The organism is Brevundimonas vesicularis, assembly GCF_014204545.1.
Lineage (GTDB): Bacteria > Pseudomonadota > Alphaproteobacteria > Caulobacterales > Caulobacteraceae > Brevundimonas > Brevundimonas vesicularis_B.
Map to the genome: position 1 here is coordinate 222,208 of NZ_JACHLJ010000003.1, position 55,835 is coordinate 278,042.

A 55,835-nucleotide genomic window follows, 5' to 3' on the forward strand; every position below is an offset into this window, starting at 1 on the left:
GCTGGTGGTGGGAGCGCCCCTCGTCCGCAACGGACGGCTCTACAATTGCGCCGTCGCCCTCGCCCGGGGCCGCGTCCTGGGGGTCGTGCCCAAGAGCTTCCTTCCGAACTATCGGGAGTATTACGAGAACCGCTGGTTCGCCCCCGGCGCCGGCGTGCGCGGCCTGGACATCGCCGTCGCCGGGCAGAGGGCGCCGTTCGGGACCGACCTGATCATCGAGGCCAGCGACGTCCCGGACTTCGTCTTCCACATGGAGCTCTGCGAGGACTTCTGGGCCGCCACCCCGCCCTCGACCCTGGCGGCGCTGGCGGGAGCCACCCTGCTCTGCAACCTGTCGGCGTCCAACATCGTGGTCGGCAAGGCCGACGAGCGCGCGCTGCTCTGCGCCTCGCAGTCGATGCGATGCCAGGCCGCCTACCTCTACGCCGCGGCCGGGCCCGGCGAGAGCACCACCGACCTGGCCTGGGACGGGCAGGCGACCATCCACGAGCTCGGCCGTCTGCTGGCCGCGACCCGCCGCTTCCCGGACGTCGCCCAGATGGCCGTGGCGGACGTGGACGTCGAACGCATGCGCCTCGAGCGGCTGCGGACGCCCACCTTCAACAACGCCGCCGCCGCCGCCGGCCACCCCGAGCACGCTTTCCGGCGGATCGCCTTCGAGCATGCGGCGGAGCACGTCGATATCGGGCTGCTGCGGCCGCACGACCGGTTTCCGTTCGTGCCGGACGATCCGGCCCGGCTGGACCAGGATTGCTATGAAGCCTTCAACATCCAGGTGCAGGGCCTCGCCAAGCGCCTCGACGCGGCGGGCGTCAGGCGCGTCGTGGTCGGCGTCTCCGGCGGCCTCGACTCCACCCACGCCCTGATGGTCGCGGCGAAGGCCTTCGACGCCCTGGGCCGTCCGCGCACGGACATCCTGGGCTTCACCATGCCCGGCTTCGCCACCAGCGAGGGCACCAAGCGCAACGCCTGGGCCCTGATGCGAAGCCTCGGGGTGACGGGCGAAGAGATCGACATCCGGCCCGCGGCGCGGACGATGCTGGAGGCGATCGGCCACCCGTTCGCCCGCGGCGAACCGGTCTACGACGTCACCTTCGAAAACGTCCAGGCCGGGCTGAGGAGCGACTTCCTGTTCCGGCTCGCCAACCAGCGCGAGGGCCTGGTGCTCGGCACAGGCAACCTGTCCGAGTCGGCGCTGGGCTGGCAGACCTACGGCGTCGGCGATCACATGAGCCACTACAACGTCAACGGCTCGGTCCCCAAGACCCTCATCCAGCACCTGATCCGCTGGGTCGCGGCCACCGGGCAGTTGGACGAGGCGGCCTCGGCGACCTTGCTTGGCGTGCTGGGCACGGAGATCTCGCCCGAGCTGGTGCCGCAGGCCGCCGCGGACGCGCTTCAGAGCACGCAGTCCAGGATCGGGCCCTACGAACTGCAGGATTTCAACCTGTTCTACCTGACGCGCTACGGCCTGCGTCCCTCCAAGGTCGCCTTCCTGGCCTGGCACGCTTGGCGGGATCTCGAGGCGGGGGCGTGGCCGGCCCACTTCCCGGCCGCCTCGCGCGCCGCCTATGATCTGCCGACGATCAAGCAATGGCTGGAGGTGTTTGTCACCCGGTTTTTCGCCCTCAGCCAGTTCAAGCGCTCCGCCATGCCGAACGGCCCCAAGGTGATTTCGGGCGGCAACCTTTCGCCGCGCGGCGACTGGCGGGCGCCCTCGGACGCGAGCGCCCGGGTCTGGCTGGACGACCTGAAGCGCAATGTCCCATAGTTCGCCCCGCACGACGCCCCGCCGGTTTTCGGGCCAGGGCGGTCTGCTCGCGTCCTGGGGGCGCCAGGCCTGACGGCGGCCCGCGACATCGTCAGCGTCGTCAACGCCCGGCGATCCGGCTAGGATCGTCGCCTCGCTCGCCAGGATGCCGTCATGCCCGCCTCTTCGCCCTCCCCCTCCCGACGCGCCCTTCTGACGGCGCTGCCGGCCCTCGCCTTCGCCGGCCCGGCCCTCGCCGCGCCGCCGAAGCGGATGACCGCCTACAAGACGCCCTGGTGCGGCTGCTGCGGCGGCTGGATCGCGCACATGCGCCAGGCCGGCTGGACCGTCGAGGTCGTCGAGCGCGAGGATCTGGCTCCGATCCGGGCGCAGCACGGCGTTCCGGACCGGCTGGCCTCGTGTCACACGGCGGTGGTCGGCGCCTACGCCATCGAAGGCCACGTCCCCGCCGGCGATGTCGATCGGCTGCTCAGCGAACGCCCCGCCGCCAGGGCCTTGAGCGCGCCCGGCATGCCGGCGGGCTCGCCGGGCATGGAGGCCGCCGGCCGCGAACCCTATACGACGGTGCTGATCCTCAACGACGGCTCGACCCGCGTGTTCGGCCGACACAACGGCACCTGACCGCCGACCCGCGGCCGGAGGGCGTCAGGCGACCGGTTCACGGCCTGTCGGGTTGGCCCGCCCCAGCCGCTTCCGCCGGGTCGTCGCCGCCATCGGCGCCTCGCGAAAAGTCAGCCTGATGCGGGTGACCGCCGTGCTGGGCGCGATACTCGGCCGGGCTGAGACCCCTGCCCGTCATATGGAGCTTCGGCGGCGTCGCGGGAGCGTCCGGATCAGTCTCGCCGCGGGTCCTCGCGGTGTCGGGGCGCTCGCCATCGACATCCGGTTGATCGCCAGTCTGTTCGCCCATGACACCCTGCGCTCCGCTCCGGCGTCGCTTGCCGTGTCGGGATGCAATCCGCGAGCGGAGGCAGGGTTGCGCGGCGCCGGATAATCCCTGACCTTCGCTGGCCAGGGGCTGACCCGGATCCCTCCCGGCGCGGCCCTTCGAGCCCGGCTCTCTCCCGTCAGGCCTGTCGACGCGGCGTCCAGCGCAGCAGGCGCATGGCGTTGGCCGTGACCAGGACCGTGGCTCCGGTGTCGGCGAGGATGGCGGGCCACAGGCCCGTCACTCCGATCACGGTGGTGACCAGGAAGACGGCCTTCAATCCCAAGGCGATGGTTATGTTTTGCCGGATATTGCCCATCACCCCGCGGGACAGGGCGATCATGTCGGGAATGTCCCTGACCCGGCCGCGCAGGACGGCGGCGTCCGCGGTCTCCAGGGCCACGTCGGTGCCGCCGCCCATGGCGATGCCGACATCCGCCTGGGCCAGGGCCGGGGCGTCGTTGATGCCGTCCCCGACCTTGGCGACCACCAGACCTTCGGCCTGGAGCGCCTTGACGATCACCAGCTTGTCCTGCGGCAGCAGTTCGGCCCGGGGCTCGATGCCCAGCCCGGCGGCGACCGCCTCCGCCGTGCGGCGATTGTCGCCCGTCAGCATGACGGTGCGGATGCCCCGCGCCTTCAGGTCGGCCAGACCCTGGACCGCATCGGGCCGCGCCTCGTCACGCATGGCGAGGAACCCGGCCACCCCGCCTGCGGCGACAAGGACGGACACCGTCTTGCCCTCGGCGTTGAGGGCGGCGATGGCTGCGTCCTGGGCTGGCGAGATCGGCGCGCGCCGGGCCGCGGCCTGCGGCGAGCCGAGGAATATGCGTTCGCCGCCGACCTCGCCTTCGACGCCCTCCCCCGCAATGGCCTGGGTGGCCGACGCCGGCGGCGCCGTGATCTCATCCGCCTCGGCTCGGGCCAGGATGGCGAGGGCCAGCGGATGGCTTGATCCCGTCTCCAGCGCGGCCGCCAGGGTCAGCAGGGCGGAGGCGTCCCGCGTCCCGGCGACGACGTCGGTGACGACGGGCTTGCCGGCGGTCAAGGTCCCCGTCTTGTCGAAGGCGATCGCGGTGATCTTGCCGAGCGTTTCCAGCACGGCCCCGCCCTTCATTAGCAGGCCGCGCCGGGCGCCCGCCGACAGGCCGGCGGCGATGGCGGCCGGCGTGGATATGACCAGGGCGCAGGGGCAGCCGATCAGCAGCACGGCGAGGCCCTTGTAGATCCATTCGCTCCACGTTCCGCCGAACAGCAGCGGCGGCGTGACCGCGACGAGGGCGGCGAACACGAGCACGCCCGGCGTGTAGATTTTCGAGAAGCGGTCGATGAACCGTTCGGTCGGAGATTTCGATTCCTGCGCCTCCTCGACGAGACGCACCACCCGGGCGATGGTGTTGTCCGAGGCCGAGGCCGTCACGCGCACCCGCAGGACGCTGCCGCCGTTGATCGTGCCGGCGAACACAGGATCGCCCACGACCTTGCGTTTGGGCACGCTCTCGCCCGTCACCGGGGCCTCGTCGAGGTCTCCCGCGCCCTCGATGATCTCGCCATCCGCGGGAACGCGGTCTCCGGGCCGGACCAGGATGACCGCGCCCACCGCCACGGTCTCGGCGGCGACTTCCGTGGTCACGCCGTCCACCTCGACGAAGGCGGTCTTGGGCACGAGGGCGGCGAGCCCCTGGATGCTCTTGCGCGCGCGTCCGGCCGCCACCCCTTCCAGCATTTCGCCGACGAGGAACAGCAGGACGACGGCGGCGGCCTCTTCCGCGGCCCCGATGAAGACGGCGCCGACGGCGGCGATGGTCATCAGCATTTCGATGGAGAAGGGCGTGCCGTGGCGCGCCGCCGAAAAGGCGCGCGACGCGATCGGAATCAACCCCACGGCCAGGGCGGCGAGGAAGGCGTATCGTTCGAGGGAGGGGAACAGCGTGCCCAGTCCATAGGCGGACAGCAGCGCCAGGCCGCAGAGCGCGGTGAGGCGCGCCTTCCCGGTCCACCACCACGGGGCGCCCCCGGCCCCGGCGGCCGCCGGAGGCGGGCCGGCCGGCGCCGCAACGGATCCGGACGTCGGCGAGGCCGCTTCCCCGCTGTAGCCCAGGTTGCGCAGTTGCTGCAGGACCGCTTCGTCAGCGAGGTCTCCGTCATGCCTGATCTTCAGCACGCCGGTCTGCACCGCCACCGACACGTCCTCGACGCCCGGCAGCCTGCGGATCGCCGTGTCGATCTTGCGGCCGCAGCTGGCGCAATCCATCCCGGTCACCCGGTATCGGCTTTCGAGGGTTTGCGCCGTCATGTCTGTTCCTTGTGATCTCTACAGGGCAAGGCTACCTCCTCCAGCGACTGTAGATGCAAGCTAAAAATGAGCGCGCCGTTCGGTTGGAGTGAAGGGCGCCGTCCGCTGAACCTGGAGGCCGGGCCCAGCCCGTTGATGACCTCGCCTTGTCCGCACGACCGGGAGACCGCGCCGCCGACGGCGGCACAGGTGGAACGCGCTTTGGGCGCAGCCGCCGCCCGCGTGGCCGCCGCTGGGGACAGGCTGACGCGCCCCCGGCGCAGGGTGCTGGAGCTCCTGCTTATCGCGGGCTCTCCGGCCAAGGCCTATGATCTCGTGGCGACGTATCACCGGGAGGCCCGCGTCGCGAAGCCTGCGACGGTCTATCGGGCGCTGCAGTTCCTCGAGACCCGAGGACTGGTTCATCGTCTTTCCACCCTCAAATCCTACGTGGCCTGCGATCCCGAGCGGCCCGGCGCGCCGGCCCTTTACCTGCTGTGCGACTGCTGCGGCTCCTGTCGCGAGGTTCCCGCGCCCGACCTGGCTGCGCTGAACGCGGCCGCGACAGCGGCGGGCTACGAGATCGAACGGATCACGCTCGAAGGCCAGGGTCTGTGTTCGGCTTGCCGCCCGCCGCGCCCCGGCGCCGCCCGGGATCCGGTCCTCCAGACGGAGCCGGAGGCGGCCGCGGGGTCCGGGCCCGCAAGCATTGAGCCGCGCCCCTGATCAAGCCCGCGGCGGGTCGATGACGGCCTGGCCCGGGCGCCCGGCCGCGGCGACGCCGGGGCCCGCGGCCAGTTCCATGGCCCGTTCGGTGGCGGCGGCCGACATTCGGGTCGCCCCCCCCCGTCGGGACGGACTAAGCCAGGTCTGGACCGGTCGGTCGAAGCCGTAGCGAAACACGGCGGCGGCCACGAACGCCCCGACCAAGCCGATCGCCCACAGGACCCAGCGAACGCCGGACGACCACGCCTCCTGTCCAAGGGCGTCGAGCAGGCCGAACCAGACGATGCGGCTCACCTCATTCGTGAGGAACATCGAGAACGACATTAGGGCCAGATGCTCGATCAGCCGTGAAGGACTGCGCACCGGCACGGCGCCGGCGGCCCAGATGATCACGGTCATCAGGCCGAGCGACACCAGGCTGAAGGCGCCGAAGGCCTGCAGCCCCACGAGCGCGAAGGCGGCGGCGAGGCCGATCGCCCTGGCCCGGTGCGGCGCGACACAGACCCGCGAACCGTAGAAGGCCGCCGCGACTCCGAGCAGGAAGAGCGGCAGGGCGCGCAGGATGCCGTAGCGCATCGGCAGGCGGTAGATCGGATCGCCGAGCCACAGCGAGGCGGCGATATCGGCGGCGACGACGAGGAGCGTCGCGCCGATCACCATTGCGACCGGCGGCCAGCGCCACAGGGCGCGGCAGATCCAGGGCAGCAGGAGATAGCAGCCGATCAGGGCCGAGAGGGTCCAGGTCGGGGCGTTCCACCCCTGCCCGCCCGGCACGCCATAGGCCTGGACCAGTAGCACCTGCGCGGGCAGTTGCGACCAGTCGAACCAGCGCGGATTGCTGGGCGCGATCCCGGCCAGGGCGGCGCCGCCGACGAGCAGCACCAGGACGAGGCTGACCGCCAGGTGGGCCGGAATGACCCGCAGCAGGCGCTGGCGCGCATAGGCGCGCAGCGAGGCCTGTCCGGACGCGAGGCGATCACCGTAGATGCGGGCCAGGACATAGCCGGAGTCGATGATGAAGAAGTCGGTGAGCAGATAGCCGCGCTCGAAGACTGGATGCAATTGTCCGAGAGGCACAGGCGCGGCCTCGCGGAAATGGTAGAGGATGATCAGCGCCCCTACGATAAAACGCAGCGCGTCCAGCCAGCCGCCGCGCGCGATCCGGACGGGGCGAGGCGATGGCTCGGTCAGCGCGGCTTCGGGCATTCAGTCAGCCTTCCGTGGCGCAGACTTGGCGGCGGCGCTGCGGTGCTCATGTGGACGCAGGACGATCTGGTCTCGCGAAGCGTAGAGGACGGCCGTTCCCAAAACCCAAACGACGACCAAGCCTCCGACGACCATCAGTCCGGGCCTATCGCGGGGTCCAAACACAAACGAGCAGCCGATCACGCCGCCCAGAATGGCCCCGTAACCAAAATGCAGCGGCACCTTGTGTGCGCCCAGCAGCAGAAGGGCCATGCAGAAGACCAGGCCTCCTGCGAACAGGCTGACCCCGATGGCGACGAGCGTATCGAGCACGGGCCGTGGCTTCAGCGGGCGCGCCTGGAGCCGCCGCCTACCTCGTTGGCGATAGCGGCCTTCCCGCCAACGAATGCTCCGGCCGCGCACGGTGAAGCGTTTGCCGGCCATGCGTCAGGGCCTTGCGTTGGGCGCGGGCGTGTCCTCATGGCGCGCAAGAAGGATTCTCATCCGGACAATTTCGGATTCCTGGGCCGCAATGATCTCATCGGCCAGATTACGCACGTCGCGGGCTTCGCCATGCTCGACGGCGACCTTGGCCATTGCGAGCGCACCCTCGTGGTGGGCGATCATTCCGCGCAGGAAGTCGATGTCGGCGTCGCCCGTGTAGTTGATGCTCATGGCCTGGTGCATCTTCGCGCTGGCCTCGCGATAGGCGCGAGTCGATGGGCTGTCCGTGGTCTCGCCAGCGTGGCTTGCCTCGGTGTCGCTCGGGCGAGAGTCAGCCGCCGACGGCGCCGCAGGGACCTCGCGGGTTTGCCGCGAGATCATCCCGAAGGCGAAGACCGACAGGGCGAGAAAGACGGCGATGACGGAAATCCATCCGAAACGCTTCATGACGATGTCCTCGAGAGAGCCGGCGGGGCCACGGGGGCGGCCGGGATTGCACTGGGAAGGATGGGCGCCGTTCGGTCGCGGTAGCCGAGCAGGCGCAGAGCGTTGAACACCACCAGCAGGGTCGACCCCTCGTGGAGCGCCACGGCAGGGCCGATGCCAAGGCCGAGGATCGTCGCCGGCACAAGGAAGGCGACGATTCCGAGACTGACGTAGAGATTCTGGAGAATGATGCGCCGCGTCTGTCGGCTGAGACCGACGGTGAAGGGCAGCTGCGACAGGTCGTCGGACATCAAGGCGACGTCGGCGGTCTCAAGCGCAACATCGGAGCCAGCCGCGCCCATCGCGATACCGACGGTCGCCGTGGCCATGGCCGGGGCGTCGTTCACCCCGTCGCCGACCATGGCAATCTTGCCGTCAGCGCGAAGGCGTTTGATGGCGTCGACCTTGTCCTCGGGCATGAGGTCGCCCCAAGCCTCTGTCAGGCCGACCTGTCCGGCGATCGCCTGTGCGGCCTTCTGGTGATCGCCCGAGATCATGATCATTCGCCCGATGCCGAGGGCGCGAAGAGCGGTCAGCGTCGGCCGCGCTGCTGGGCGAGGCGTATCAAGAAGCCCAATGACACCGAGATCGCGCGTGCCGCGTCGCACCACCATCAGGGTTCGCCCCTGCAGTCGCAACTGAGCGACGACAGAGGTTGTTTCGTCGCCGAGCGGCGCTACGCCGTCGACGCCGAACATCTCCGGCTTCCCTATCCAGATCGTCTCGCCGTGCAGCTGGGCGGTCACGCCCTTGCCCGTCAGGCTCTTGAGGTCGATCGCGGCCGGGATGATCGTATCGCGCAAGCGTGCGCCACCGTCGCGCGCGATGGCCTCCGCCAACGGGTGGTCGCTGAGCCGTTCGACCGCCACAGCGACCGCCAGAAGATCGCCCTCCTTCGTCCCGCGCACCGTCATGACGTCGGTGATCCGCGGCCGTCCCTCGGTCAGGGTGCCGGTCTTGTCGAAGGCGATGGCGTTGAGCGAGCCGAGGTTCTCCAACGGCGCGCCGCCCTTGATCAGGACACCGGCGCGCGCCGCACGGGCGACGCCCGAGAGGACGGCGCTCGGGGTGGCGATGGCGAGCGCGCAAGGACTCGCGGCGACCAGCACGGCCATGGCGCGATAGAAGCTGTCGCGGAACGGCTCATCGACGACGACCCAGGCGAACAGCAGGACAAAGGCGAGCGCCAGCACCACAGGCACGAAGATGCGTTCGAACCTGTCCGTGAAGCGCTGGGTCGGCGACTTCTGCGTCTCGGCCTCACTCACCATCCGAACCACCTTGGCCAGGGTGGTGTCGCTCGATGTGCGGGTCGTCTCAATCTCGATGGCGCCTGAGCCATTGATGGTGCCCGCGAAGACGAGAGACGGCGATCCGACCTGGGCCGGTCTCGCCCGCGCCGCCTCGGGATCCGCGACGGGCTGCTTGTCGACAGGCATGCTTTCGCCGGTCACGGGGGCTTGGTTGATGCTTGTGGTGCCGACCACGACAAAGCCATCAGCGGGCAGTCGTTCGTTTGGACGCACCACCACGGTGTCGCCGACGACCAAATCTTCGACAGGCAATTCGACGACCTGCCCGTCGCGTCGCACATGGGCTGTCCGGGGGGCAAGCTCGGCCAGGGCCTCGATCGCGCGTTTGGCGCGGCCCATGGCGTAGTGTTCGAGCGCGTGGCCGATGCTGAACAGAAACAGCAGGAGAGCGCCTTCGGCCCAGGCCCCGAGCGCCGCCGCACCTGCGGCTGCGACGAGCATCAAGGTATCGATCTCGAAGCGCTTCTGGCGGAGGTTCTCGAACGCTTCTCGCACCGTAAAAAAGCCGCCGAAGATGTAGGCGATCAGGAAGAGGGCGAGGGGAATCCAAGCGGGAAGGCCCGTTGCGAGTTTCTCGAGGGCGAATCCAAGGCCCAGAGCAAGGCCACTTGTCAGGGCGAAGATCAGCTCCGTATTGGAGCCTAGAACGCCACCGTGATCGTGCTCCTCGGACTTGGTGTGGAGATGGTCCGGCAGTGTTGTGCTGGTCATAAATAGGGTCCCGTTGCGGGTTGGGAATCGCGGCTGCTTGCGGCGACCGCCGCGATCGAGGGGGCGGGATAGCGACACGGGCGAAGGCGCGCCGGGCCAGCGGGTTCCAGCGCGATCCGCTCGCAGGTGGTCATCCCGGTTCTCCCGACCTCAGGGCACGGGCACGACGGCATTAAAGCCCCCGAGCCGCTGGAGCTGCTCAATCGCTTCGAAAAGCGGAAGCGCTAGGAGAAAGACGAAGCCGTCGCGCACCGTGCGGACGAAGAATACCGGCCGGATCATGATTTCCGCCTCGTCGCGCCATAGGGAGAGCTTGGGCAGGAACCGAGGGGTGCGCTCACGGTAAGCTTGGTAGTCGTGTCCAAAGGCGTCGGAGAGGAAGCGTTCTTCGCGGCCGACCACGATGCGAAACACCACCCAGCAGGCTAATCCGAAGACCAAACCGACGCTAAGGCTGCCGGACTGGGCGCCGATGCCAAACGCGCCGATGAAGCTGAAGACGTACAGCGGATTGCGGCTGACCGAATACGGTCCTGCGGATATGATCTCCTGTTTCTTGCGGCCACCGATGTAAAGGGAACACCAAGCCCGACCGATGATGCAAACCATGATGGCGATCAGGCCCAGATGCTCGACAGGATGTTCGAGCAAGGGCCAGGATGTGACGAGCGCCGCGCAGACGACAAGAAGCAGGCCCCCGACGAGAATGCCCGCCTTGCGCCATCGTTGAACGGATTGGATATCGACCGCTGATCGACAGGCGTCATCAGGGGGCGAGGAGCCGGACAAAGCGGGGCTTGCGGGCTTGGAGACGCTGTCGGAGGGCTCGAGCGGCATCATTGCCCCTCCCCCTCAGCCGGACGATCCTTAGCCGCATCGCGCAGGATATCCACGCCGCCCTTCAACGCGATGGCGGCCACGAGGACGCCGACGACGAGGTCCGGCCACGCCTGGCCGAGCCAGAGCACCAGGGCCCCGGCGACGAGGATTCCCCCGTTGGAGGCGAAGTCGTTAAAGCTGAACGTCTCGGCAGCCTTCATGTTGACGTCGCCGCTGTGCTGACGGCGGATCAACTGCAGGCAGATCAGGTTGATGATCGCTGCGACGACCGAGAGTCCCATCATGGTCGGGCCGATCGGTTCGGTCCCGATGAGGAATCGACGACCCGCGTCCAGAAGGACGCCAGCGCCGAAGATAAGGAGCATGACGCCCGAGAGGCGCGCCGCCCCCCGCTTCCACGAACCAGGCCGACCGATCGCGAGAAAGCTGATCAGATAGACAGCAGCGTCCGAGGCGTTGTCCACTGCATTGGCCAGCAGAGCGCTGGAATCGGCGGACAAGCCGCCGATCCCGAGCGCTAATGCCAGGCCCGCGTTGAGCGCGAGAACCGTCAGCAACGTGCGTCGCTGCTGACGGTCATCCTGAGTGCGAGCAATCAATCCTCAACCCCCTCGTCCTTGCGATGACGCACCGCCTTGGCCGCGAAGGTCGGCAGGACCAGCAGGGTCAGGGCCGTCGCGGTCAGAAGGCCGCCGATGACGACCGTCGCCAGAGGCTTCTGAACCTCGGCCCCCGCGCCGTGGGCGAGCGCCATCGGGATGAAGCCGACAATGGCGACCAAGGCTGTCGTCAACACCGCACGCAATCGGCTGGACGCCCCTTCGATCGCCGCGTCCCGGGGCGCGAGCCCCGCCTGCAATCGCTCGCGAATGGCCTGCATCAAAACAAGTCCGTTCAGGGTCGCCACACCCGAGACGGCGATGAAGCCAACGGCCGCAGACACCGAGAACGGCATCCCTCGCATGAGAAGCGCCAAGGCGCCGCCGATCAAGGCCAAGGGCACGCAGGCGAAGACCAGCCCAGCCTCGGAGAACGACCCCAGAGCCATAAACAGCAGCACACCGATCAGGACGAAGACGATCGGAATAACCAGGCCCAGCCGTTGTTCGGCCCGTTTGAGGTTCTCGAACTGACCGCCCCAGGTCAGGCGGACGCCCGGCGGGAGCTGGATTTGGTCCACCTTGGTTTGTGCGTCGGTGACGAAGCCGCCCAGATCCCGGCCGCGAACGTTGGCCTGGACCACCATCCGTCGGCTACCGTCGTTGCGGCTGATCTGGTTCGGCCCCTCGGCGCTTTGGATACGGGCTACCGAAGACAGCGGCACGGTTACGCCTGTCGAAGAGACGATCGGCAGGGCCGCGAGCGCCGCCGGATCGTTGCGCGCATCGTCCGGAAGACGGACGACGACGTCGAAGCGACGGTCGCCCTCGAAAATCCGGCCGGCCTCCGCGCCGCCGATGGCGGCCGAGACCGCTTCAGAAACGTCGGCTGCGGACAGGCCGTAGCTGGCCGCCGCGAACCGATCGACGCTGACCGTGAGCGTCGGCAAGCCCGACGCTTGTTCGACGCGAACGTCGGCGGAGCCGGTGGTCTGCCGCAGTACGCCGGCCACCTCATCAGCGACCCGCTGCATGGTGTCGAAGTCATCGCCGTAGACCATGACCGCGAGGTCGGTCCGGACCCCGGAAATGAGTTCGTTGAAGCGGAGCTCGATGGGTTGGCTGAACTCGAAATTATTCCCGATCTGTTGGTTGGCGAGCTCTTCGAACCGCTCGAGCAAGGCTTCCTTCTCGAGACCTGAATCCGGCCAGTCCTTGCGGTCCTTCAGAACGATGACGCTGTCCGAAATGTTGGGCGGCATCGGGTCGACGGCAGCCTCGGCGGTGCCGGTCCTGGAGAACATGGTCTCGACTTCCGGCTGGGCGGTGATGACCCGTTCCAACGCCATCTGCATGGCGAGGGACTGTTCCAGCGACGCCGAGGGAACACGCAGCGCCTGCATGGCGATGTCGCCCTCGTCCAGAGTGGGGATGAACTCCCGTCCCAGGGACGAGAAGGCCAGACCACCGACAACAACCGCGCCGAGTGCCGAGATCAGCACGATCTTAGGACGATCGACGGCGGCGCGGATGGCCGGCTGGATCCAACGCCGCGCGTGGCGGAGCAGGAAGGTCTCATGTTCGTGGGCTTGGCCGTGTTCGTCGGTCTCGACCTTCTTGGGGTCCCGCACCAGCAGGGCCGTCATGGCCGGAACGAAGGTGAAGGAGAAGATGAAGGCGCCGACGAGCGCCAGCATGACCGTTGCGCCCATGGGGACGAACGTCTTGCCCTCGACGCCCTCGAGCATCAGCAAGGGGGTGAAGACGAGCAGGATAATCAGCTGACCGAAGGCGGCTGGCTTGACCATCTTGCGAGCTGCGGCCACGGCGACATCAAGGCGTTCCCGACGGGTCAGAGCCCGTCCCAGATCGATCCGCCGCTGCGACAGCATCAACAAGGTGCTTTCAACGACGATGACCGCCCCATCGACCAGAAGGCCGAAGTCCAGCGCGCCCAAGCTCATCAGGTTTCCACTGATGCCAAACCTATTCATGCCGATGACGGCGAACAGGAAGCTGATCGGGATCATCAAGGCCGTGATGCTGGCCGCACGAATGTTTCCGAGCAGCAGGAACAGCACGACGATGACCAGAAGGGCGCCCTCGGTGAGGTTGCGGGCCACGGTCGAGATGGTCGAGTTGACCAGGGCGCTACGGTCAAGGACCGTCACCGCCTCGATCCCTGCGGGCAGAGTCTTGCGAACCTCATCGAGTCGCTCCCCGGCCGCCTGGGCCACGGTGCGGCTGTTGCCGCCCGCGATCATCAGCGCCGTTCCGAGCACGGCCTCGTGGCCGTCACGGCTGGCGCCGCCCAGGCGCGGAGCCTGGCCGATCTCGACCGTGGCGACATCGGCGACCCGCACGATCAGGCCGTTCCGGTTGACGACCGGCGCCTGAGCCAGATCTTCCACGGTGGAGGCCAAGGCGTCGGTGCGGACCGTCAGAGCTTCGCCAGCGCGCTGGATATAGCCTGCGCCGGCCTGAGTGTTGGCGCGATCGAGGGCCTGGATAAGGTCGCCCATGCCCAGGCCGTAGGCGGAAAGGCGCGCCGCGTCCGGACGGACCGCATACTCCTTCACATAGCCGCCGACGGTGTCGACGCCGGCGAGACCGGGGGCGGTCCGCATTTGCGGCGCGACGATCCAGTCCTGCACGGTGCGCAGATAGGTGGCGCGCTGCTGCGGGGTCGAAAGCAGATCGCCTTCGGGCGTCAGATAGGCTCCGCCCGCCTGCCAGCCCGGCTCGCCAGGCTTGGCGAGGTTCTGACTGTTGAATGGCTTGTAGTCGATCGTCCACATCAGCACTTCACCGAGGCCCGTGGTGATCGGGGCCATGGTCGGCTCCACCCCGTCAGGCATGGCCTCCCGGGCGCCCGCGAGCCGTTCGGCGACCTGCTGGCGCGCGAAATAGATGTCGGTCTGGTCGGTAAAGATGACCGTGACCTGGCTGAAGCCGTTTCGGCTGAGGGATCGGGTCGTGGTCAGGCCGGGAATGCCGGCCATGGCGGTTTCAATCGGGTAGGTGACCTGTCGTTCGATCTGTTCAGGCGCGAGCGCCGGAGCGACCGTGGTCACCTGGACCTGGCGATTGGTGATATCCGGCACGGCGTCGATGGGAAGCCGTGTCAGCTCGAGGAGTCCGTAGGCCGCGACAAGCGCCGTGGCGAGAACCACGAACCATCGGAATTTGACCGAGAGTTCGATGATGAATTTGAACATGCGGTGCGCCCCTAGTGACCGTGCTCGGCCTCGCCCTTGGCGAGCTCGGCTTTGAGGAGGAAGGCGTTCGTGCCGGCGACCCGTTCAGCCCCGGTGAGGCCACGCAGGATTTCAGTCCGCCCCCCGGCCTGACGACCGGCGAGCACCGGACGGGCCTGGAAGCCGTTCGGGACCTGAACGAAGACGACGGTGTTGCCGTCGACGGTCTGGACGGACTCGGTCGGCACGGTGAGACCGCCGGTCGTCTCGCCCGTCACGATCGCCCCCGTGACGGCGGAACCGGCCGGCGGGAGGACAGAGCCCGTCGGCCGGGCCCGAATGACCGTGGCGCCGCTTTCGCCGCCCGCGCCTGCGGCAACGCCGGTGACGATGGCGTCGAAGTCGCCGCTGGGGTTGCTGACCCGCAGAGGCGCCCCGGCCCTTACATTGGCGGCCAAAGCAGGCGGCGCGTTGAAGACGAGCTCAACCCTGGCCGGGTTGGTGACCTCGGCGACAACGCCGCCAGGGGCGACGAAGCCGCCCGGTCCGACCTGGACGCTGGTCACGACTCCGGTGATGGGGCTGGTGACGCTGAGGCGGCCCGAAGCGTTGGGCGAGCCCGCCGCGCTGGACCGCGCGCGAGCCGCGCGGGCGCCGGCTTCGGCGCTGAGCAGTTGCGCGCGGGACGCCTCGACCTCCTGTCGGGCGACAACGCCCTGGTCCGCCAGATTGCGGTTGCGTTGATAAGCCTGGCGCGCCACTTCAGTTTCGGCGGCCGCCGCGTCTGCGTCCGCGCGGAACGTCGCCGCTTCACCGCTGACGACGCTCGCCAGGGGCTGACCGATCCGGACCGACTGGCCCGGAGCTACGAGAACCCGCTCGACCCGCCCGCCGACGGACGCCGCCACAGCGGCGCGCGCGTCGACCATGGGCTCGACCCGCCCGGAGAGCCGGGTTTCGGCGCCCCCTCCCCGACCGACGCCGACCACGATCAGGTTGGCGGCCTGGGCCTGGGCCGCGCTCAGAGCGACGAAGCCTTCCGGCGCTTCGGCCTCGCCTTCGTGGCCGGCTTCGCCCTCGGCATGAGCGCCCTCTTCTTCAGCGTGACCCGCCTCACCCTCGGCGGCGGCTGGAGCGGCGTCCGGCCCGCGCGTGAGCAGGAACAGCCCGCCTCCGCCAAGCAGAACGACGGCGGCGGCGCCGCCGATCAGCAACGTCTTGTTGGATGTGCGCTTGCGCATCATTGGGCTCCTTGGAAGGGGGCGCGGCCGTCCTGGCGCGCGAGTTCAATCTCGGCCTGGACACGTGCAAGGCGTGCATCGACGGCCGAAGTCCGAGCTGAGATCAGGGCGGTGCGTGTGACCCGCAGTTCGAGCTGGGAGATCCTCCCGGCTTCGGTTCCAATCCGCGACAGACGGTAGGCTTCCTCAGCGGACGCCACCCCTGCATCGGCGGCGGAGACCCGGCTGACGGAGGCGGCAAGCCGCGCCCGCGCCGCGGCGCGATCGGCCTGGGCTTCCTGACGGGCTCCAAGAAGCCGCGCGTCCGCAGCCCGGAAGTCGGCCTGCGCCGCGTCTATGTTCCCGCGGTTGCGGTCGAACAGGGGCAGCGGCATGCTGACGCCGAAAGTCAACGCCGTCGCGTCCTCCATCTCGTATCGACGGACACCGACGCTGGCGTTGATGTCCGGGCGCGAGCGGATTCGCTCCACGTCGATCCGGCGTTCGGCGGCCGCGCGGTGAGCCTCGGCGACGCGAACGGTCGGCGCATCCGCCGGGGCCGCGAAGGTGGCGGCAGGCGCGAGGTCCAGCAGGCTGGCGTCGATGGTCGTCACCGGAGCCGCCAGCATGGCGACTGCGGTCAGTCGCGCGAAGGCCGCGTCGCGCTCCGCGACGGCCTCATCGCGCGAGGCACGCGCCGCAGCCGCTTCGCTTTCACCCTGGATGCCGCGCAGCAGTGGCTCACGGCCTTCTTCGACAAGAACGAGGGCGGCCCTCGCATCGGCGATGGTCAAGGTAAGGCTTTCCTCGGCGAGCACGGCCCGCCGTTGAGCGGCTTCCGCATCGGCATAGACCTGTGCGAGTCGTCCGGCGGCGTCGATGATGGCGAGGTCCCGTTGCAGCGCCGCGGTTCCGGCTTCCGCGCGGGCGACATTCACCCGCGCGGTTCGGCGTCCCCAGAGCTCAAGGTCCTGACTGATCGACAAGGTGGTTTCTGCGTTGGCGTAGCCTGAGAAGGGCCCCGTGCCGAACGCGTTTTCGGCGTCGAGAGCGATCGTCGGATTAGGCCTGACACGGGCCTGGCGGACACGCGCTTCAGCGGCGTCGGACAGGGCGCCGGCTTCAAGGGTGGCCGGGGTTTGATCGAGCTGGGCGAGCAGCTCGGCGAACGACGGAGCGGGGTCAGCCCAAGCGGGACTGGCCAGCACGGCCGCAAATGCGGCCAGCGCGCAGCCGACCGCGAAACGCGGCGGCCTGCGATGTGAGGGAGGCATGATTCATCTTCCAGAAATTTGACACGAGATCGCGCGCACGGCGGCGCAGACGTCGTGTCAGACTCTGGGCGGACGCTTCAGGCCGTCGGGCGAGATCGACGACGGAAAATCACTCGAGGGGAAGGCGTGAACCGGCCTTGCGTGGATTTGCATCGCGATGTCGTCGGCGACATCCGCACGGGCGGTTCCGTTGTGGTGGCAGTGGCCGTGGGTGCAGACTCCGTGCCCACCGCCAAGGTCGCCCTGGTCGCTATCGCCTGCATCCTGAGCGACAATGGCGTGAGCCGAGGTCGTCTCTGGGGCGCAGGTCGCGGCGTCAGCGATCGGGGCGACGAAAAACACGGCGGAGACCAGGGTCACCGCCAGTATCAGTCTTGCCCATGTCGCAATTGGCCACGCCATCGCGTGGTGGATACTTTCATTCGGGCGATCAAGCAATCTGTTACAGTGTTCGGGGGCTGCGACTGTTTCGAGTGACCACCAATCCGCGGTGAGGGAGAGGGAAAGTCGACATGCAAGGCCGAGAGTGGCGCGTCGTCGGCCATCTCGACCTATTCAGCAACGTCGAGCGATCTTTAAGCGAGCGCACGCTGATCGCGTCCGATTCTTTCGCTGCGTCTGCAGGTGGATCGAGATTGCAGAATGCGCAATCTTCACCTGAGTAGCGCTCCCGCTATCAGGTCGGGCCATCGTGAACCGGTCAGCCAGACCGCTCCGCCGGTCGCCGCGACGCCAGGCTCTGGGTAAGGTCGTTGCGCGCGCATAGCCAGAGCGAGCGGACGTTGGCGTCGCCTGCGCAGTGGCTTACCAGCAGTAAGCCGGCCAGGGCGTTGGCGAAGAAGCCCAGAGGGCCCAGTCCGGTGATGCCACGGGACGGCGCCCCGGAGGTGGCTCGCGAGATCGCGTAGCTGAGGAATAACAGCACCAACGCAACGAGGCTGGCGCCTTGGCCATTGGCCGCCCCGGACTGCACGGCGACCGAACGTCCGATCACGGCCAGGCTGATGCCGTAGGTGGCGCGTCGGCCAGGAAGTTGAGCACATTGGCGCCCAGGGGGCGCCGAGCCTTGCAGGGACACGCCGCTGGCTATGGCCATAAAGGCGGCGCAGTTGACGGCGATCACCGCGATCATGATGCGCCGGTAGGCGGGGTGGCGCTGTCGAACCTGGAGGCCACGCCGCAACTGCAGCCGGGCGAGGAAGTGCACAGGACGAGAGGGGGTTCAGTCATCGGATTACCCTTTCGCGAGAAGCATGCATCTCCCAATGGCTAGACGATCATGCCGAGAATGCATGGCTTCCATGAAAGAAACGCCTGTCAGATAAAACCAGCTTGATCCTCTAGTAACTAGAGGGCCCAAAATCAGTTGAAATCCATTGGAGGCTTCATGATCACCATGCACCCGACGCGACGCGTTCCCGGCCGCCTGCAGACGATCGCCTTCGCGCTCGCGGCGCTGATCGCCGTCGTGGATCAGGCCGCCAAGGCCGCGGCGCGCGCTCAGCTGGACGCTCCGATCAACCTCACGCCGTTTCTCGCGCTGCGTCTCGGGTTCAACCCCGGCGTCACCTTCGGCCTGTTCGCCGGCTCAGGCGCCGTCGGCCGCTGGGCGCTGAGCGCCGTGGCCTCCCTGATCATCGGCGCCCTGCTGGCGTGGATCTGGCGCACGCGCAGCGCCGTGACGGCGGCCGCCGCAGGCCTCATCGCCGGTGGAGCGATCGGGAACCTCGTCGACCGGCTACGCTTTGGCGCGGTCACCGATTTTATCGATCTTCATTGGGGGGCGGCGCACTGGCCGACCTTCAACCTCGCCGATGCGGCCATTGTCTGCGGCGTCGCGCTGCTCCTCCTCACCGTCCGGGGCTCGGACAGCCGCGCGGCGTCCTCGACCCTGGGACGGGCGGCGCGATGAGGCTTCCCGCCGAACAGAGGGCGATCGCCGTCCGCTCGGCGCCGGCGATTCTCATCACCGCCTCAGCGGCGGCCTCCGCCTGGCTGCGGCTTTCCCCGCCCCTTCTCGGCGCGGCGCGCGACATGGCGACGGCCGATAGGCTGGCCTATGCCCTGCAGGCGAATCTCCCGGTCTTCCTGTGGCTCGCGGGGTGTTTGAGGGTGGTGGCCAGCATCCGGTTCCGGTCCGACGCCGACCGGCCGGGTCCGCCGATGCGGCGCCCGGCGCCAGGCTCGCCCTACCCGCCGCCGTGCTACAGAACTCGCTTGAACAGACCGTTCTGGCGGTGAGCGCCCACCTGGTGCTCGCCACCGTGCTGCGCGGCGAGGAGATGATCCTGCTGCCGGTGTTGGTCCCTCTTTATCTGGTTGGTCGGGGTTTCTTCGCCCTGGGTTACGCGCAGGGCGCGGCGGCCCCGGCCTTCGGCATGGCGCTCACCGGCGCCTCCACGATTGCCGCCTTCGGCATCGCCGTCGTCCTGATGGGGCTGGGCCGATGATCCCTCCCCGCCCCAGATGCCTTTCACCCGCCGTTACGAGCTGACGCGATGCCCCTCCCCTCTCCCGCCTCGTCCGGGTTGCGCCCCATCGGCAAACTGGCCGCCGCCACGGGCGTCAAGGTTCCGACCATCCGCTTCTATGAAGAAATCGGCTTGCTTCCGCCGCCGCCGCGCACCGCCAGCGACCGGCGCATGTATGACGACGCGGCGGAGCGCCGCCTGTCATTCATCCGGCATGCCCGCCAGCTGGGCTTCGATCTGGATTCGATCCGCTCCTTGCTTGATCTGTCGGATCACCCCGATCGGCCCTGCGCCGAGGCCAGCACCCTGGCCGAACGTCATCTCGCCGATGTGAAACAGAAGATCGCCCGGCTCCGCGCCCTCCAGCGCGAACTGTCGCGGATGACGACGGAATGCGCCGGGGGCCGGGTCTCCGCCTGCAAGGTGATCGAGGCGTTGCACGATCCATCCGCGCCGCTTTGACCCTGTGGAAGATCCGGAAGGCGCAAAGACCCCGGAGCCATTAGCCCACCGCGACGTTTGGAGGCGATTGGCGGCTCCCGTCGCGGACCGCCCGTCCTTCTGGAGGATTTCGATGACGCATCGGCCGACCTCGCGACACGGCGACCAGACCCTGGCCCTGCTGACAGACCCTTATCGGCGCCTTTCCCACCTGTTCGAGCAGGCCGGCGCCGACGTCGTCGAGACCCGCCTGGCGCTGAAGGAGACGACCTGTCTGAGAGGCCGCGAGGCGGCGCGGATCTTCTATGACGAGACCCGCATCGTGCGGGCGGGCGCCATGCCGGCGCCGGTCCGCCGCACGCTGCTCGGCGAGGGCGGCGTCCAGGGGCTGGACGGCGAGGCCCACCGCGCCCGCAAGGGCGTGTTCATGTCCCTGATGTCGCCAGCCCGTGTCGCGCGACTGGGCGAACTGTTCGAAGCGGAGTGGCGGCGCGCGGCCGTCGAATGGGCTGGCCAGGAAGAGATCGTGCTGTACGACGCCCTGCAGCCGGTGCTCACCCGCGCCGTCTGCCGCTGGGCGGGGGTGCCGCTGAATCCCGACGACGAAGCGAAACGGGTCAGTCACCTCAGGGCGCTGTTTGACGCGGCAGGATCGCGGGGGCCTCGCCACCTGTGGTCGAGGTACGCGCGGCGACGCGTCGACGCCTGGCTGGCCTCGATCATCGAGGGCATTCGCGCCGGACGACTGGCGCCGGATCCAGACACCGCCGCCTACGCCTGGGCCTGGGCGAGCGCGGATGATGGCGAACCGTTGGCGGCCCGGACGGCGGCGGTCGAACTGGCCAATGTGCTGAGGCCGACCGTGGCGACCTCGGTCTATATCGTGTTTGTGGCGCACGCGATGCAGGCGCACCCCGCGGCGGCCCGTCTGGCCACCGCGGACGCCGGCCGCCGCCGCGCCTTCGTTCAGGAGGTGCGACGCCTTTATCCGTTTTTCCCGGCGGTGATCGGGCGTGTGCGCGCGCCGTTTCGCTGGCGCAACCTTGACTTCCCGGTGGGTCGGCAGGTGATCCTCGATCTCTATGGCTCCAATCACGATCCTGCCGTCTGGACCGATCCCGACGAATTCCGGCCAGAGCGTTTCATCGACGGCTCCGGGGACGCGTTCGGCCTGATTCCCCAAGGCGGCGGGAACGCCCTGACCGGTCACCGTTGTCCCGGCGAAAGCATCGTCGTCGAATTGATGGAGCGGGCCCTCGGCTTGCTCGCCGGCCTGAACTACCGGCTGCCGGCTCAGGATCTGGAGATCGACTTCCGCCGCCTTCCGGCCCTCCCCAGGAGCGGGTTCCGAATGATGACGCGTCGGACTTCCCCGCGTGAGGGCGGCGCCTGATGTTTGCTCATGCGGGTGGCCGGCGCCTTCGTCCCTCTTTCACTTACAGCGAAGGCTGACGCGATGGCTTCGATGACATCCTATGACCTGGTGATAATCGGCGGCGGGCCGGGCGGGTACCCCTGCGCCATCCGGGCGAGCCAGCTCGGCATGTCGGTGGCGGTTATCGACGACCGGGAACTCCTCGGTGGAACCTGCCTGAACATCGGGTGCATTCCGTCAAAGGCGCTGCTGCAGGCCACAGAGCGGCTGGAGATGGCCCGCAATCTCGAGGCTTTCGGCGTCCTGGTCGACAATGTGCGGGCCGACCTTGCAGGCGTCATGCGGCACAAGGCCAGGGTCGTGACGGAGCTTGGTGAAGGGGTCGCCTACCTCCTGCGCAAGAACAAGGTCACCCGCCTGCAGGGCCGCGGCCGGCTGCTGTCGCGCGACCGTGTGGAAGTGAGCGCCCCGGACGGCAGCTTCGAGGTGCAGGTCCGCAAGGCGATCGTGCTCGCCAGCGGATCGAAAGCGGCGACGTTGCCGGACCTGCCCATCGACGAGCAGCGGATCGTCACCTCGGCGGGCGCCCTCAGCCTGACGGCGGCGCCGCGCCATCTGGCGGTGATCGGCGGCGGCTATGTCGGACTGGAGCTGGGCTCCGTCTGGCGCCGTCTCGGCAGCGAGGTCACCGTCGTCGAGGTGCTCGACCGGATCGCCTCCGGCGTTGATTCAGAGATGTCGACGGCGCTGCACAAGGTGCTCGAGGCCCAGGGCTTCCAATTCTGCCTGGCGCACAAGGTGGTCGGATCGCGAATGGAGGCGGACGACGTCGTCCTTGAGGTCGAGCCCATGGGAGACGGCGCGCGAGGAACCATCAAGGCCGATGTCGTGCTCGTGTCCATTGGCCGACGTCCCGCCACCGACGGACTCGATCTGGAGACGGTCGGCATCAAGCCGGACCCAAGGGGCTATATTCCGGTCGACGACGGCTTTCGAACCAGCGCCGAAGGGGTCTACGCCATCGGCGATGTCATTGGCGGCGCCATGCTGGCCCACAAGGCGGAGGAAGAAGGGATCGCCCTTGCCGAGCGCCTTGCCGGCGCCGCGGGCCATGTCGACTACGGAACGATCCCGGCCGTCGTCTACACCTGGCCGGAACTGGCCTCAGTCGGGCGCACCGAGGACGACCTCAAGGCGGCCGGCGTGGCCTATCGCGTCGGGCGCTTTCCGTTCTCGGCAAACGCCATGGCCAAGGCGCGGTTGGAGAAGAACGGGCTGGTCAAGGTGTTGGCGGACGCCGGCACGGACAGGATTCTCGGCGTGCACATCCTGGGGCCGGACGCGGGCAGCCTGATCCATGAAGCGGTCGCCGTCATGCAATTCGGCGCGGCGGCCGAAGACGTGGCGCGGACGAGCCATGCGCATCCGACGCTTCCGGAAGCCTTGCGCGAGGCATGCCTGGCTGTGGCCGACCGCACGATCCACCTGTAACGACCGCCCGTCGCGTGGCTGCCCGGGCTGGCCGCGCGGCGCCGAGGCGTCCCGGCGGGCGTAGAGGACCCGTAGCCGCCTACGAGCCCGGCCGCGTCGCGAATAAAGCGCGACAGCGTCGCCGCCTGAATGCTAATGCGAGCCGTTCACATCTGGATTGACCATGCGTCCTCTGCTCCGTCTGCTTGCCCTGCTGTTCGCCCTGGGGCTGGCCGCGCCCGCCCTGGCCCAGACGCCGTCCGCCTCCGAGGCCCAGGTCGCCTGGCGGCTGCTCGACTATGTAGCGGTCGACTACGCCGGCGCGGTGGCCGACGGTCAGGTGACCAATCCGGCCGAATACGGGGAGATGATCGAGTTCGGCGGCCAGATCCGGACCCGCCTGGACGCCCTGCCGCCGAATCCGGCCAAGGCCGGTCTGGTCCGCGACGCCGAGGCCCTGCAGGCGGCCATCAGGGACAAGGCGGATCCGCGCGTCGTTGGCGACCGGGCCAAGGCGCTCGCCGGCGCGGTGCTGACGGCCTATCCGAGCCCGCTGGCGCCTTCGTTCCCGCCTGATCTGGCCCGCGGCGCGACGCTCTATGCCGAGCAATGCTCGGTCTGCCATGGCGTGACCGGACGCGCCGACGGCCCGGGCGCCGAGGGGCTTGATCCGCCCGCGATCGCCTTCGCGGATGTGGAGCGCGCCCGTCAGCGCAGCGTGTTCGGCCTCTACCAGGTCATCGATCAGGGGCTGGAGGGCACGGCGATGGCCAGCTTCGCCCATCTGCCGGCCGAGGACCGCTGGGCCCTGGCCTTCTACGTGGGCCGGTTCGCCTTCACCGACGCCGAAGCCGCCGAAGGTCGACGCCTCTGGGAGAGCGACCCGGCGATCCGCGCCGTCTTCCCGGACCTGGCCGCCCTCACCCAGGCGACGCCGGCCGAGCTGGCGACAAGGATCGGCGAGACGAAGGCACGGGCGGTCACGGCCTACCTGCGCCGCCACCCGGAGGCGACGGTCCGCGCCGAAGGATCGACCCTGTCCCTGGCCCGGACGCGACTGGCCGAAAGCGAGGCCGCCTATCGCCGGGGCGATCGCAGGGCCGCGACCGACCTGGCCCTGTCGGCCTATCTCGACGGCGTCGAACCGATGGAGCCGGCGCTGGGTGCCCGCGACGGCGCCTTGCTGCGGCGGGTCGAGACGGCCATGACCGACCTGCGCGTCTCGATCAGCAGGGGCGCGCCGGCCCAGGAGGTCGCGGACCGGGTCGCCCGCGCGAACGCCCTGCTGGACACGGCCGAACGCGCACTCGCGCCCCAGGAGGCGGACAATCTCGCCAGCTTCCTCGGCGCCTTCACCATCCTGCTGCGCGAAGGTCTGGAAGCCATCCTCATCGTGGTGGCGATGATCGCCTTCCTCAGGAAGGCCGAACGTCCCGAGGTGCTGCGCTACGTCCACGGCGGCTGGGTGGCCGCGCTGGTCGCCGGCGGCGCCACCTGGGCGGCCGCGACCTTCTTCATCTCCATCAGCGGCGCCAGCCGGGAGCTGACCGAAGGGTTCGGCTCGCTTCTGGCGGCCGTCGTGCTCGTCTCGGTCGGCATCTGGATGCACGGCAAGTCGCACGCCGACGCCTGGCAGACCTATATCCGCGACAAGCTCTCTCACGCCCTGTCGAAACGGTCGGCCTGGTTCCTGTTCCTGCTGGCCTTCGTGGTGGTCTACCGCGAGGTGTTCGAGACCATCCTGTTCTATGCGGCGATCTGGAGCCAGGGCGGCCATCTCGGCATGCTGGCCGGCGCCCTTACGGCGGTGGCGATCCTGGCCGTGGTGGCCTGGGCCTTGCTGGCCTACAGCAAGCGCCTCCCGATCGGCCGGTTCTTCTCGCTGAGCTCGATCCTCATGGCCATCCTGTCGGTCGTCCTCGTCGGCAAGGGCGTGGCTGCGCTGCAGGAGGCGGGCTGGCTCGATGTCCATCCGCTGGCGTGGATCCCCCGCATCGAGATCCTCGGTCTTTATCCGACGGTCGAGGGCGTCGCCGTTCAGCTTCTGACGATCGCTATCCTCGTGGTCGGCTTCTCCCGGCATGCGGCGCCGAAAGGCGCGCGCCCAGCCTCTTGAGCGGGCGTCTCCGCCTGAGGCCCAACTGCGGCCCGCGGGTTTCGGAGCTCCTTGGGCGCCGATAGCCGCGCAGTCCGCGGATACCCAGGGTGCGGGGGCCGCCTATAGTGTGCGAGGCCTCCCTTGGTGCGGAGATTAGGCGTCCTATTCTCCGCACTTCACGCGGAGAACAGCCTTGCTCCTGCGGCGCATAACGCCCATATTCCCCGCAAGGAGTGCGGGGAATGGCGCAATACATCCATGAGATCGAAGGCTGGCCGCGTCTGGAATGGCGCGCTGACGCGCTTGCCGATCGCCTCCCAGCCGTCCGTCATCGCCAAGGCCTTCTGCTTGGCCGGATGCACACGCTCGGCTTCGACCTCCGCGCTGAAGCCGTCCTCGAGACCCTTACCGAAGATGTCCTGAAATCCAGCGAAATCGAAGGCGAGCTGCTCGACAAGGATCAGGTGCGATCCTCCATCGCCCGCCGCCTCGGCATGGATATCGGGGCCCTCGCCCCCGCGGATCGCAACGTCGAAGGCGTCGTCGAAATGATGCTCGACGCGACCCAGAACTTTGCGTCTCCGCTCACCGAGGAACGGCTGTTCGGCTGGCACGCCGCCCTGTTTCCGACCGGACGCAGCGGCATGACGAAGATCGTCGTCGGCGCCTGGCGCAACGAGAGCTCCGGCCCGATGCAGGTCGTCTCGGGCCCCTTCGGACGAGAGCGCGTGCACTATGAAGCGCCGCCCGCCGCCCGTCTGCAGGACGAGATGCGCGCGTTCCTCGACTGGTTCACTGACGAGCCGCGGACGGATCCGGTCCTCAAGGCCGCGATCGCCCACCTGTGGTTCGTGACCATCCACCCGTTCGACGACGGGAACGGCCGGATCGCCCGGGCGATCGCCGACATGGCGCTCGCCCGTTCCGAGAAAAGCGCCCAGCGGTTCTACAGCATGTCCGCCCAGATCCGGCTGGAGCGCAAGGACTACTACGCGACCCTGGAGACGACCCAGAAAGGCGCGCTGGACGTGACCCTCTGGCTGGACTGGTTCCTCGGCTGCCTCGATCGCGCGTTCGATGGCGCGGAAACCACCCTGACGCATGTCATGCGCAAGGCGCGCTTCTGGGAGGCGCTCGCAGGTCAGACGTTGAGCGAGCGCCAGAGCACGGTCATCAACCGGCTGCTCGACGGCTTCGAAGGCAAGCTCACCTCGACCAAATGGGCGGCGCTGACGAGGTCCTCGCCCGACACGGCCCTGCGCGACATCAACGATCTGGTGGACCGGGGCATCCTCGTGAAGGATGACGGCGGCGGTCGCAGCACAAGCTATTCTCTGGTCGATCGAGGATAAGCGCCTCCCCATGGCGCCGGCGAGGCTCTGCGCCGTGCGGCTCCACTGAAGACCCTGCCTCGACAGGGAGGATCGCAATTCGCCAGTTCTGGCGCGTTACCGCCAAAAACGCAGCCTCAGGCCTGGCGTGCGATAGCAATGGCCGAGAGGTCGGACGCGGCATCCACCAAAACTCCGGCCGCCTTGCGCTCCGAATAGCGGTCCACGAGCTGAACGGCGTGGGGCCGGACCAGGATGGTGAAGCGCACCAGTTCCTCCATCACATCGACAATCCGCTCATAGTAGGCCGAGGGTTTCATCCGGCCGGCCTCGTCGAATTCCTGGAAGGCCTTGGCCACGCTCGACTGGTTGGGGATGGTGACCATCCGCATCCAGCGGCCCAGAAGGCGCAGAGTGTTGACGGCGTTGAAGCTCTGGGACCCGCCCGACACCTGCATGACGGCGAGCGTCCGGCCCTGGGTCGGGCGCATGCCGCCCAGGCTCAACGGCAGGTGATCGATCTGCAGCTTCATCAGTCCGGAGACCTGGCCGTGCCGCTCCGGGCTGCACCAGACCATGCCCTCCGACCACAAGGCGTGTTCGCGCAACTCGCGCACCGCCGGGTGGTCGTCGTCGCCGGGCGCGCCCGGCAGGGGCAGGTCGGTGGGGTCGAAGATGCGGGTCTCGCATCCCATTTGCTGCAGCAGGCGGGCCGCTTCCTCGACGCAGAACCGCGAATACGACCGCTCGCGCAGCGATCCGTACAGGAGAAGGATACGCGGCGCCGGCTCGGTCGGGCCCAGTCCACGGGCGGGATCGGCGGACAGATAGGCCGCGTCCAGAGCCGGCAGATGATCCGGGTCCGGCAGCGAGCGCAGGCGGGTGAAGGTCATCACAGGTCCTTGGTCAGACAGGCGGCCGACGCCGGCCAGACGTCCGCGAAGTCCGACGTGCGGACGAGCGATAGACCGGGCCGGTCCTATTAAGGTCACTACAGGACGGTGAACAGCAATCGCTCGGGACCGCGCCGAGACCGCGACACCCTGACCGTCGCCAAACCCCGCGGGATCCTTCAGAGAGTCAAAGGCGGCGGTTGACGGATACGAGGCAAGAAGCTGCGGGCAACAACATTCCAAGGCACTATTTTCCCGTGACCTGCTCGCGGGTCGATCTCCGCAAAAATTAGTTCGGTGTTTTCAGCAGATTTCAGGGGCCTTCACCGCAATGCGCCATGCCAATGGACAGGCGAGCGCTCGCCAGCAAAAGATTTTTGGTAGCGGTGTGGTAGCGGCGTAAAAAATAGGGTGGGCGATCCCGTTGGGATCGCCCTGCCATAACCTATTGATTGCCTTGGCAATCTCGACTGGAGCGGGCGAAGAGATTCGAACTCTCGACCCCAACCTTGGCAAGGTTGTGCTCTACCACTGAGCTACGCCCGCACTCCGTAGGAGCTAGGTGCGCTCCCCGTCGAGGAGGGGGCGTATAGCGGAGGGTTGAGCGGTCCTGCAAGAGGTTTTTTCGGGCTATCGCGCTTCGCGCTGCTTGAGCCCTGTAAATGCCCCCACGGTCACCGTCGGAACGCTCCGCTGCTCGCCGCCCAAGCGCTTTTGCGCTCAAGCAGCGAGCCGCCGCGCGGTGAGCGTAGCGCCCTTCCGCGCCTCAGCGCGGCGCCAGCCTGATGGCGCCGTCCAGGCGGATGCATTCGCCGTTGATGTAGACGTTGCGCGCCAGCTCCAGCACCAGCGACGCATAGTCGGCCGGCGTGCCCAGACGGCTGGGGAAGGGGATGGCGGCGGCCAGGGCGTCCTGAATCTTCTGGTCCATGCCGGCCATCATTGGCGTCCACATGATGCCGGGCAGGATGGTGTTGCAGCGCACCCCTTCCTGAGCCAGATCGCGCGCGATCGGCAGGGTCATGGCATAGACGCCGCCCTTGGACGCCGAATAGGCGGCCTGGCCGATCTGGCCGTCCTGCGCCGCCACCGAGGCGGTGTTGACGATCAGGCCGCGCTCGCCGTCCGCCATGGGCTCCAGCGTCACCATGCCCGCCGCCGACTGCGACAGCACGCGGAAGGTGCCGAACAGATTGACCCGCACGGTGCGCTCGAACTGGGCCATGTCGTGGGCCTTGATCTCGCCGGTGTCCTTCTTGCGCGCGACGGTCTTCTGGCCGGTGGCGATGCCGGCGCAGTTGACGGTCAGACGCTCCTGGCCATGGGCGGCGCGGGCCTTTTCGAAGGCGGCGGCGACCGAGGCGTCGTCAGTCACATCCACCTGGCAGAAGACGCCGCCGATCTCTTTCGCGATTTCCTCGCCGCGTTCGGCGTTCAGGTCGAACAGGGCGACCTTGGCCCCCGTCGCCGCGATGGCGCGTGCGGTGCCTTCGCCCAGGCCCGAGGCGCCGCCGGTGACCACTGCGGCGATGGTGTTGTCGAGTTTCATCCTGATCGTTCCTATATTGTCGTGAACCTGAGTTTCGTTTGAGGATTTAGCGGCCATGACCGCCAAAGCCAAACCCGCCGATCCGTCGGATGTCCTGGACCCGAAAAAGGCGCTCGTGCCGTCGGTGGTGAAGATCAACGAGGCGCGCGTGACCAAGGGCTTCTGGCCCAAGATTCAGCGCACGGCCGCCCGCATCCCCTTTGCGGACCAGGCCCTTGCCGCCTGGTACGCCGCGCGCGATCCGCAGACGCCGATGGCGGCCAAGGGCATGATCTTCGCGGGCCTGGCCTATTTCGTCATGCCGGTGGACGCCATTCCCGACATCTTCGCGGGCATCGGCTATACCGACGACGCGGCCGTCATCACCGCCCTGCTGGCCCTGGTCGGCGCCAACATCAAACGCCGCCACCGCGACCAGGCCGAGGACGCGGTGCAGCGGCTGAAGGACAAATAGCTCAGCTCTCGACCGTCACCACGATTTTGCCCAGCGCCTGACGGTCGCTCAGGGCTTTGATCGCCTCTCCGGCCTTTTCCAGCGGGAAGATCTTCGACACGCGCGGCCTGATCTTGCCGTCCGCGTACATCTGCATCAGTTCGGCCATATTGGCGGCGTGGGCCTTGGGATCGCGCATCACCGCCGCGCCCCAGAAGACGCCGATCACCGACACCGACTTCAGCAGCGTCAGGTTCAGCGGCAGGGACGGAATGCCCGCCGGGAAGCCGACCACCAGATAACGCCCGTTCCAGTCCATGGCTCGCAGCGCCGGATCGGCGTAATCGCCGCCGACCGCGTCATAGACGACGTCCGCGCCGTCGCGGCCGGTCGCCAACTTGAACTCGCCCGACAACGCCTTCTGCGCCGCCTTGTCCATCGGTCCCGACGGATAGATCAGGCCATTGTCGGCCCCCAACTCAAGCGCGAACTCGACCTTGTCGTTGGTCGAGGCGGCGGCGACGACGCGCGCGCCCATGGCCTTGCCCAGTTCGACGGCGGCGGCGCCGACGCCCCCGGCCGCGCCCAGCACCAAGAGGGTTTCGCCCGCCTTCAGCTGCGCCCGGTCCTTCAGCGCATAGTAGCTGGTGCCATAGGTCATGATCAGGGCCGCCGCTTCTTCGAAGCTCATGGCGTCGGGGATGGGAATGACCGTCTCGGCCCGCACCGCCAGCCGCTCGACCAGCCCGCCCCAGCCCGGCACGGCGATGACCCGGTCGCCCTTGCGCACGCCCTTGACGCCTTCGCCCACGGCCTCGACCACGCCGGCGACCTCGGCTCCCGGCGAGAAGGGCCGCTCGGGCCGGAACTGATATTTGTCCTCGATGATCAGCGTGTCGGGATAGTTGATCCCCACCGCCTTGACCTCGATGATCACCTCGCCCGCCTTGGGCGTCGGGTCGAGCACGTCTTCCACGACCAGGGTTTCAGGGCCGCCAGGCGTCTTGGACAAAACAGCGCGCATCAAAGTTTCCTTTCTGGGCCTACCGCGCTTCGCGCTGCTTGAGGCCGTTTTCCCTGGACCGACATGGCGCGGCCTTCATCGCGACGCTAAAGAGCGCCACGCCCGTTTGAAAGAGGCGATAAGGACAAGGCTCAGGAAGACGACATGACCGCCCTCATCCTCCACGGCGGCGCCGGCGCCCGGCGCGAACGCAACTACGACGCCGAGGTCGTGCATATGCGCGAGGTGGTCGAGGCCATGAAGGTCCGGCTGGACGCGGGCGACAGCGCCCTGGACGTCGCGATTGCCGCCGTCGTCATGCTGGAGGATTCGGGTCTCTACGTCGCGGGCAAGGGCGCTTCGCCCAATCTCGCCGGCGCCTATGAGCTGGACGCCAGCATCATGGACGGATCAACGAAACGCGCCGGGGCCGTCGCCGCCCTGCAAGGGTTCCGCAATCCCGTCGTCGCCGCCCGCGCGGTGATGGATCGCACGCCTCACGTGATGCTGGTGGGAGAGGGCGCGGCCCTGTTCGCCCACGACCAGGGGCTGGAGCCCATCGCTGACGAGGCCGCCTGGTTCACCGGCGCCGGCAAGGGCGAGGACAACCATCCGCCCGGCACGCTCAGCCACGGCACCGTCGGCGCCTGCGTGCTGGACAGCCAGGGCCGTCTCGCCGCCGCCACCTCCACCGCCGGGGTGTTCGGCAAGATGCCGGGCCGCGTCGGCGACACGCCGATCCCCGCCGCCGGGACCTGGGCCGACGCCCACGCCGCGACCTCCTGCACCGGCCAGGGCGAATATTTCATCCGCGTCGCCGCCTCCGCCCAGGTCGCCTGGCGCGTCGCCGCCGGCCAGTCGCTGGCCGAGGCGACCCAGGCCGTCATCGACGAGATCGGTCAGATGGGCGGCGACGGCGGCATGATCGCCCTGGACGCCGCCGGAAACATCGCCGCCCCGTTCAACAGCCAGGGCATGAAGCACGCCTGGCTGACCACCGCCGGCGAGATCGGCGTCCAGGTCTTCCGCGACTAGGTCTTGGCGGACATCACTTCGGAAATGATGGTCAGCAAAACCTTCAGATCGACAGGCTTGCTGACCACCGCATCCATGCCCGCCGCCAGATAGCTCTCTACCTGCTCCACCATCGCAGCGGCCGCCCAGCTGCCGTAGAGAACGGCGGGCGGAGTAACCATATTTTGCAGAACGAAGGCCCAGACCGCGATCTTTTCGTCGGAGACAGAAGTCGCTTTCGCTCGTCTCGGCACGCGTCCTCGGCTTGGGTGGTCGCTGGAATGCGACCTATCGGCGAATAGAGCGCCGTCGGGGATTTGTCCATCAACGGCCTTGCTTAATCCGTTTCATTACAGGTCGGTAAGGTGCAAGACGCCCAATCGCTGATACGGTCTCCGCGCCCGGCGTTCCGGGCTTCGGAGTCCTTCATGAAATCCCGCCTGATCGCCACCGCTGCCGCCTCGGCCCTCCTTCTCGGCCTCGCCGCCCCCGCCTTCGCAGAGGGCGCCGCGCCCGCCGCAGCCGCCGCTCAATCGACGAAGCAGGCGCCGCAGGGCGTGACCGTGCCCCCGCTGGGCTTCACCAAGCGCGTCCTGGCCAACGGGCTGGAAGTCTATTCGGCGCGTGACGCCGACACCTCGAACGTCACGGTCCAGGTCTGGTACAAGGTCGGCTCAAAAGACGATCCGGCCGGCCGCTCGGGCTTCGCCCACCTGTTCGAACACCTGATGTTCAAGTCGACCACCAACCTGCCGCCCGAGACGTTCGACCGGCTGACCGAGGACGTGGGAGGCTCCAACAACGCCTTCACCGCCGACGACACCACCGCCTATTTCGAGACCGTGCCCGCCAACCATCTGGAGCGGATGCTGTTCGCCGAGGCCGACCGCATGGGGTCCTTGGTCGTGGACGAGCCGACCTTCGTCGCCGAGCGCGACGTGGTGAAGGAGGAATACCGTCAGCGGATTCTGGCCAATCCCTACGGCCGCCTGTTCGGCCTGTTCGTGCCTGAAACCATCTATCAGGACAGCCCCTATCGCCGTCCGGGCATCGGCTCGATCGAGGAGCTTGAGGCCTCTTCGCTGGAAGACGTGCGCCGCTTCCACGCCACCTACTATCGCCCTGACGCCGCCTATCTGATCGTGGCCGGCAACTTCGACCAGGCCCAACTGGACCGCTGGGTGGATCAGTATTTCGGACCGCTGAAGAACCCGACCACGCCGATCCCGACCAACACTGTCGTCGAGCCCGAGCCGACGGGTCCGCGCAACGTCACCTACTATGCGCCGAACGTGCCGCTGCCGGCCGCCGTCGTCGCCTGGCCGACGGTGAAATACGCCGACGCCGACCGCGCAGCCCTGACCGTTCTGGACGGCATCCTGTCCACCGGCGAATCCAGCCGCCTGTATCGCTCGCTGGTCTATGACAAGCAGATTGCGGCCCAGATCGGTTCGACCCCCGATTTCTCTCAGCAGGCCGGCAATCTGTCCGCCCTGGCCATCATGGCCCAGGGCCACACGGCCGAGGAAGGCATCGCCGCCCTGAACGACGAGATCGCCAAGCTGCGCGACGTTCCAGTCACCGCCGCCGAACTGGCCGAGGCCATGAACGAACTGGTCGCCGACGCCCTGCGCAGCCGCGAGACGGTGGACGACCGCGCGACCGCCCTGGGCTTCTCGCTGATCAACACCGGCTCAGCCGCCGCCGCCGACGAAGAGGTCGCTCAGATCCAGGCCGTCACCGTCGCCGACATTCAGCGCGTCGCCCGCAAATATCTGACGCCGCAGCGCCAATCGACGATCACCTTCCTGGCCGCCGACGACCGGAACCCCGCCTCGGTTCAGAAGATGAACGTGGACGCCCCCGTGAAGGTCGCCGACCTGGCCCCCGCCGGTCCGCCCGCCGTCATGCTGCCTGAGGCGGAGCGCAAGCCCCTGCCCCAGCCGGGCGCCGAGGTCGCGCCCGTGACGCCGACCGTCGCCGACTTCCGCTTGGATAACGGCCTGCGCGTCCTGGTCGCTCCGACCGACGGCGTGCCGCTGGTCTCGGCCCGCCTCAGCTTCGACGCCGGCTCGTCCGACGATCCGACGGGCAAGGCCGGCGTCGCCGCCATGACCGCCGCGCTTTTGACCCAGGGCACCAAGACCAGGACCGCCCCCGAGATCGCCACCCAGATCGAGCAACTGGGCGCCAGCGTCGGCGCATCGGCCGGGGTCGACTTCTCCAACGTCTACGCCAACGCGCCGTCGAACGCCTTCCCGGCGACCGTGGCCCTGATGGCGGATCTGGTGAAGAACCCGACCTTCGCCGGCGAAGAGCTTGAACGTCAGCAGGCCCAGACCTTGGATGGCCTGCGCGTCGCCCTCAGCCAGCCGGCGTCCATCGCCGGCATGACGGTCGGCCGCGTCATCTACGGCGACGCCCCCTATGGCGCGACGATCACCCAGCAGACCGTCCCGGCCATCACGGCGGCCGATGTCGCCGCCTTCCACGCCGCCCGCTACCGGCCGTCGGACGCGACCCTGGTCTTCTCGGGCGACATCACGCCGGCCGCCGCCCGCGCCCTGGCGCAACAGGCGTTCGGCGACTGGCGCCCGACCGGCGCGGCCCCGGCCGCTGCGACCAACCCGGCCGGTCAGCCCCTGGCGCCGCGCATCGTCGTGGTGAACCAGCCCGGCGCCGGTCAGGCCGCGGTCGTCGCCGCCGTTCGCGGCGTGTCGCGCACCGATGCGGACTTCTTCCCGCTGACGGTCGGCAACACCCTGTTGGGCGGCGGCTTCTCGTCGCGGCTGAACCAGGAAATCCGCATCAAGCGCGGCCTGTCCTACGGCGCCTCGTCGTCGCTGGGCGTGCGGGCGGATGCGGGCCTGTTCACCGCCTCGACCCAGACCAAGAACGAGACCGCCGACGAGGTCGCCGACCTGATCCTGGCCGAGATCGCCAAACTGGGCGCCGAGACCCCGACCCAGGCCGACCTGGCCCCGCGCCGCGCCACCCTGATCGGCGGCTTCGGCCGCTCGCTGGAGACGGTGGACGGTCTGGGCGCCCTGGTCGCCAACCTGGCCCTCTATGACCTGCCGATGAGCGACCTCGCCGACTACGCCGGCCGGGTCCGCGCTGCGACGCCGGAACAGGTCGAGGCCGCCTTCGCCGAACACCTGCCGGCCAACCGCGCCAGCCTGGTCATCGTCGGCGACGGCTCGAAGTTCCTGGACGATCTGCGCGCCAAACACCCGAACCTCGAAGTCATCGAGGCGGGCGCCCTGAACCTGAACAACGGCTCGCTGAAGTAAGGCGGATCGGCAAGCCCCCTCCTTCCCACCGCGGCGAAGGAGGGGGTCGGCCGCCAGCCGTCCTATTTTCAGGACCGAAGTCGTCTCTTTTCAGGGACTTTTGGGCGACCGTCGACAATCATCCATACGGGCTTCGAACGGGGATATGATCCATCCCCGATCTTTGACATCGCGATCTGCCACGCCGAGGCCTTAGCTCTCAAGGCCGGGCCCGACCTGCCTCGACAATTGCACGCGTCCAATTCGAGCGAAGATTTATCCCTGCGATTTCCGTCTCTTGCCGCCAAATTGCACGCCATTGCACGCTTTTCGCCGCGTGCAATTCCGTCCGCTAGACCGACAGACAGACCACTTGGGCCACGCGCAGATCGCGCCTTAGCCGGTTGGATACCTGGCCGTAATCCTCGGTCGTGATGGCTTGGCCGCGCGCGTCGTCGGCCGGCGTCTGTTCGCCGCGAATGGCCGGCCCGAACGTCTCGGGAGCCGTCGTATAGATCCGGCCCCGTCTCGGCGCCTCGGCGATGGTGACGCCCACGACGCGGCCCTGCGCATCCAGCGCTGGCGCGCCCGACAGCCCCGACAATGTGCCCTCAAGCCCGTTGGTGCGCCCGACCTCGGCCCAGGACAGCACCGGCTCGTCGCGCGCACCGCGCCCGAAGACCTTCAAGGTCTCGCGCCCCAGCAGGCGAGACGTCACCTCGCCGGGACGCCCCTGCGGAAAACCGGGATGGAAGGCGCGCTGGCCCTTGCGCAGCGGCGCCTCGACCGCGACCGGCAGTGCGGCGGGACCGCCGTCGGTGATCAGCAAGGCGACGTCGGCGCGCGGCGCCAGACGGACGTCGGCCGCGACCGCCCGCCCCTCGCCGACCACCAACGCCGGCTTGCGGCACCCCTCGACAACATGGCGCGCCGTCACCCAGCGCCCCCGTCCTGCGATGGAGAAGGCCGTGCCCGACGACGGCTTGAACGGCGCCTCGCCCGCATCGACGGTTACGGCGGCGTCAAAGGGGGTGATGGGGCCCAACAGCGCGCCCTCGGCCACATCAGACCCCGCCTCGGCGACCGGCGGCGCATCGGCGTTCTCGCGCCGCCCCAGAGACACCGCCAAAAACACGGCCGCCACCGCTCCATAGATGGCCCAGTCCGGCAGGCGGGGAAACTGCATTCCTCCGGCCGATCAGCCGGTCAGCGCGGCGGACAGGATGACGGCCGTCGCCAGCTTGGCGCCCAGCAACACCACCGCCGCCGAAATCTCGCCGTGGCGGATCCGCTCGGGCAGGCCCGTCAGCAGCAGGTCCACGACCCGGAAGGCCAGAAGCTGCAGCACCACGGTCGCCACCCCCCAGATGGCGATGTCGCGCACCGAGGTCGACACCGACAGCGACACCGCCAGCGGCACCGCCAACCCCACCAGAATGCCGGCGAAGGCGATGGCGGCGGCGACATTGCCCTGACGGATCAGGGCGACCTCCTTCCACGGCGTCAGCAGCGCATAGACCGTCGCCCCCGCCGAGAGCAGCAGCAAGGTCACGATCAGGTGCATCACCATGACCGGGAAGCCCGAGGCGAAAGCCTGCACCTCGGCGCTGGAAAGGACGTTCGACAAGGAGGGGTCCATGCCCAGATGCCTTGCCCGATTGTCGCCCCAATCCGCAAGCGCGCCAGGGACACACTGCGTGACATTATGTGTCCGAAGGTTGTGTCCTCTCATCAGGAGAGGACACGAGAATCAGGCCGCCGCCTGCTCCGCCTTCCGGAGCGCTGAGGCCCGCACCTTTTCGCTCTCGGACTTCAGCTGGCCGCACGCGGCCAGGATGTCGCGGCCGCGGGGGGTGCGGATGGGTGACGCGTAACCGGCCTTGTTCAGGATGGCGGCGAAGCGTTCGATCGTCTTCCAGTCCGAGCATTCGTACTCGACGCCGGGCCAGGGGTTGAACGGGATCAGATTGATCTTGGCCGGAATGCCCTCGATCAGCTTCAGCAGGGCGCGCGCCTCTTCCGGGCTGTCGTTGACGCCCTTCAGCATGACGTATTCGAACGTCACCCGGCGTGCATTGGACAGGCCCGGATAGGCCCGGATCGCCGCCATCAGCTGGTCCAGCGGATATTTCTTGTTCAGCGGCACGAGCACGTCGCGAAGCGCGTCGTTGGTGGCGTGTAGGCTGATGGCCAGCATGGCCGCCGTGCGGTCGCCTAAGGCCTGAAGCTGCGGCACCACCCCCGACGTCGAGACCGTGATCCGACGGCGCGACAGGGCGATGCCCTCGTTGTCCGAGATGATGTCGATGGCGTCGGCGACATGGTCCAGATTGTAGAGCGGCTCGCCCATGCCCATGAAGACGATGTTGGACAGGCGCCGGTCTTCCTTGGGCGACGGCCACTCCTCCAGGTCGTCGCGCGCCACCTGGACCTGGGCCACGATCTCGGCGGCGGTCAGGTTGCGGACCAGCTTTTGCGTGCCGGTGTGGCAGAAGGTGCAGTTCAGGGTGCAGCCGACCTGGCTGGACACGCAAAGCGCGCCGGCCCGGCCGACGTCGGGGATGTAGACGGTCTCGATCTCGATGCCCGGCGCGGTGCGGATCAGCCATTTGCGGGTGCCGTCCTTGGACACCTGGCGTTCGACGACCTCGGGACGGGCCAGGGTGAAATGCTCGGCCAGCTTGGCCTGCATGTCCTTGGCGACATTGCTCATGGCCGAAAACTCGGTCACGCCATAGTGGTGGATCCAGCTCCAGACCTGGCTGGCGCGCATCTTGGCCTTCTCGGGCGGACAGACGTTCGCGTCGATCAGGGCCTGGCGCAGGCCGGGGCGCGTCAGACCGCTGAGGTTGACGGGGGCCTTGACGGCGGGCGCGTTAGAGACGCGCGAAAGATCGAGCGTGATGCTCAAGGCGGCGATCCTGCGTGAGGTTGAGCCGGCCTATATAGCACGGATCCCGGCGATTGCATGGCCGGGGCGGATTCGACCGCCTAGAGGCCCACGTCCCAGACGCCGGCGTCGCGCATCCGGGTCTCGCGCGCCTCCTCGGCCCGACCGCCCATGTCCTTGGCCATGCTGCGGATGGCGGTCGAAACGGTAGCCTTGTGGACGCCCGGCACGATTGCGTGAGCGAAGGCGGCGCTCGCCAGACCCAGCAGTTTGAAGCCGAAGCCGGCCGAGGCGGCCATGTGCTGCAGATAGGTCTCGTCGACCTCGCGCGGGTGGTCGCGGAACAGGCGGTCGAACGCGGTCGAGCCCGAACGGCGGCGGTCGATCGTCGTCTGACTCATGGTGGCGGCCTCCTGTTCCCGTAAGACCATGGTCACGCCGGACGGCTGGCGACGCAAGCCCCATCGCGATCTGTTCAATGGACGCGACCGACACGCCACCTGCCCGCTTCAGACCCATCGTCAGAAGTGAAAACTCGGTCTAGGGTCGGCGTTCGATCAAGGAAATGCCCATGCCGATCCGCCTTTCGCCCGCCTCTTCCATGGCCGTCGCCTTGGCCCTGCTGGCCTCAGCGACGCCGGTGATGGCGCAGTCAGGCGCGGCAGGCCTGCCCTATGACGCCCGGCGCGGGGTCTTCAGCTTCTCGTCGGGGCTTGAGGGCTCGCTTCCGGCGGTGGTGCAGGTCACGACCCTGGGCCAGTCGCGCGGTCCCAGTTCGGACGCGGCCGATCCCAAACCCTACGCCTCCGGCTCCGGCGTCATCGTCGATGCGGCCGAGGGGCTGGTGATCACCAACAATCACGTCGTCGAGGGCGGGCGTAAGTTCACCGTCGATCTGACGGACGGCCGCCTGTTCGACGCTGTGCTGGTCGGGGCGGACAAGGCGACCGACATCGCCGTGCTGCGCATCGTGCCCGATGGTCGGCCGCTGAACCTGAAACAGGTCCAGACGGTGGATTCCGACACCCTGCGCACCGGCGACCTGGCCTTCGCCGTCGGCTATCCGCTGGGCCTGGACCAGACCCTGACCATGGGCGTCATCTCGGGCCTGAACCGCTCAGGGTTAGGCGATGCGGTCGAGGACTATATCCAGACCGACGCGGCCGTGAACTCGGGCAATTCGGGCGGGCCGCTGCTGGATAGCCGGGGCCGGCTGATCGGCATCAACACCTCGATCCTGTCGGGGGGGCTCGGCGGCGGCAACGACGGCATCGCCTTCGCCGTACCGACGCGGATCATGCTCTACGTCGCCGACCAGCTGAAGAAGAACGGCGAGGTCAAGCGCGGCGCGACCGGGGCCATCTTCGGCTCGCTGAACGCCGAACGCGCGCGCGACCTGCATCTGGGCATCGTGCGTGGGGCCGTTGTCGCCGATGTCGCGCCGGGATCGCCGGCCGAACGCGCAGGCCTGCGCCACAACGACGTCATCACGCGCATCGAGGGCCGCCCCGTCGCCAACGCCGGCTCGGTCAACGCCACCATCGGCATCGCCGCGCCGGGCTCGGATCTCAGCGTTTCCTATCTGCGCGGCGGCCGCGAGGCGACCACGTCGCTGGCGGTCGAGACGCCCGCTGATCAGCCCGTGATCGTCGGGCCCCAGTCGGTGCTGGCCTATGGGGCGACGCTGCGAGACCAGGACGGCGGCGCACAGGTCACGGCGATCGCGGCCGGCTCGCCCGCCGCCCAGGCCGAACTGACGGCCGGCGATGTGATCACCGCCATCGCAGGCCAGCCTGTCGCCGACGCTCGCGCAGCCGCGACAGCCCTGCAGAGCGCCTCAGGATCAGTCGAGGCGACCGTGATCCGAAACGGAGAGACCTTGAACCTGACCTTGTCGCTTTAGGCGGGGTCAGACGCCGACGCGGCGCTGCTGGCAGGCTCCAGACAGCGAAACGCCCGCCTTGCCAGGGAGGGGGAGGGGAAAGGCAGGGCGGGCGCTCGCTTGGAGGAAGCATCGGCCGCCGGAGCCCGTAAACTGGAAACATCCAGGGGGGCTGGGGGGGCTGTTCAGGATCCGGGACGCTTCCGAACTCCGACGAGCCGATGATCGATATTTCGTTGCGCATACGGGCGGGCGAAGGACCGAAACGGGGCCATTTCGTGTCTGCGTCGATTTCCTGGCCGCCTCTGGCGTCGCGCCTCCAGCGGCCTAAGTTGAGCCTATGAGCCTGAACCCTCACGACACGACGCCGGCGCCCGGCCCCGTCTTCTTCGACCGCCGCGAACTGGACCCGATCCTCAGGGTTTATGGCCGCATGGTCGCGCAGGGCGAATGGCGCGACTACGCCATGGTGGGCCACAAGGATTTCGCCGAGTTCGCCGTCTTTCGCCGCAGCGGCGACGCCCCGCTTTACCGCATCGAAAAGCGCCCCGCCCTCCAAACCCGCCAGGGCCAGTGGGCCGTCATCGGCGAAGGCGGCCAGATCCTGAAACGCGGCCGCGACCTGGCCCAGGTGCTGCGCGTCTTCGACGGTCGCCGGTTTCAGGTGGTCGAGTAGAAACAAAAAGGGCCCCGCGAGGGGCCCTTTCCGTATCCGTTTTTCGACAGACCTCAGTTCCGGTTGCCGCCCATGAAGGCCAGCAGGAATTGGAACAGGTTCACGAAGTTGATGAACAGGCTCAGAGCGCCGAAGCCGGTCGCCACGCCCATCGCGTTCTGGTCGCCGCCCAGGGCGTAGTAGGTCATCTTCAGACGCTGGGTGTCGTAGGCGATCAGGCCCGAGAAGATCAGCACGCCCAGGCCCGAGATGATCAGATAGAAGGTCCCGGACTGCAGGAACATGTTCACGATCGAGGCGATGATCAGGCCGATCACGCCCATGATCAGGAAGGTGCCCATGCCGGTCAGGTCCTTCTTGGTCGTATAGCCCACCAAGCTCAGACCGCCGAAGGCCGCCGCCGTCACCAGGAAGGTCGTGGCCAGCGAACCGCCCGTGTAGCGCAGGAACAGAATGCCCAGGCCCGCGCCGATCGTGGCGACCACGGCCCAGTAGAGCATGTTCACGCCCTTGGCGGTCGGGTTCTTCATGAAGAACATCGAGCCGAACAGCATCACCAGCGGCGAAAACTGCACGATCATGCCCAGGATCGTCAGCCCGATCCGCCCGTCCGCCGTCTGGACGAACAGCAGCTGCTGCACCGCCGGCACATTGCCGGTGACATAGGCCAAGGCGCCGGCCACCACGAGGCCCAGGGCCAGCTTGTTGTAGACGCCCAGCATGAAGCTGCGCAGGCCGGCGTCGACCGACATGTCGGCCGTCTGCGGCAGAGGACGGGCGTAACCGTTGTTGAAATCGCTCATGGCGACGAACTTTCTCCGATTGGCCGGAGAGGCTTCTCCGGTCACAGGCTTTGAATATCGTGAGCCGAGGCCCGCGCTGCAAGGAAAACCGGACTTGGAGGCTTGTGTTCCGGCCGCTACTTTCGGTCGCATGCTTCGTCTGTTCACCGCCCTGACCCTGCCGCCCGACGTCGCAGAGACGCTGAAACGACGGCAATCGGGCTTGCCCGGCGCAAGGTGGCGGCCGCTGGAAGCCCTGCACGTCACGCTCGCCTTCTATGGCGAGACCGACGAACGCCGCGCCGACGACCTGGCGTCGGAGCTGACGCGCGCGGCGGGCGGTCCGTTCGAGATCGCGCTGAAGGGCGTCGGCTGTTTCGGCGACGACCACCGCAGCCACACGCTGTGGGCCGGGGTCGAAACGCCCAATGAGCGCCTGTCGGTTCTCGCCGGGCGCTGCAAGGCCGCCGGAGAACGGGCCGGGATCGGCATGGAGGCGCGCACCTACAAACCGCATGTGACCCTGGCCTATCTCAAGACCCAGACCAATCCCGACCGGCTCGGCGCCTGGGTGTCGGGGCATAATCTGCTGCATTCGCCGCCGATCCGCATCGATCGCTTCGGCCTGTATTCCAGCGTCCTGACCGACAGCGGCAGCCACTACGAGCTGGAGCGGGAGTATCTGCTGTGAGCACTGCCGCATACACCGTGCCGCCCCATGTGACCTTGGGGCCGACGCTGGAGACCGATCGGCTGATCCTGCGTCCGCCTGCGCTTGAGGACTTTCCGCGCTGGGCTGAGTTCATGGCCGATCCCGAGACCGCCCGCTTCATCGGCGGGGTCCAGCCCGCACCCCAGGTCTGGCGCCTGATCTGCACCGTCGCGGGCATGTGGGCCCTGACGGGAGAGGGGATGTTCTCCATCTTGGAAAAGGAGACCGGCCAGTGGATCGGCCGCATCGGCCCGCTTCACCCCTACGGCTGGCCCGGCCGCGAGGTGGGCTGGAGCCTGCATCGCGACGCCACCGGCAAGGGCTATGCGGTTGAAGCGGCCGCAGCCACGATGGACTACGCCTTCGACGTGCTGGGGTGGGACGACGTCATCCACTGCATCGCGCCCGAGAATCTGCCCTCGGCGGCGGTCGCGACACGGTTGGGTTCGCGCAATCGCGGGCCGGGCGTCCTGCCCGAACCCTTCCAGGACATCGCCACCGATCTGTGGGGCCAGACGCGCGACGAATGGGCGATCAATCGGACGCGCCTGAAGGGCTGATCACAACCGAACGCGTCGGCGCGTCGTATTCCTTCGAAACCGAACGAGGATACGCCCATGTTTCGCGCCAGCCTGATCGCCGCCACCGTCGCGCTCGCCGCCTTGCCGTCATTGGCGTTTGCGCAGGCGTCGAATGTCGATCTGAACCGCTTCGACGGCCGGTGGTTCGAGATCGAGCGCAATCACAACAATGTCCAGAAGGACTGCAGCCGGGCGCAGATCGACTTCACGCCGCAGAGCGCCGCCGACCGCTACGCCATCACCGTGACCTGCACCCGGCGCGCCGATGGCAAGGTCGAGACGCTGCGCGCCAACGCCCGTGTCACCGACACCACGACCAATGCGAAGTTCCGATTCAGCCTGACCGGCCTGCTCAGCTTCGGCGGCTTGGCGGGCCAGAACTACTGGGTCTACGACCATGCCCCGGACTACAGCTGGGCCATCATGGGTCTGCCGGACAAGTCGAACTGGTGGATCTGGCACCGCAACCAGAATGCCTCGCAGGCTGAGCGCGACCGCATCTTGAGCCGCGTTCGCGCCTTGGGCTTCAGCACCGGCCGTCTGGTCCACACCGGTCTCTAAGGCGCCGCTTGCGATAGGAACGTAGGCGGAACATAAGCTGTCGGCATGTCCGCCGTCGCCCATCTCGAACTCGTCTTCAGCCGCCCCGAGACCACCCTTTCGGTCACGCGCGGTGCGGCGCGGCTGATGATGGACATGGGCTATGCGCCGCTCCTGGAAGTCTGCCTGCCCAACGGCCGGCGCGCCGATGTCATGGCGATCGGGCGCAAGGGCGACATCGTCATCTGCGAGGTCAAGTCGGGCGTCGAGGACTATCGCGTCGACCGCAAATGGCACGAGTACGGACCGTTCTGCGACGCCTTCTTCTTCGCCGTCGCGCCCGAGTTTCCACAGGACATTCTGCCCGACGAACCGGGCCTGATCGTCGCAGACGGTTTCGGCGGCGCGGTCGTGCGAGACGCGCCGGTGATCGGTTTGGCGCCCGCCCGCCGCAAGGCGCTGACGCTGGCCTTCGCACGGTTGGGGGCGATGCGGACCTTACGGGACTAGAGCCGGCGGAAGACGGCGGTCGCAAAACCCTCGGCGACCAGACGCGCCTCGACCTCGGCCAGGCTCTCGATCACCACGCCCTTGCCGCCTGTCGCGTGAATGATGCGTTCGCCGTCCAGCATCAGCGCCGAATGACCCATCCAGTCCTGATCGTCGCTCGACGCCAGCCAGACGACGATGTCGCCGCGCTGTAGATCCGATGAAGACGCCGCTCGACCCAACCGGGCCTGCGCGTCCGACCGGCGCGGACCGGGCAGGCCGCATGCCAGCAGGGCCTGCTGCACCAAGCCGGAACAGTCGGTGGAGATCGAAGATCGCGCGCCAAGTTCATGCGGCCGCCCGAGCAACCGCTCAGCCACCGCGACCAGATCCGTCTCGAATGCGCCGATCGGCTTCAGATCAGTCTCGGCCACATCCGTCGCCTCGACCACCAAAGCGTTTAGCGGCAGGGCCGCGTCCACGCCGGCGATCCAGTGGGTCGCCAAGGGCGCGCCGGCCGACAGACTGTCCAGCACGACCCAGCCGACGACGCCATCGCGCCGCGCCCGGCCCCAGGCGCGGCCGTTCGCCCGATCCAGAACGTCGAAGATCTCGCCATGCAGAAGCTGGTCGATCCGACCGTCAACATCGGACAGGATGTCGGCCACGGCGACGCGACAGTGCATGGCCTCGGTCGCCCGATAGGCGTCTGCGCGCACCAGCCCTTCCAGCGCCTGTTCGGCGAGGTCAGGGCGAACGAGGCGGTCGCCGGGCGGAAGAAGGTCGAGGACGTCGGTCAACGTGAACTCGCATTGCTGAACCCACAGCCTTATCCCCCGATGGCTTAGGGGCCGTTAACGCGAGACGTTTTTGCGAAAGAAAATCAACAGAACCGCGTTCTTGATGGAGCGATGCTGTCTTGAAGCGTCACCTTTGGCTCCCATTTCGGTTTGAGGTCGTCGCGCCTGGAGGTCCCTATGCTGCTGCTGAGCGTTCTGATCATTTTTGGCCTGACCCTCGCTGACGAAGGCGTCGTCGGCACGGCCCTCAGAAAATGGCTGGTCGAGACGCCTGCGCGATTCTTGGCGGGCCTGTCACGCGGTCGAACAGTGGGGTTGGGCCTCGTCGCTCTGGTGGGCGTCGCGGCCGTGATGCTGTTCGAGACGGAAGGCGTCCGGCTGTTCTCGATGGCCGCCCCTGACATGGCGGCCTGGGTTCTGATGTTCGACGTAACCGTCGTCTTCGACATCGTCGTTCTGGCGGTCAGTTTACGCGCGGTCGCCGGTTGGCGAGGCCTGATCCGACGCCGCGACCTGATGCAGGGCCTCGCTGGGAAACTGATCGGCCGGATCAGAGGCGTGCGGTTGCGGGGCCGACGTGTCAGTAAGCCTCGACCGCCGCGATCTCCGTCGGGCGATCCCGAACCAGATCCCGCCTACGCCTTCGCTTAACTACGTCGCGTAGCGCGCATTCAGCATGGCGTAGCAGGCTCTCAGCGCCTGGACCTCGCCGCCTTCCGGATAGCCGGGGCGGGCGCGGGGGTTCCAGGCGAAGATGTCCATGTGCGCCCAGGCCCCCGTGGTCGGAGCGAACTTTTGCAGGAACAGGGCGGCCGTCACCGATCCGGCCTGGGCCCAACCGGCCGGGTCGTTCCGGAGATCCGCGATCTCGGCGTCCAGCGCGCCGCGATAGCCGGGCCACAGCGGCATCCGCCACAGGGGATCGCGCACCTGACCCGCCGCAGCAAGCAGCCCGGCGGCCAGGGCTTCGTCGTCTGTATAAAGCGGCGGCAGCTCCGGGCCCAGGGCGATCCGCGCGGCGCCGGTCAGGGTGGCGAAGTCCAGCGTCAGGTCGGGGTCATGCTCGCCCGCCCGTGTCAGGGCGTCGGCCAGGATCAGGCGGCCTTCGGCGTCCGTATTGCCGATCTCGATGGTCAGACCCTTGCGGCTGTTCAGGATGTCGCCAGGCCGGAAGGCGTCGGCCGACACGGCGTTCTCGACCGCCGCGACGATGACCACCAATCGCACGGGCAGGTCCGCCTGCATCACCAGACGCCCCAGGGCCAGGGCATGGGCCGAGCCGCCCATGTCCTTCTTCATATTGCGCATGCCGGCGGCGGGCTTCAGGTCCAGACCGCCGGTGTCGAACACCACACCCTTGCCGACCAGGGCGACCAGCGGCAGGTCGGTCCGGTCCAGCTTCCAGCCGATCTCGATCAGACGCGGCGCACGGTGCGAGGCGGCGGCGCGCCCCACCGCGTGGACGGCCGGATAGTTGTCTTCCAGCAGGGCGTCGCCGGTGGTGACGGTGATCTCGGCGCCGGCGCTCTCCGCGATCTCGCGGGCGATGGTCTCGATCTGCAACGGCCCCATGTCGGCGGCGGGCGTATCGACCATTTCGCGCGCCAGGGCGCAGGCGGCGGCGATGCGCGAGATTTCGGCGACATCCACCCCGTCCGGCGCCACCAGCCGCACGGGCGCCCGGCCCGGCCGGGCCTTGTAGCGATCGAAGACATAGGCCCCCAGCAGGAAGGCCAGGGTCGCCAGTTCCGCGTCCTGCGCGGCGACCTCAAGCCGATACAGGCCGCCCGGGAGCCGCGCCGACAGTCCCCGCACGCTCATCGGATCGAAGGTCGCGCCCGCGCCGACAACCACCTGGCCGATCTCGCCGTCCGCGTCCGGCACGACCAGCAGCTGGCCCGGCTTGCCTTCGAACCCATGCCGATCGCCCCAGCGGCGGGCCGCACCGTCCAGCACGCCGCCCGCATGAATGAAGCGGATCGGAATGGCGCCGTCGCCGTCACGGGCGGACACCAGCAGGGGATGCGAGACGGACATGAGGCCCTCGAAACGAAGTTAACCATCGGTTGACGCGAACCGGCGATTCTAGGGGCGAGACCTCTAGGACCGTCTGGACCTGACCCATGTCGCGCATGCCCGCCCTTCTCGCAACCGTCGCCCTGATCGCCCTGTCCGGCACGCCGGCGCTGGCGGCCGATCCGACGGCGGCGACGGCGGCCCAGGCTCGCGCGCCGTCGTCGGCTGCGGTGCGCGCCACCTATGACCGGATGGACGCCCTGTCGCGCTCGGTGTTCTGGGCCTCGGAGCAGCAGGCCGATCCGACCGACGCCGTGGCGGGCGTGAAACTGGCCCAGGCCCTGCGTGAGCTGGGCCGCTATGACCAAGCGGCCGAGGCCGCCCAGGCGACATTGACGCTCCAGCCCAACAATCTCGACGCCCTGCTGGAGCTGGGCCGCGCCCACATCGCGCGCGGACAGGCCTTTTATGGCGTGGCGCCGCTAGAGCAGGCGCGCAACCTGGCGCCCCGCGATTGGCGCCCCTACTCCCTGCTGGGCGTGGCCTATGAACAGGTGCGTCGCACCGACGACGCTCGCGCCGCCTGGAACCAGGCCCTGGCCCTGTCGCCCGACAACCCCGACGTCCTGACTAACGCGGCCACCGCCGCCCTGACGCATGGCGATGCGCCGGGCGCCGAGACCCTGCTGCGTCGCGCCGTGGCCCAGCCGACCGCCTCGGCCAAGGTGCGCCAGAACCTGGCCATGGTGCTGGGCCTTCAGGGCAAGATGGGCGAGGCCGAACAGATCCTGCGCCGCGAACTGCCGCCCGAGCAGGCCGAGCAGAACCTGCAATGGCTGCGTTCGCGCAGCACAGGCGGCGCGCCGACATCCGGCGGCGGCGCGGCGAGTCCTTCGCCCGCGACCGACACCGCCCGCACCTGGAATTCGCTGCAAGGCGGCTGATCCGCAAGTTGCGATCACGCTCCATGCGTGGTGGATGGGGCCATGACCGCCCTCCCCGCGTCCCGCGCCTATCACGCCTTCCTGTTCGACATGGACGGCACCCTGATCACCTCGACCCTGGCCGCCGAGCGCGTCTGGACCCGCTGGGCCGCGCGCCACGGGCTGGATGCCGCCGCCTTCATCCCCACCATCCACGGCGTGCGCGCGATCGACACCATTCGTCGCCAGAACCTGCCTGATATCGACCTGGACGCCGAGGTGGCTTGGGTCGAGCGCGGCGAAATCGAGGACGTGGACGGCGTCGCCCCCATCCCCGGCGCCGTCGACTTCGTCAAACGCCTGCCGCCCGACCGCTGGGCCGTGGTCACCTCCGCCTCAGTCCCTTTGGCGCATGCCCGTCTTAAGGCCGCAGGCGTCACGCCGCCCGCCGTCATGATCACCGCCGAGGACGTCGAACGCGGCAAGCCCGACCCCGCCGGCTATCTGAAGGCCGCCGCGACCCTGGGCTTCGATATCGCCGATTGCCTGGTGTTCGAGGACGCCGAGGCCGGCATCCAGGCGGGCGAAGCGGCCGGGGCCGACGTGCTGGTCGTCACCGCCGCCTGGACCCATCCGCTGAAGACGGATCATCCCACGCTGGCGGACTATGCGGATGCGACTTTGGAAGCCCGATCCGATGGGCGTCTCGTCCTGACGCTGTAATCCTCCCCCTTTACGCCGCGCTTCACGGGGGAGGATTGAGCGCCTATCTTCGCCCCATGATCGACGACCTCTACAGCGCGCGCATCCTGTCGCTGGCGGCGAACCTGCCGCATGCGGGGCGTCTGCCGGCTCCACAGGGCACCGGGGAAAGGGTGGCGAAACTGTGCGGGTCGCGCGCGACGGTCGATGTGACGCTGGACGACCAGGGCCGCGTCGTCGGCTTCGCCCAAGACGTCAAAGCCTGCGCCCTCGGCCAGGCCGCCGCCGGGGTGCTGGGTCAGTCTGTGATCGGCGCGTCGGTCGATGATCTCAAGGACGCCCGTGACGCCATGATCGCCATGCTGAAAGCCGGCGGCGACGGCCCCGTTGGTCGGTTCGAGGATCTGCGCCTGCTGAAACAGGTCGCCGACTACCCCGCCCGCCACGCCTCGACCCTGGTCTCACTGGAGGCGACGCTGGAGGCGGTGAATAATGCCTTGGCCGCCCGAACTCGCCTCGCCGGCGCGGCCTGACAGGCACGACCGGTTGATCCCCCTGCGATGACAGGGGATAAGCGCGGCGAACCTCTCAAGCCCCCGGCGAAGGGACGTGATGTCTCTCTATGAACGCGGCGTGCGCGCGGCCCATCGGGGCTACAAGCTGACGCTGTCTCCCCTGATCGGCCAGCAGTGCCGGTTCCTGCCGACCTGTTCGGATTACGGGCGCGACGCCCTGATCCAGCACGGACCGGTAAAGGGGGGATGGCTCACCGTGCGCAGGCTCTGTAAATGCCATCCCTTCGGAGGATCGGGCTACGACCCGGTCCCGCCTGCAAAGACTGACACATGATCGATCTGAAATTCCCCGACGGCGCCGTGCGCCAGTATCCTGCCGGTTCGACGGCGCGCGACGTGGCGACCTCGATCTCGCCGTCCCTGGCCAAGAAGGCCGTGCTGGCCGAGTTGAACGGCGAGCAGCGCGACATGAGCCGGGTGCTGGAGACGGGCGGAGACTTCCGCCTGATCATGCGCGACGATCCCGCCGCCCTCTACACGATCCGTCACGACACGGCCCACGTCCTGGCCGAGGCGGTGCAGACCCTGTTCCCCGGCACCCAGGTCACGATCGGCCCGGCCATCGAGGACGGCTTCTATTATGACTTCTTCCGCGAAGAACCGTTCTCGACCGACGACTTCGCCGCCATCGAAAAGGAGATGGGCCGGATCGTCGATCGCGACGCCAGGTTCGAGCGCGAGGTCTGGGACCGCGACGAGGCCATCGTCTTCTTCGAGGCTCGCGGCGAGAAGTTCAAGGCCGAGCTGATCAAGGACCTGCCCGAGAACGAGACCATCACCCTGTACAAGCAGGGCGACTGGATCGACCTGTGCCGGGGGCCGCACTTCCCCTCCACGCGCCATGTCGGCAAGGCGTTCAAACTGACCAAGCTGGCCGGCGCCTACTGGCGCGGCGACTCCAAACGCGAACAGCTTCAGCGCATCTACGGCACCGCCTGGGCGACCAAGGAGGACCTGGACGCCCACCTGCAGCGTCTGGAAGAGGCCGAGAAGCGTGACCACCGCAAGGTCGGCAAGGCCATGGAGCTCTTCCACATGCAGGAAGAGGGCCGCGGCATGGTCTTCTGGCACCCCAAGGGCTGGGTCCTGTGGCGCGTGCTGGAGGCCTATATGCGCCGCCGCCTGGACGCCGCCGGCTATGTCGAGGTCAAGACGCCCCAGGTTCTGGACCGCAAATTCTGGGAGCAGAGCGGTCACTGGGACAAGTATCGTCCGAACATGTTCGTCTGCGAGACGGTCGAGGGCGAAGAGCTGTCGCTCAAGCCCATGAACTGCCCCGGCCACGTGCAGATCTTTGACCAGGGCCAGCGGTCGTATCGCGAGCTGCCGCTGCGCATGGCCGAGTTCGGCGCCTGCCACCGTTACGAGCCCTCAGGCTCGCTGCACGGCCTGATGCGCGTGCGCGGCTTCACCCAAGACGACGCCCACATCTTCTGCCGCGAGGACCAGATCGTCGAGGAGACGGCTGAGTTCATCAAACTGGCCCGCAGCGTCCACGCCGACCTCGGCATGGAGACGGCCTACATCAGCCTGGGCACCCGGCCCGAGAACCGCGCCGGCACGGACGCGTTCTGGGACAAGGCCGAGACCCTGATGGCCGAGGCCGCCCGCGCCGCGGGAACCGAGCCGGTCGTCACTGAGGGCGACGGCGCCTTCTATGCGCCCAAGCTGGACTTCATCGTCAAGGACGCCATCGGCCGCGAATGGACCTGCGGCACGATCCAGCTGGACTACGTCCTGCCCGAACGCCTGAACGCCACCTACATCGCCGAGGACGGCCAGAAGCACCGCCCGGTCATGCTGCACCGGGCGATCCTGGGTTCGTTCGAGCGCTTCATCGGCATCATGATCGAGAACTACGCTGGCGCCTTCCCGCTGTGGCTGGCTCCGACCCAGGCCGTCGTAGCCACCATCACCTCGGACGCCGACGATTACGCCCGCGACGTGATGGCCAAGTTCAAGGCCGCCGGCCTGCGCACCGAGATCGACCTGCGCAACGAAAAGGTCGGCTACAAGGTCCGCGAACACTCGGTCGGCAAGGTCCCGGTCATCGCCGTTGTCGGCCGCAAGGAAGCGGAGGACGGCATGGTCGCCATCCGCCGCCTGGGCTCTCCGGCCCAGACCTTGGTCACGGTCGAGGAGGCCATCCGCATCCTGACCGACGAAGCGACCCCGCCGGATCTGAAGCGCGCCTGTTGATGGATTAAAGGCGGCTGACAGCTGCTCTTCATCCGTCGCAGAATGTCGCCAATGTACGGTCTCGGACGCGGCAGGCCTTAAAGGTGAACGTTCATCGTATCTTAGGTGAAGACGCGCCAGTTTGCGTCATCGCTCTCCGAGATCCGATGATGACGACGTTCAAGACGCAGCCCGGCCGGTCTCTGCTGCAACATCTGATTGCACACGGCCATATGCGGTATCTGATCATCGCAAGTTGGGCGATCGCCCTGTTTACCGTCACCGATTGGACGACTGCAGTATTGTGGTTTGCAGCCGCGACCGCGTCGGGCCTCCTGAGGACCTTCGCCGAACGTGTTTTGGTGATACGGGATGAGCGACTGCACAGCCTGATCAAGCTGACGGCCGCCACCATTTCCTGCATCGCCTGGTCAGCAGCGCCGCTGCTCGCCTTCCTCTACGGCGGCGCCTATGGCGTGCCGCTGGGCGTCGCCCTTCTCATGGCCGGCTATGTGCTGGTCTTCACCCAGATGCGCGCCGCGCCCCGTGAGGCCCTGATCGTGTCGGCGCCCTATTCGGTTGTCGTGGTGCTGCTGTTCGCGAAACTGTGGGGCACGCCGGGCTTTTGGGTGGTGCTCAGCATGATCCCGGTTCTGGCGCTGGCCTTGTTGATCAAGGTGGCCATCACCCAGATGAAGGACAGCGATCTGGAAACCGTCAACCGCCGCCAGGCCGAACTGATCGCCGAGTTGGAAACCGCCCGTGACACGGCCAACGCCGCCAGCGCCGCCAAATCCAACTTCTTGGGCGTTATTTCACACGAGCTTCGCACGCCGATGAACGGGGTTCTGGGGGCCGCGCAACTGTTGCAGATGTCCGAGCTCAGCGACCGCCAGAAAGAATTCGTCGGGGTCATCCGCGACTCCGGCGAAGGGCTCATGGTGCTGCTGAACGACATCCTCGACATCACGAAGATCGAGTCCGGTAAGATGGAGCTGGACTTTGTCGACGTCGAAGCCGAGAGCCTCGCCGCCCGGCTGCTGGGGCCGTTCAAGGCCCAGGCCGAGGCGCGCGGACTCACCTTCACGACCGACATCCGCGGCCCGCTGCCGCCGCTTATCAGAATGGACCCGCTGCGCCTGGCGCAGGTGACGCATAACCTGCTGGCCAACGCCATCAAGTTCACGCCCCAGGGCGAGGTTCGCCTGATTATCGACAGCGAGCCGGCAGGCGAGGGCCGCACGACCCTGCGACTTGGTGTGGTCGATTCCGGCATAGGCATCGCCGCCGACGATCTGACGCGCCTGTTCCAGCCCTTCTCTCAGGTGGACGGGTCGTCCACCCGCAAGTTCGGCGGCACCGGCCTGGGCCTCAGCATCTGCCAGCGTCTGGCCGCCCTGATGGACGGCGAGATCACGGTGACGTCGACCCCCGGCAAGGGATCGACCTTCACCCTTCACGCGACCTTCGACACGCCCCGGATCGAGGCCGTGCGCGTCGCCGCTTGATCAGTCGCGCAACAGCTCGTTGACGCCGGTCTTGGCCCGCGTCTGCGCGTCCACACGCTTGACGATGACCGCGCAATACAGCGACGGCCCGCCATTGGGATCCGGCAGCGATCCCGGCACCACCACCGAATAGGCCGGCACCTCGCCCCGGAACACTTCGCCGGTTGCCCGGTCCACGATCTTGGTCGAGCCCGACAGATAGACGCCCATGGCCAGGACCGCGCCTTCGCGCACAATCACGCCCTCGGCCACCTCGGCACGAGCGCCGATGAAGCAACCGTCCTCGATGATGGTCGGATTGGCCTGCAGCGGCTCCAGCACGCCGCCGATGCCTGCGCCGCCCGACAGGTGCACATTCTTGCCGATCTGGGCGCAGGAGCCCACCGTGGCCCAGGCGTCCACCATCGAGCCCTCGTCGACGAAGGCGCCGATGTTCACGAACGACGGCATCAGCACCACGTTCCTGGCGATATGCGCGCCGTGCCGGACGATGGCGCCGGGCACCGAGCGGAAGCCGGCCGACTGATAATCCGATGCGGTCCAGTCGCCGAACTTGTTGGGCACCTTGTCCCAGAAGGGACCGACAGCGACGGGATGATCCACCGAGAGCGGCATGACGGACGCCGCGCCCGCCCGCATGATCTGGTTGTCGTTCAGGCGGAAGGACAGCAGAACCGCCTTCTTCAGCCACTGATGCGTGGTCCAGACGCCATCCGCGCCGCGCGAGGCGACGCGGGCCTGACCGGAATCCAATAGGGCCAGGGCGGTTTCGACGGCGTCGCGCACCTCGCCATGCGTGGCGGCGGACACCTCGGCGCGCTGTTCCCAGGCGGCCTCGACGACGGATTCGAGATGCGACAGATCGGTCATGCGGCGTCCTTGAAGCTCAGATCGGAAAGGAAGTCGAAAAGGTCCGGGGCCACATGGTCGATATGCGGCCCGATTGGCTTGCCATGGCCGTCGCCGATCAGGACCGTCGCCATGCCCAGGGCCTTGGCCGGCTCCAGGTTCTTGGGCGTGTCCTCGAAGAAGGCGGATCGGTGCGGATCGATGCCGAACTGCTCCAGCATCCGGCGGAAGGTCGCGGGATTGGGCTTGGGCGTCAGATCCCCATCCTCAATGGCGAAGACGCCTTCGAAACAGTGGGCGACGCCGATCCGCTCCAGAACACGATGGGCGTAGTCGCGCGCGCCGTTGGTGAAGACATAGCAACGACCGGGCAGGGCCTTCAGCCGCTCCGCCAGACGCGGATTGGGCTCGACCCCGTCCAGCGGCACGTCGTGCACCTCGCGCAGGAATCGTTCGGTATCGACCGCATAGTTGGCCATCAGTCCGGCCAGGGTCGTGCCGTGCTCGTCCAGAAACTGGCGCTGCATCGCGGCTGCGGCCTCGGGCTCCAGCCCAACGGCCTCGACCACGAAGGCGTTGATGCGCGCCTGGACCAGCCGCATCAGACCCTGCTCGCGCGGATACAAGGTGTCGTCCATGTCGAACACCCAGGCGCGCACATGCCCAAGGGATGTGGAATGGGGGTCGATCAAGACGCCTTCACCAGGGTGCCGGCGCCGAACTCTGTGAACAACTCGACCAGCATGGCGTGCGGCCGACGCCCATCCAGAATGACCACCGCCTCGACGCCCGCGCGAACGGCGGCCATGGCGGTCTCCAGCTTGGGGATCATGCCGCCGGTGGCGACGCCCGTGTCGATCAGGTTTTGCGCCTCGCCCAGCGTCATCTGACGGATGATGTCGCCGTCCGCGCCCTTCACCCCCGGCACGTCCGTCAGCAGCAGCATCCGCTTGGCGTTCAGTGAACCCGCGACCGCGCCGGCCACCGTGTCGGCGTTGACGTTGTAGGTCTGACCATCCTCGGCCACGCCGATCGGGGCGATGACCGGGACCCAGTCTTCGGTCTCGGACGCGATCAGGCCGGCGATCAGTTTGGGATCCACCTTGGTCGGCTCGCCGACATAGCCCAAGTCGACCTCGTGCTCGATCATGCTGTCGGGATCCCGCTTGGTCCGGCGCGTCTTCTCGACGGTCAGCAAACCGGCGTCCTTGCCCGACAGGCCGACGCCGCGCACGTCCGCCTCCTTGCCGGCCATGGTGATCCAGTGGGCGATCTCCTTGTTCACCGCGCCTGACAGCACCATCTCGGCGACCTCCATCGTCGCCGGATCGGTGACCCGCAGCCCGTCGACGAAGCTGGACTTCACCCCCGCCTTGTCCAGCATGGCGCTGATCTGCGGCCCGCCGCCATGCACCACCACCGGGTTCACGCCCATCAGCTTCAGCAGCACCACATCGGCCGCAAACTGACGCGCCACAGCGCTCTCGCCCATGGCGTGACCGCCGTATTTGATGACCACGGTCTCGCGGTCATACACCTGAATATACGGCAAGGCCTCGGCGAGCGTCTTCGCCGTCTCCCAGCTGCGTTCTTCCGACTGGCGTTCTGTTTCGTTCATCACGCGCGCGAGATAGCGGGGGACGGCGGCGGTGTCACGATCAAAACCCCCCGCATTGCTGAAAGGGTCGGCGTTGATGTAACGGCTACTACAACCCCTACCCGGATTACTCCGGCAATCGCCGCGCATGATTCCTAGCTAAATAAAAGAACGGGCCCCGATGACTACGGTTTGTATTGATGGCTTCAACCTCGCGCTCCAACAAGGGTCGGGAATTGCGACCTATGCTCGCAATCTCTTGGTCGACCTAAATGCCATAGGCTACGAAACTCAGGTCCTTTATGGCCCAAAAGGGAAGATAGGGGATAACGACGCCCTCAATGAAGCAATACTGGTTGACAGCGAACGCTCTGGAAAACCGCCCAAGCGTGCCTCCCGCTATCTTAGGACAATGGCAGCCACGGTCGGTGTATCTGCTCATTTCATTCCGCGTACCGGCCGTGTGATTTGGCCAGAAGACGGAGCCGCGCAACCTCCCGCCGCTTCGTTCTGGAGCAGCCGCGACCTGTTTCGCACCTCGCATCGCGCATTTCAGCGGTACGGGACCACATCGCGCCTGCATTTCACCGGCGCGCCAAAGCCAGACATAATTCATTGGACGACTCCGCTCCCGCTACACGCAGCAGGGTCGGTAAACATCTGCACAATCCACGACCTTATACCCTTACGACTTCCCCACAGCACTTCTGACGACAAAAAGAGCTTTTACGACCTATTCAAAAAATCCGCTGGCACTTCAGATCACATTATTACCGTTTCAGAGACCACGCGGAATGACGTCATATCCTCTTTAGGTGTGCCGGAAGATAAAGTAACCAATGTCTACCAATCGGTATCAATACCTCAACATGCCTTGGGCATGTCGGATTTCGAGCTTTCCAGGAACCTATTCGAGGTTTTTGGTCTAAAATGGAAAGACTATTTCATACATTACGGAAACATTGAGCCTAAGAAAAACCTCGGGCGCCTCTTTGAGTCTTTTTCTCAGGCTGAAACTGCGAGGACACTCGTCATCGTTGGCGGAAAAGGCTGGCTTCGTGAAAACGAAATTTCTTTAATGCAACAAGTTGTTTCACTGGAAAGCCCGCTTGCCAAGAGAGTTATCTATCTAGAGTACCTTCCACTTATAACTTTGGTAGGTTTAGTGAGGGGGGCTCGCGCTACCCTTTTCCCCTCTCTCTATGAAGGGTTCGGCTTACCTATAGTCGAGTCAATGGCATTGGGCACTGCCGTGCTGACTTCCAACTTCGGAGCACCGAAAGAAATCGCAAGCTCGGCAGCCGCCCTGGTCAATCCGTTAAGTGTTGGATCCATCAAACTCGGGATAGAAGCACTAGATAGAGACAACAATCTATTACGTAGACTCGAACACGACGGCAGAAAACGCGCGCTCCAATTTTCTCCAGAGCACACCCAAGCGCGACTCAAAGAGGTATATCAGCGGCTTCATGGCTGACAGGGCCATTTTCCACCCGCCTTACTGACCACGGCCTGCTCTTATTCGACCGCTCAACGTAGTCTACTATCGCCCGCAGGTTGGGTTTAGCGTACCCACCCAGTGGCCGATGGATGTAACGAGACCATATTGGGCTAACAAATGGATCTTCGACAACAGCTCGCCCCCATCTCCGGCGCAAGTCAAAAAGCTCACCCTCGTCCCAAGCTATTTTGGCTTGAGTATCGTTGAGACCACGGGTCTTTGACTCCCTGTGAACGAGCTCTATTTCTGGATCGTAGACAACAATATAGCCGAGCTCTCGGATTTTAAGGCAGAAATCAACATCGTTGTACGCAA

General features: G+C 67.5%; 55 protein-coding genes, 1 tRNA gene and 1 pseudogene (2 of these 57 only partly in view). 29 read left to right on the plus strand and 28 right to left on the minus strand.

Going from position 1 to position 55,835, the window contains the following annotated elements:
• The 3 genes and pseudogenes from HNP47_RS12915 to HNP47_RS12925 all read left to right on the plus strand — a co-directional run.
• Positions 1–1,771, plus strand: a pseudogene (locus HNP47_RS12915) (NAD(+) synthase); its annotated part reaches 260 nt to the left of the window's first position; the annotation flags it as partial.
• Positions 1,772–1,924: 153 nt separating this feature from the next.
• The gene (locus HNP47_RS12920) at positions 1,925–2,392 is read left to right on the plus strand and encodes a DUF411 domain-containing protein (protein WP_035307575.1); all 468 of its coding nucleotides are present in this window, start codon (positions 1,925–1,927) and stop codon (positions 2,390–2,392) included.
• Positions 2,393–2,444: 52 nt separating this feature from the next.
• Positions 2,445–2,765: a hypothetical protein gene (locus tag HNP47_RS12925; protein WP_035307574.1), complete on the plus strand. Its 321-nt coding sequence runs from the start codon at positions 2,445–2,447 to the stop codon at positions 2,763–2,765.
• Positions 2,766–2,838: 73 nt separating this feature from the next.
• On the opposite strand, the gene HNP47_RS12930 is transcribed toward HNP47_RS12925, so the two are convergent.
• On the minus strand, positions 2,839–4,995 hold the full coding sequence (locus HNP47_RS12930; RefSeq protein WP_088582517.1) for a heavy metal translocating P-type ATPase: 2,157 nt from the start codon (positions 4,993–4,995) through the stop codon (positions 2,839–2,841).
• 66 nt (positions 4,996–5,061) lie between these two features.
• Here HNP47_RS12930 and HNP47_RS12935 point away from each other — a divergent pair, with 66 nt between their 5' ends.
• The gene (locus tag HNP47_RS12935; protein WP_240612159.1) at positions 5,062–5,700 is read left to right on the plus strand and encodes a Fur family transcriptional regulator; all 639 of its coding nucleotides are present in this window, start codon (positions 5,062–5,064) and stop codon (positions 5,698–5,700) included.
• Here HNP47_RS12935 and HNP47_RS12940 read toward each other — a convergent pair whose 3' ends face one another.
• The 10 genes from HNP47_RS12940 to HNP47_RS16430 form a co-directional block, all read right to left on the minus strand.
• On the minus strand, positions 5,701–6,906 hold the full coding sequence (locus HNP47_RS12940) for an acyltransferase (RefSeq protein ID WP_105625181.1): 1,206 nt from the start codon (positions 6,904–6,906) through the stop codon (positions 5,701–5,703).
• On the minus strand, positions 6,907–7,329 hold the full coding sequence (locus HNP47_RS12945; RefSeq protein ID WP_112863181.1) for a hypothetical protein: 423 nt from the start codon (positions 7,327–7,329) through the stop codon (positions 6,907–6,909).
• A gap of 3 nt (positions 7,330–7,332) precedes the next feature.
• Entirely contained in the window at positions 7,333–7,776 is a 444-nt protein-coding gene (locus tag HNP47_RS12950; protein WP_088582518.1) for a DUF305 domain-containing protein, read from the minus strand.
• Positions 7,773–9,839 carry a heavy metal translocating P-type ATPase gene (locus tag HNP47_RS12955; protein ID WP_088582519.1) on the minus strand — a complete coding sequence of 689 codons (2,067 nt, stop codon included), beginning with the start codon at positions 9,837–9,839 and terminating at the stop codon, positions 7,773–7,775. Before HNP47_RS12955 ends, HNP47_RS12950 begins: the two co-directional genes overlap by 4 nt.
• Before the next feature lie 150 nt (positions 9,840–9,989).
• A complete protein-coding gene (locus HNP47_RS12960) occupies positions 9,990–10,679 on the minus strand; it encodes an isoprenylcysteine carboxylmethyltransferase family protein (protein ID WP_008264189.1) in 690 nt (229 codons plus the stop codon).
• On the minus strand, positions 10,676–11,236 hold the full coding sequence (locus HNP47_RS12965) for a cation transporter (RefSeq protein WP_008261511.1): 561 nt from the start codon (positions 11,234–11,236) through the stop codon (positions 10,676–10,678). The genes HNP47_RS12960 and HNP47_RS12965 overlap by 4 nt, the downstream gene beginning before the upstream one ends.
• 38 nt (positions 11,237–11,274) lie before the next feature.
• Positions 11,275–14,496 (minus strand): efflux RND transporter permease subunit, encoded by a 3,222-nt coding sequence (locus HNP47_RS12970; RefSeq protein ID WP_112863180.1) that lies wholly within the window; start codon positions 14,494–14,496, stop codon positions 11,275–11,277.
• An 11-nt stretch (positions 14,497–14,507) separates the two neighbouring features.
• Positions 14,508–15,716 carry an efflux RND transporter periplasmic adaptor subunit gene (locus HNP47_RS12975; protein ID WP_112863179.1) on the minus strand — a complete coding sequence of 403 codons (1,209 nt, stop codon included), beginning with the start codon at positions 15,714–15,716 and terminating at the stop codon, positions 14,508–14,510.
• Positions 15,716–16,969 carry a TolC family protein gene (locus HNP47_RS12980; protein WP_135194152.1) on the minus strand — a complete coding sequence of 418 codons (1,254 nt, stop codon included), beginning with the start codon at positions 16,967–16,969 and terminating at the stop codon, positions 15,716–15,718. Before HNP47_RS12980 ends, HNP47_RS12975 begins: the two co-directional genes overlap by 1 nt.
• A gap of 57 nt (positions 16,970–17,026) precedes the next feature.
• Positions 17,027–17,293 carry a hypothetical protein gene (locus tag HNP47_RS16430; protein ID WP_353738805.1) on the minus strand — a complete coding sequence of 89 codons (267 nt, stop codon included), beginning with the start codon at positions 17,291–17,293 and terminating at the stop codon, positions 17,027–17,029.
• On the opposite strand from HNP47_RS16430, the gene HNP47_RS16605 reads away from it, so the two are divergent.
• Positions 17,177–17,446 (plus strand): hypothetical protein, encoded by a 270-nt coding sequence (locus HNP47_RS16605; RefSeq protein WP_353738804.1) that lies wholly within the window; start codon positions 17,177–17,179, stop codon positions 17,444–17,446. The two genes, HNP47_RS16430 and HNP47_RS16605, sit on opposite strands and share 117 nt — an antisense overlap.
• Before the next feature lie 223 nt (positions 17,447–17,669).
• Here the strand turns inward: HNP47_RS16605 and HNP47_RS12990 are convergent, their stop codons facing one another.
• Positions 17,670–18,152: a hypothetical protein gene (locus tag HNP47_RS12990; RefSeq protein ID WP_146756750.1), complete on the minus strand. Its 483-nt coding sequence runs from the start codon at positions 18,150–18,152 to the stop codon at positions 17,670–17,672.
• A 204-nt stretch (positions 18,153–18,356) separates the two neighbouring features.
• Here HNP47_RS12990 and lspA point away from each other — a divergent pair, with 204 nt between their 5' ends.
• The 7 genes from lspA to HNP47_RS13025 all read left to right on the plus strand — a co-directional run bounded on the left by lspA (position 18,357) and on the right by HNP47_RS13025 (position 26,176).
• Entirely contained in the window at positions 18,357–18,881 is a 525-nt protein-coding gene (gene lspA, locus HNP47_RS12995; protein WP_008258720.1) for a signal peptidase II, read from the plus strand.
• 190 nt (positions 18,882–19,071) lie between these two features.
• Positions 19,072–19,419 (plus strand): MAPEG family protein, encoded by a 348-nt coding sequence (locus HNP47_RS13000; protein WP_153923203.1) that lies wholly within the window; start codon positions 19,072–19,074, stop codon positions 19,417–19,419.
• A gap of 78 nt (positions 19,420–19,497) precedes the next feature.
• Positions 19,498–19,902, plus strand: coding sequence for a helix-turn-helix domain-containing protein (locus tag HNP47_RS13005; RefSeq protein ID WP_008263014.1), 405 nt, complete (start codon positions 19,498–19,500; stop codon positions 19,900–19,902).
• Between the two features lie 112 nt (positions 19,903–20,014).
• On the plus strand, positions 20,015–21,274 hold the full coding sequence (locus HNP47_RS13010; RefSeq protein WP_184279853.1) for a cytochrome P450: 1,260 nt from the start codon (positions 20,015–20,017) through the stop codon (positions 21,272–21,274).
• Positions 21,275–21,346: 72 nt separating this feature from the next.
• The gene (gene lpdA, locus HNP47_RS13015; protein WP_197273300.1) at positions 21,347–22,747 is read left to right on the plus strand and encodes a dihydrolipoyl dehydrogenase; all 1,401 of its coding nucleotides are present in this window, start codon (positions 21,347–21,349) and stop codon (positions 22,745–22,747) included.
• A 163-nt stretch (positions 22,748–22,910) separates the two neighbouring features.
• Positions 22,911–24,842, plus strand: a complete 1,932-nt coding sequence (locus HNP47_RS13020) for a cytochrome c/FTR1 family iron permease (protein ID WP_003169303.1) — start codon at positions 22,911–22,913, stop codon at positions 24,840–24,842.
• Between the two features lie 224 nt (positions 24,843–25,066).
• Positions 25,067–26,176, plus strand: coding sequence for a Fic family protein (locus HNP47_RS13025; RefSeq protein ID WP_184279854.1), 1,110 nt, complete (start codon positions 25,067–25,069; stop codon positions 26,174–26,176).
• A 116-nt stretch (positions 26,177–26,292) separates the two neighbouring features.
• On the opposite strand, the gene arsH is transcribed toward HNP47_RS13025, so the two are convergent.
• The 3 genes from arsH to HNP47_RS13040 all read right to left on the minus strand — a co-directional run bounded on the left by arsH (position 26,293) and on the right by HNP47_RS13040 (position 28,597).
• Positions 26,293–27,048 (minus strand): arsenical resistance protein ArsH, encoded by a 756-nt coding sequence (gene arsH / locus HNP47_RS13030; RefSeq protein WP_035307546.1) that lies wholly within the window; start codon positions 27,046–27,048, stop codon positions 26,293–26,295.
• Between the two features lie 471 nt (positions 27,049–27,519).
• Positions 27,520–27,594 (minus strand) — tRNA-Gly (locus tag HNP47_RS13035).
• Between the two features lie 220 nt (positions 27,595–27,814).
• Positions 27,815–28,597 carry an SDR family NAD(P)-dependent oxidoreductase gene (locus HNP47_RS13040; RefSeq protein ID WP_184279855.1) on the minus strand — a complete coding sequence of 261 codons (783 nt, stop codon included), beginning with the start codon at positions 28,595–28,597 and terminating at the stop codon, positions 27,815–27,817.
• A gap of 55 nt (positions 28,598–28,652) precedes the next feature.
• Between HNP47_RS13040 and HNP47_RS13045 the strand changes: the two genes are divergently transcribed.
• A complete protein-coding gene (locus tag HNP47_RS13045) occupies positions 28,653–29,051 on the plus strand; it encodes a YkvA family protein (protein ID WP_184279856.1) in 399 nt (132 codons plus the stop codon).
• Position 29,052: 1 nt separating this feature from the next.
• On the opposite strand, the gene HNP47_RS13050 is transcribed toward HNP47_RS13045, so the two are convergent.
• The gene (locus HNP47_RS13050) at positions 29,053–30,054 is read right to left on the minus strand and encodes an NADPH:quinone oxidoreductase family protein (RefSeq protein WP_184279857.1); all 1,002 of its coding nucleotides are present in this window, start codon (positions 30,052–30,054) and stop codon (positions 29,053–29,055) included.
• Positions 30,055–30,198: 144 nt separating this feature from the next.
• Between HNP47_RS13050 and HNP47_RS13055 the strand changes: the two genes are divergently transcribed.
• A complete protein-coding gene (locus HNP47_RS13055) occupies positions 30,199–31,068 on the plus strand; it encodes an isoaspartyl peptidase/L-asparaginase family protein (protein ID WP_184279858.1) in 870 nt (289 codons plus the stop codon).
• On the opposite strand, the gene HNP47_RS13060 is transcribed toward HNP47_RS13055, so the two are convergent.
• Entirely contained in the window at positions 31,065–31,229 is a 165-nt protein-coding gene (locus HNP47_RS13060) for a hypothetical protein (protein WP_184279859.1), read from the minus strand. The two genes, HNP47_RS13055 and HNP47_RS13060, sit on opposite strands and share 4 nt — an antisense overlap.
• A 246-nt stretch (positions 31,230–31,475) precedes the next feature.
• Between HNP47_RS13060 and HNP47_RS13065 the strand changes: the two genes are divergently transcribed.
• A complete protein-coding gene (locus HNP47_RS13065) occupies positions 31,476–34,340 on the plus strand; it encodes a pitrilysin family protein (RefSeq protein ID WP_184279860.1) in 2,865 nt (954 codons plus the stop codon).
• A 331-nt stretch (positions 34,341–34,671) separates the two neighbouring features.
• On the opposite strand, the gene HNP47_RS13070 is transcribed toward HNP47_RS13065, so the two are convergent.
• From HNP47_RS13070 to HNP47_RS13085, 4 genes are all read right to left on the minus strand, one after another.
• A complete protein-coding gene (locus tag HNP47_RS13070) occupies positions 34,672–35,505 on the minus strand; it encodes a serine protease (RefSeq protein ID WP_184279861.1) in 834 nt (277 codons plus the stop codon).
• 12 nt (positions 35,506–35,517) lie between these two features.
• The gene (locus HNP47_RS13075) at positions 35,518–35,958 is read right to left on the minus strand and encodes a DUF350 domain-containing protein (RefSeq protein WP_184279862.1); all 441 of its coding nucleotides are present in this window, start codon (positions 35,956–35,958) and stop codon (positions 35,518–35,520) included.
• A 111-nt stretch (positions 35,959–36,069) separates the two neighbouring features.
• Positions 36,070–37,230, minus strand: a complete 1,161-nt coding sequence (gene rlmN / locus HNP47_RS13080) for a 23S rRNA (adenine(2503)-C(2))-methyltransferase RlmN (protein ID WP_184279863.1) — start codon at positions 37,228–37,230, stop codon at positions 36,070–36,072.
• Between the two features lie 80 nt (positions 37,231–37,310).
• Positions 37,311–37,610, minus strand: a complete 300-nt coding sequence (locus tag HNP47_RS13085; RefSeq protein WP_184279864.1) for a DUF6356 family protein — start codon at positions 37,608–37,610, stop codon at positions 37,311–37,313.
• Positions 37,611–37,780: 170 nt separating this feature from the next.
• Here HNP47_RS13085 and HNP47_RS13090 point away from each other — a divergent pair, with 170 nt between their 5' ends.
• Both HNP47_RS13090 and HNP47_RS13095 read left to right on the plus strand, forming a co-directional pair.
• Positions 37,781–39,112, plus strand: a complete 1,332-nt coding sequence (locus tag HNP47_RS13090) for a trypsin-like peptidase domain-containing protein (RefSeq protein ID WP_221415121.1) — start codon at positions 37,781–37,783, stop codon at positions 39,110–39,112.
• A gap of 319 nt (positions 39,113–39,431) precedes the next feature.
• Positions 39,432–39,767 (plus strand): DUF2794 domain-containing protein, encoded by a 336-nt coding sequence (locus HNP47_RS13095; RefSeq protein ID WP_184279866.1) that lies wholly within the window; start codon positions 39,432–39,434, stop codon positions 39,765–39,767.
• 53 nt (positions 39,768–39,820) lie between these two features.
• Here HNP47_RS13095 and HNP47_RS13100 read toward each other — a convergent pair whose 3' ends face one another.
• Complete coding sequence (locus HNP47_RS13100; RefSeq protein ID WP_055754260.1) at positions 39,821–40,570, minus strand: Bax inhibitor-1/YccA family protein; 750 nt, start codon at positions 40,568–40,570, stop codon at positions 39,821–39,823.
• 130 nt (positions 40,571–40,700) lie between these two features.
• On the opposite strand from HNP47_RS13100, the gene thpR reads away from it, so the two are divergent.
• From thpR to mmcB, 4 genes are read left to right on the plus strand one after another with little or no spacing between them, the layout of a single operon-like run.
• Complete coding sequence (gene thpR, locus HNP47_RS13105) at positions 40,701–41,240, plus strand: RNA 2',3'-cyclic phosphodiesterase (protein ID WP_184279867.1); 540 nt, start codon at positions 40,701–40,703, stop codon at positions 41,238–41,240.
• Positions 41,237–41,821: a GNAT family N-acetyltransferase gene (locus tag HNP47_RS13110; RefSeq protein ID WP_184279868.1), complete on the plus strand. Its 585-nt coding sequence runs from the start codon at positions 41,237–41,239 to the stop codon at positions 41,819–41,821. Before thpR ends, HNP47_RS13110 begins: the two co-directional genes overlap by 4 nt.
• A 57-nt stretch (positions 41,822–41,878) precedes the next feature.
• Positions 41,879–42,403, plus strand: coding sequence for a lipocalin family protein (locus HNP47_RS13115; protein WP_184279869.1), 525 nt, complete (start codon positions 41,879–41,881; stop codon positions 42,401–42,403).
• Positions 42,404–42,448: 45 nt separating this feature from the next.
• Entirely contained in the window at positions 42,449–42,892 is a 444-nt protein-coding gene (gene mmcB, locus HNP47_RS13120) for a DNA repair putative endonuclease MmcB (protein ID WP_055754257.1), read from the plus strand.
• Here the strand turns inward: mmcB and HNP47_RS13125 are convergent.
• Positions 42,889–43,671 (minus strand): C40 family peptidase, encoded by a 783-nt coding sequence (locus tag HNP47_RS13125; RefSeq protein ID WP_184279870.1) that lies wholly within the window; start codon positions 43,669–43,671, stop codon positions 42,889–42,891. The genes mmcB and HNP47_RS13125 overlap by 4 nt on opposite strands.
• Positions 43,672–43,848: 177 nt before the next feature.
• Between HNP47_RS13125 and HNP47_RS13130 the strand changes: the two genes are divergently transcribed.
• Positions 43,849–44,322, plus strand: coding sequence for a hypothetical protein (locus HNP47_RS13130; protein ID WP_184279871.1), 474 nt, complete (start codon positions 43,849–43,851; stop codon positions 44,320–44,322).
• Here HNP47_RS13130 and HNP47_RS13135 read toward each other — a convergent pair whose 3' ends face one another.
• On the minus strand, positions 44,323–45,708 hold the full coding sequence (locus HNP47_RS13135) for a M17 family metallopeptidase (RefSeq protein ID WP_184279872.1): 1,386 nt from the start codon (positions 45,706–45,708) through the stop codon (positions 44,323–44,325).
• An 86-nt stretch (positions 45,709–45,794) separates the two neighbouring features.
• Between HNP47_RS13135 and HNP47_RS13140 the strand changes: the two genes are divergently transcribed.
• The 6 genes from HNP47_RS13140 to HNP47_RS13165 all read left to right on the plus strand — a co-directional run bounded on the left by HNP47_RS13140 (position 45,795) and on the right by HNP47_RS13165 (position 51,573).
• Positions 45,795–46,631 (plus strand): tetratricopeptide repeat protein, encoded by an 837-nt coding sequence (locus HNP47_RS13140; protein ID WP_184279873.1) that lies wholly within the window; start codon positions 45,795–45,797, stop codon positions 46,629–46,631.
• A 42-nt stretch (positions 46,632–46,673) separates the two neighbouring features.
• Complete coding sequence (locus HNP47_RS13145; protein WP_184279874.1) at positions 46,674–47,333, plus strand: HAD-IA family hydrolase; 660 nt, start codon at positions 46,674–46,676, stop codon at positions 47,331–47,333.
• Positions 47,334–47,389: 56 nt separating this feature from the next.
• Positions 47,390–47,845 (plus strand): iron-sulfur cluster assembly scaffold protein, encoded by a 456-nt coding sequence (locus HNP47_RS13150; protein ID WP_184280020.1) that lies wholly within the window; start codon positions 47,390–47,392, stop codon positions 47,843–47,845.
• Positions 47,846–47,924: 79 nt separating this feature from the next.
• Positions 47,925–48,161 carry a membrane protein insertion efficiency factor YidD gene (yidD, locus tag HNP47_RS13155; RefSeq protein ID WP_135194176.1) on the plus strand — a complete coding sequence of 79 codons (237 nt, stop codon included), beginning with the start codon at positions 47,925–47,927 and terminating at the stop codon, positions 48,159–48,161.
• Complete coding sequence (gene thrS / locus HNP47_RS13160; protein WP_184279875.1) at positions 48,158–50,086, plus strand: threonine--tRNA ligase; 1,929 nt, start codon at positions 48,158–48,160, stop codon at positions 50,084–50,086. The genes yidD and thrS overlap by 4 nt, the downstream gene beginning before the upstream one ends.
• A gap of 149 nt (positions 50,087–50,235) precedes the next feature.
• Complete coding sequence (locus tag HNP47_RS13165) at positions 50,236–51,573, plus strand: HAMP domain-containing sensor histidine kinase (protein ID WP_184279876.1); 1,338 nt, start codon at positions 50,236–50,238, stop codon at positions 51,571–51,573.
• Here HNP47_RS13165 and dapD read toward each other — a convergent pair whose 3' ends face one another.
• The 3 genes from dapD to argB are packed head-to-tail and all read right to left on the minus strand — an operon-like array spanning position 51,574 to position 54,040.
• The gene (dapD, locus tag HNP47_RS13170; RefSeq protein WP_184279877.1) at positions 51,574–52,443 is read right to left on the minus strand and encodes a 2,3,4,5-tetrahydropyridine-2,6-dicarboxylate N-succinyltransferase; all 870 of its coding nucleotides are present in this window, start codon (positions 52,441–52,443) and stop codon (positions 51,574–51,576) included. It abuts the gene before it with no gap.
• The gene (locus tag HNP47_RS13175; protein WP_260394854.1) at positions 52,440–53,114 is read right to left on the minus strand and encodes a pyrimidine 5'-nucleotidase; all 675 of its coding nucleotides are present in this window, start codon (positions 53,112–53,114) and stop codon (positions 52,440–52,442) included. Before HNP47_RS13175 ends, dapD begins: the two co-directional genes overlap by 4 nt.
• A complete protein-coding gene (gene argB, locus HNP47_RS13180) occupies positions 53,111–54,040 on the minus strand; it encodes an acetylglutamate kinase (protein ID WP_184279878.1) in 930 nt (309 codons plus the stop codon). The genes HNP47_RS13175 and argB overlap by 4 nt, the downstream gene beginning before the upstream one ends.
• Positions 54,041–54,200: 160 nt before the next feature.
• On the opposite strand from argB, the gene HNP47_RS13185 reads away from it, so the two are divergent.
• Entirely contained in the window at positions 54,201–55,496 is a 1,296-nt protein-coding gene (locus tag HNP47_RS13185) for a glycosyltransferase family 1 protein (protein ID WP_184279879.1), read from the plus strand.
• Here HNP47_RS13185 and HNP47_RS13190 read toward each other — a convergent pair.
• A protein-coding gene (locus HNP47_RS13190) for a glycosyltransferase (RefSeq protein WP_184279880.1) crosses the window boundary here: on the minus strand, positions 55,465–55,835 show its 3' end. The gene runs 1,870 nt beyond the window's last position; the window shows 371 of its 2,241 coding nt (coding positions 1,871–2,241); the start codon falls outside the window, past its right edge; it ends in the stop codon at positions 55,465–55,467. The genes HNP47_RS13185 and HNP47_RS13190 overlap by 32 nt on opposite strands.

Excerpts from the sequence above, each read along its gene's own strand:
- HNP47_RS12920 (WP_035307575.1), top strand. The coding sequence starts at position 1,925 with ATGCCCGCCTCTTCGCCCTCCCCCTCCCGACGCGCCCTTCTGACGGCG.
- HNP47_RS12930 (WP_088582517.1), bottom strand. The coding sequence starts at position 4,995 with ATGACGGCGCAAACCCTCGAAAGCCGATACCGGGTGACCGGGATGGAT.
- HNP47_RS12935 (WP_240612159.1), top strand. The coding sequence starts at position 5,062 with ATGAGCGCGCCGTTCGGTTGGAGTGAAGGGCGCCGTCCGCTGAACCTG.
- HNP47_RS12940 (WP_105625181.1), bottom strand. The coding sequence starts at position 6,906 with ATGCCCGAAGCCGCGCTGACCGAGCCATCGCCTCGCCCCGTCCGGATC.
- HNP47_RS12945 (WP_112863181.1), bottom strand. The coding sequence starts at position 7,329 with ATGGCCGGCAAACGCTTCACCGTGCGCGGCCGGAGCATTCGTTGGCGG.
- HNP47_RS12950 (WP_088582518.1), bottom strand. The coding sequence starts at position 7,776 with ATGAAGCGTTTCGGATGGATTTCCGTCATCGCCGTCTTTCTCGCCCTG.
- HNP47_RS12955 (WP_088582519.1), bottom strand. The coding sequence starts at position 9,839 with ATGACCAGCACAACACTGCCGGACCATCTCCACACCAAGTCCGAGGAG.
- HNP47_RS12960 (WP_008264189.1), bottom strand. The coding sequence starts at position 10,679 with ATGATGCCGCTCGAGCCCTCCGACAGCGTCTCCAAGCCCGCAAGCCCC.
- HNP47_RS12970 (WP_112863180.1), bottom strand. The coding sequence starts at position 14,496 with ATGTTCAAATTCATCATCGAACTCTCGGTCAAATTCCGATGGTTCGTG.
- HNP47_RS12975 (WP_112863179.1), bottom strand. The coding sequence starts at position 15,716 with ATGCGCAAGCGCACATCCAACAAGACGTTGCTGATCGGCGGCGCCGCC.
- HNP47_RS12980 (WP_135194152.1), bottom strand. The coding sequence starts at position 16,969 with ATGCCTCCCTCACATCGCAGGCCGCCGCGTTTCGCGGTCGGCTGCGCG.
- lspA (WP_008258720.1), top strand. The coding sequence starts at position 18,357 with ATGATCACCATGCACCCGACGCGACGCGTTCCCGGCCGCCTGCAGACG.
- HNP47_RS13010 (WP_184279853.1), top strand. The coding sequence starts at position 20,015 with ATGACGCATCGGCCGACCTCGCGACACGGCGACCAGACCCTGGCCCTG.
- lpdA (WP_197273300.1), top strand. The coding sequence starts at position 21,347 with ATGACATCCTATGACCTGGTGATAATCGGCGGCGGGCCGGGCGGGTAC.
- HNP47_RS13020 (WP_003169303.1), top strand. The coding sequence starts at position 22,911 with ATGCGTCCTCTGCTCCGTCTGCTTGCCCTGCTGTTCGCCCTGGGGCTG.
- HNP47_RS13025 (WP_184279854.1), top strand. The coding sequence starts at position 25,067 with ATGGCGCAATACATCCATGAGATCGAAGGCTGGCCGCGTCTGGAATGG.
- arsH (WP_035307546.1), bottom strand. The coding sequence starts at position 27,048 with ATGACCTTCACCCGCCTGCGCTCGCTGCCGGACCCGGATCATCTGCCG.
- HNP47_RS13040 (WP_184279855.1), bottom strand. The coding sequence starts at position 28,597 with ATGAAACTCGACAACACCATCGCCGCAGTGGTCACCGGCGGCGCCTCG.
- HNP47_RS13045 (WP_184279856.1), top strand. The coding sequence starts at position 28,653 with ATGACCGCCAAAGCCAAACCCGCCGATCCGTCGGATGTCCTGGACCCG.
- HNP47_RS13050 (WP_184279857.1), bottom strand. The coding sequence starts at position 30,054 with ATGCGCGCTGTTTTGTCCAAGACGCCTGGCGGCCCTGAAACCCTGGTC.
- HNP47_RS13055 (WP_184279858.1), top strand. The coding sequence starts at position 30,199 with ATGACCGCCCTCATCCTCCACGGCGGCGCCGGCGCCCGGCGCGAACGC.
- HNP47_RS13060 (WP_184279859.1), bottom strand. The coding sequence starts at position 31,229 with ATGGTTACTCCGCCCGCCGTTCTCTACGGCAGCTGGGCGGCCGCTGCG.
- HNP47_RS13065 (WP_184279860.1), top strand. The coding sequence starts at position 31,476 with ATGAAATCCCGCCTGATCGCCACCGCTGCCGCCTCGGCCCTCCTTCTC.
- HNP47_RS13070 (WP_184279861.1), bottom strand. The coding sequence starts at position 35,505 with ATGCAGTTTCCCCGCCTGCCGGACTGGGCCATCTATGGAGCGGTGGCG.
- HNP47_RS13075 (WP_184279862.1), bottom strand. The coding sequence starts at position 35,958 with ATGGACCCCTCCTTGTCGAACGTCCTTTCCAGCGCCGAGGTGCAGGCT.
- HNP47_RS13085 (WP_184279864.1), bottom strand. The coding sequence starts at position 37,610 with ATGAGTCAGACGACGATCGACCGCCGCCGTTCGGGCTCGACCGCGTTC.
- HNP47_RS13090 (WP_221415121.1), top strand. The coding sequence starts at position 37,781 with ATGCCGATCCGCCTTTCGCCCGCCTCTTCCATGGCCGTCGCCTTGGCC.
- HNP47_RS13095 (WP_184279866.1), top strand. The coding sequence starts at position 39,432 with ATGAGCCTGAACCCTCACGACACGACGCCGGCGCCCGGCCCCGTCTTC.
- HNP47_RS13100 (WP_055754260.1), bottom strand. The coding sequence starts at position 40,570 with ATGAGCGATTTCAACAACGGTTACGCCCGTCCTCTGCCGCAGACGGCC.
- thpR (WP_184279867.1), top strand. The coding sequence starts at position 40,701 with ATGCTTCGTCTGTTCACCGCCCTGACCCTGCCGCCCGACGTCGCAGAG.
- HNP47_RS13115 (WP_184279869.1), top strand. The coding sequence starts at position 41,879 with ATGTTTCGCGCCAGCCTGATCGCCGCCACCGTCGCGCTCGCCGCCTTG.
- mmcB (WP_055754257.1), top strand. The coding sequence starts at position 42,449 with ATGTCCGCCGTCGCCCATCTCGAACTCGTCTTCAGCCGCCCCGAGACC.
- HNP47_RS13130 (WP_184279871.1), top strand. The coding sequence starts at position 43,849 with ATGCTGCTGCTGAGCGTTCTGATCATTTTTGGCCTGACCCTCGCTGAC.
- HNP47_RS13135 (WP_184279872.1), bottom strand. The coding sequence starts at position 45,708 with ATGTCCGTCTCGCATCCCCTGCTGGTGTCCGCCCGTGACGGCGACGGC.
- HNP47_RS13140 (WP_184279873.1), top strand. The coding sequence starts at position 45,795 with ATGTCGCGCATGCCCGCCCTTCTCGCAACCGTCGCCCTGATCGCCCTG.
- HNP47_RS13145 (WP_184279874.1), top strand. The coding sequence starts at position 46,674 with ATGACCGCCCTCCCCGCGTCCCGCGCCTATCACGCCTTCCTGTTCGAC.
- HNP47_RS13150 (WP_184280020.1), top strand. The coding sequence starts at position 47,390 with ATGATCGACGACCTCTACAGCGCGCGCATCCTGTCGCTGGCGGCGAAC.
- yidD (WP_135194176.1), top strand. The coding sequence starts at position 47,925 with ATGTCTCTCTATGAACGCGGCGTGCGCGCGGCCCATCGGGGCTACAAG.
- thrS (WP_184279875.1), top strand. The coding sequence starts at position 48,158 with ATGATCGATCTGAAATTCCCCGACGGCGCCGTGCGCCAGTATCCTGCC.
- HNP47_RS13165 (WP_184279876.1), top strand. The coding sequence starts at position 50,236 with ATGACGACGTTCAAGACGCAGCCCGGCCGGTCTCTGCTGCAACATCTG.
- dapD (WP_184279877.1), bottom strand. The coding sequence starts at position 52,443 with ATGACCGATCTGTCGCATCTCGAATCCGTCGTCGAGGCCGCCTGGGAA.
- argB (WP_184279878.1), bottom strand. The coding sequence starts at position 54,040 with ATGAACGAAACAGAACGCCAGTCGGAAGAACGCAGCTGGGAGACGGCG.
- HNP47_RS13185 (WP_184279879.1), top strand. The coding sequence starts at position 54,201 with ATGACTACGGTTTGTATTGATGGCTTCAACCTCGCGCTCCAACAAGGG.